The organism is Erythrobacter sp. 'gip.4 top 5' (assembly GCF_056495765.1).
The window spans coordinates 108,080-150,098 of record NZ_CP200271.1; the positions used below are offsets into that span (position 1 = coordinate 108,080).

At 62.6% G+C, this 42,019-nt stretch carries 42 protein-coding genes and 2 pseudogenes (1 of these 44 only partly in view); 14 read left to right on the top strand and 30 right to left on the bottom strand.

All coding sequences use genetic code 11. The features are described 5' to 3' along the window. Window positions 1-159, bottom strand: the 5' portion of a protein-coding gene (locus tag ACRANW_RS15645) for a BufA1 family periplasmic bufferin-type metallophore (RefSeq protein WP_479434034.1). 156 nt of this gene lie to the left of the window's left edge; 159 of the gene's 315 nt are visible here — the first part of the coding sequence; its start codon is at window positions 157-159; its stop codon lies beyond the left edge, outside the window. Between the two features lie 198 nt (window positions 160-357). Here ACRANW_RS15645 and ACRANW_RS15650 point away from each other — a divergent pair, with 198 nt between their 5' ends. Both ACRANW_RS15650 and ACRANW_RS15655 read left to right on the top strand, forming a co-directional pair. After that, window positions 358-1,131, top strand: coding sequence for a prepilin peptidase (locus tag ACRANW_RS15650; RefSeq protein ID WP_479434035.1), 774 nt, complete (start codon window positions 358-360; stop codon window positions 1,129-1,131). 60 nt (window positions 1,132-1,191) lie between these two features. Next, window positions 1,192-1,887, top strand: coding sequence for a cell wall hydrolase (locus tag ACRANW_RS15655; protein WP_479434036.1), 696 nt, complete (start codon window positions 1,192-1,194; stop codon window positions 1,885-1,887). On the opposite strand, the gene ACRANW_RS15660 is transcribed toward ACRANW_RS15655, so the two are convergent. The 6 genes from ACRANW_RS15660 to ACRANW_RS15685 are packed head-to-tail and all read right to left on the bottom strand — an operon-like array spanning window position 1,884 to window position 8,394. Continuing rightward, a complete protein-coding gene (locus ACRANW_RS15660; protein ID WP_479434037.1) occupies window positions 1,884-2,693 on the bottom strand; it encodes a type II secretion system minor pseudopilin in 810 nt (269 codons plus the stop codon). The genes ACRANW_RS15655 and ACRANW_RS15660 overlap by 4 nt on opposite strands. A 53-nt stretch (window positions 2,694-2,746) precedes the next feature. Then, window positions 2,747-4,861 carry a type II secretion system secretin GspD gene (gene gspD / locus ACRANW_RS15665; protein ID WP_479434038.1) on the bottom strand — a complete coding sequence of 705 codons (2,115 nt, stop codon included), beginning with the start codon at window positions 4,859-4,861 and terminating at the stop codon, window positions 2,747-2,749. Continuing rightward, window positions 4,858-5,418, bottom strand: a complete 561-nt coding sequence (locus ACRANW_RS15670) for a hypothetical protein (RefSeq protein ID WP_479434039.1) — start codon at window positions 5,416-5,418, stop codon at window positions 4,858-4,860. Before ACRANW_RS15670 ends, gspD begins: the two co-directional genes overlap by 4 nt. Then, window positions 5,390-5,944 carry a type II secretion system protein GspM gene (gspM, locus tag ACRANW_RS15675; protein WP_479434040.1) on the bottom strand — a complete coding sequence of 185 codons (555 nt, stop codon included), beginning with the start codon at window positions 5,942-5,944 and terminating at the stop codon, window positions 5,390-5,392. The genes ACRANW_RS15670 and gspM overlap by 29 nt, the downstream gene beginning before the upstream one ends. Beyond that, window positions 5,941-7,002: a hypothetical protein gene (locus tag ACRANW_RS15680; RefSeq protein WP_479434041.1), complete on the bottom strand. Its 1,062-nt coding sequence runs from the start codon at window positions 7,000-7,002 to the stop codon at window positions 5,941-5,943. Before ACRANW_RS15680 ends, gspM begins: the two co-directional genes overlap by 4 nt. Window positions 7,003-7,035: 33 nt before the next feature. Continuing rightward, window positions 7,036-8,394, bottom strand: a complete 1,359-nt coding sequence (locus ACRANW_RS15685; RefSeq protein ID WP_479434042.1) for a hypothetical protein — start codon at window positions 8,392-8,394, stop codon at window positions 7,036-7,038. A 135-nt stretch (window positions 8,395-8,529) separates the two neighbouring features. Between ACRANW_RS15685 and ACRANW_RS15690 the strand changes: the two are divergent. The 4 genes and pseudogenes from ACRANW_RS15690 to ACRANW_RS15705 all read left to right on the top strand — a co-directional run. Continuing rightward, a pseudogene (locus tag ACRANW_RS15690) lies at window positions 8,530-8,670 on the top strand (hypothetical protein); the annotation flags it as partial. A 52-nt stretch (window positions 8,671-8,722) separates the two neighbouring features. Continuing rightward, window positions 8,723-9,172: pseudogene (locus ACRANW_RS15695) on the top strand (FAD-dependent protein); the annotation flags it as partial. Window positions 9,173-9,272: 100 nt separating this feature from the next. Then, on the top strand, window positions 9,273-11,120 hold the full coding sequence (locus ACRANW_RS15700; RefSeq protein WP_479434043.1) for a DUF885 domain-containing protein: 1,848 nt from the start codon (window positions 9,273-9,275) through the stop codon (window positions 11,118-11,120). A 47-nt stretch (window positions 11,121-11,167) separates the two neighbouring features. Beyond that, a complete protein-coding gene (locus ACRANW_RS15705; protein ID WP_479434160.1) occupies window positions 11,168-12,829 on the top strand; it encodes a formate--tetrahydrofolate ligase in 1,662 nt (553 codons plus the stop codon). 239 nt (window positions 12,830-13,068) lie between these two features. Here the strand turns inward: ACRANW_RS15705 and ACRANW_RS15710 are convergent, their stop codons facing one another. Continuing rightward, window positions 13,069-13,647, bottom strand: coding sequence for a TetR/AcrR family transcriptional regulator (locus ACRANW_RS15710; RefSeq protein ID WP_479434044.1), 579 nt, complete (start codon window positions 13,645-13,647; stop codon window positions 13,069-13,071). A 136-nt stretch (window positions 13,648-13,783) separates the two neighbouring features. Between ACRANW_RS15710 and ACRANW_RS15715 the strand changes: the two genes are divergently transcribed. Next, window positions 13,784-13,912 (top strand): hypothetical protein, encoded by a 129-nt coding sequence (locus tag ACRANW_RS15715; RefSeq protein ID WP_479434045.1) that lies wholly within the window; start codon window positions 13,784-13,786, stop codon window positions 13,910-13,912. 70 nt (window positions 13,913-13,982) lie between these two features. Then, window positions 13,983-14,837 (top strand): SDR family oxidoreductase, encoded by an 855-nt coding sequence (locus tag ACRANW_RS15720; protein WP_479434161.1) that lies wholly within the window; start codon window positions 13,983-13,985, stop codon window positions 14,835-14,837. Window positions 14,838-14,880: 43 nt separating this feature from the next. Here the strand turns inward: ACRANW_RS15720 and ACRANW_RS15725 are convergent, their stop codons facing one another. Continuing rightward, entirely contained in the window at window positions 14,881-15,441 is a 561-nt protein-coding gene (locus ACRANW_RS15725) for a zinc-binding dehydrogenase (RefSeq protein ID WP_479434046.1), read from the bottom strand. 96 nt (window positions 15,442-15,537) lie between these two features. On the opposite strand from ACRANW_RS15725, the gene ACRANW_RS15730 reads away from it, so the two are divergent. Next, the gene (locus ACRANW_RS15730; RefSeq protein ID WP_479434047.1) at window positions 15,538-16,278 is read left to right on the top strand and encodes an alpha/beta hydrolase; all 741 of its coding nucleotides are present in this window, start codon (window positions 15,538-15,540) and stop codon (window positions 16,276-16,278) included. Between the two features lie 117 nt (window positions 16,279-16,395). Here the strand turns inward: ACRANW_RS15730 and ACRANW_RS15735 are convergent, their stop codons facing one another. Further along, window positions 16,396-16,596, bottom strand: a complete 201-nt coding sequence (locus ACRANW_RS15735) for a hypothetical protein (RefSeq protein WP_479434048.1) — start codon at window positions 16,594-16,596, stop codon at window positions 16,396-16,398. A gap of 339 nt (window positions 16,597-16,935) precedes the next feature. Here ACRANW_RS15735 and istA point away from each other — a divergent pair, with 339 nt between their 5' ends. From istA to ACRANW_RS15760, 5 genes are all read left to right on the top strand, one after another. Continuing rightward, the gene (gene istA / locus ACRANW_RS15740) at window positions 16,936-18,447 is read left to right on the top strand and encodes an IS21 family transposase (RefSeq protein ID WP_479434049.1); all 1,512 of its coding nucleotides are present in this window, start codon (window positions 16,936-16,938) and stop codon (window positions 18,445-18,447) included. Further along, the gene (gene istB / locus ACRANW_RS15745) at window positions 18,434-19,162 is read left to right on the top strand and encodes an IS21-like element helper ATPase IstB (protein ID WP_479434050.1); all 729 of its coding nucleotides are present in this window, start codon (window positions 18,434-18,436) and stop codon (window positions 19,160-19,162) included. Before istA ends, istB begins: the two co-directional genes overlap by 14 nt. A 212-nt stretch (window positions 19,163-19,374) precedes the next feature. Further along, window positions 19,375-19,560, top strand: coding sequence for a hypothetical protein (locus ACRANW_RS15750; protein WP_479434051.1), 186 nt, complete (start codon window positions 19,375-19,377; stop codon window positions 19,558-19,560). 647 nt (window positions 19,561-20,207) lie between these two features. After that, window positions 20,208-21,041, top strand: coding sequence for an IS5 family transposase (locus ACRANW_RS15755; RefSeq protein ID WP_479432258.1), 834 nt, complete (start codon window positions 20,208-20,210; stop codon window positions 21,039-21,041). Window positions 21,042-21,092: 51 nt separating this feature from the next. After that, the gene (locus tag ACRANW_RS15760; RefSeq protein ID WP_479434052.1) at window positions 21,093-21,365 is read left to right on the top strand and encodes a hypothetical protein; all 273 of its coding nucleotides are present in this window, start codon (window positions 21,093-21,095) and stop codon (window positions 21,363-21,365) included. Window positions 21,366-21,720: 355 nt separating this feature from the next. Here ACRANW_RS15760 and ACRANW_RS15765 read toward each other — a convergent pair whose 3' ends face one another. The 20 genes from ACRANW_RS15765 to ACRANW_RS15860 all read right to left on the bottom strand — a co-directional run bounded on the left by ACRANW_RS15765 (window position 21,721) and on the right by ACRANW_RS15860 (window position 42,001). Further along, window positions 21,721-25,077: a conjugal transfer protein TraG N-terminal domain-containing protein gene (locus ACRANW_RS15765; RefSeq protein WP_479434053.1), complete on the bottom strand. Its 3,357-nt coding sequence runs from the start codon at window positions 25,075-25,077 to the stop codon at window positions 21,721-21,723. Between the two features lie 35 nt (window positions 25,078-25,112). Further along, window positions 25,113-26,573, bottom strand: coding sequence for a conjugal transfer protein TraH (locus tag ACRANW_RS15770; RefSeq protein WP_479434054.1), 1,461 nt, complete (start codon window positions 26,571-26,573; stop codon window positions 25,113-25,115). After that, window positions 26,573-27,388, bottom strand: a complete 816-nt coding sequence (gene traF, locus ACRANW_RS15775) for a conjugal transfer protein TraF (protein WP_479434055.1) — start codon at window positions 27,386-27,388, stop codon at window positions 26,573-26,575. Before traF ends, ACRANW_RS15770 begins: the two co-directional genes overlap by 1 nt. A gap of 16 nt (window positions 27,389-27,404) precedes the next feature. Beyond that, on the bottom strand, window positions 27,405-27,992 hold the full coding sequence (locus ACRANW_RS15780; RefSeq protein ID WP_479434056.1) for a hypothetical protein: 588 nt from the start codon (window positions 27,990-27,992) through the stop codon (window positions 27,405-27,407). Further along, window positions 27,992-29,575, bottom strand: coding sequence for a conjugal transfer protein TraN (locus tag ACRANW_RS15785; protein WP_479434057.1), 1,584 nt, complete (start codon window positions 29,573-29,575; stop codon window positions 27,992-27,994). Before ACRANW_RS15785 ends, ACRANW_RS15780 begins: the two co-directional genes overlap by 1 nt. Window positions 29,576-30,084: 509 nt before the next feature. Then, window positions 30,085-30,831 carry a type-F conjugative transfer system pilin assembly protein TrbC gene (gene trbC / locus ACRANW_RS15790; protein WP_479434058.1) on the bottom strand — a complete coding sequence of 249 codons (747 nt, stop codon included), beginning with the start codon at window positions 30,829-30,831 and terminating at the stop codon, window positions 30,085-30,087. 10 nt (window positions 30,832-30,841) lie between these two features. Continuing rightward, window positions 30,842-31,858, bottom strand: coding sequence for a conjugal transfer pilus assembly protein TraU (gene traU, locus ACRANW_RS15795; protein WP_479434059.1), 1,017 nt, complete (start codon window positions 31,856-31,858; stop codon window positions 30,842-30,844). After that, window positions 31,855-32,133 (bottom strand): hypothetical protein, encoded by a 279-nt coding sequence (locus ACRANW_RS15800; protein WP_479434060.1) that lies wholly within the window; start codon window positions 32,131-32,133, stop codon window positions 31,855-31,857. Before ACRANW_RS15800 ends, traU begins: the two co-directional genes overlap by 4 nt. After that, window positions 32,130-32,786, bottom strand: a complete 657-nt coding sequence (traW, locus tag ACRANW_RS15805; RefSeq protein ID WP_479434061.1) for a type-F conjugative transfer system protein TraW — start codon at window positions 32,784-32,786, stop codon at window positions 32,130-32,132. Before traW ends, ACRANW_RS15800 begins: the two co-directional genes overlap by 4 nt. Further along, the gene (locus ACRANW_RS15810) at window positions 32,783-33,256 is read right to left on the bottom strand and encodes a S26 family signal peptidase (RefSeq protein ID WP_479434062.1); all 474 of its coding nucleotides are present in this window, start codon (window positions 33,254-33,256) and stop codon (window positions 32,783-32,785) included. The genes traW and ACRANW_RS15810 overlap by 4 nt, the downstream gene beginning before the upstream one ends. Before the next feature lie 213 nt (window positions 33,257-33,469). Further along, window positions 33,470-34,069, bottom strand: a complete 600-nt coding sequence (locus tag ACRANW_RS15815; RefSeq protein ID WP_479434063.1) for a TrbI F-type domain-containing protein — start codon at window positions 34,067-34,069, stop codon at window positions 33,470-33,472. 2 nt (window positions 34,070-34,071) lie between these two features. Then, window positions 34,072-34,503, bottom strand: coding sequence for a hypothetical protein (locus ACRANW_RS15820; RefSeq protein ID WP_479434064.1), 432 nt, complete (start codon window positions 34,501-34,503; stop codon window positions 34,072-34,074). Beyond that, window positions 34,500-37,067 carry a type IV secretion system protein TraC gene (traC, locus tag ACRANW_RS15825; RefSeq protein ID WP_479434065.1) on the bottom strand — a complete coding sequence of 856 codons (2,568 nt, stop codon included), beginning with the start codon at window positions 37,065-37,067 and terminating at the stop codon, window positions 34,500-34,502. Before traC ends, ACRANW_RS15820 begins: the two co-directional genes overlap by 4 nt. Before the next feature lie 3 nt (window positions 37,068-37,070). Next, window positions 37,071-37,808: a conjugal transfer protein gene (locus ACRANW_RS15830; RefSeq protein ID WP_479434066.1), complete on the bottom strand. Its 738-nt coding sequence runs from the start codon at window positions 37,806-37,808 to the stop codon at window positions 37,071-37,073. Window position 37,809: 1 nt separating this feature from the next. After that, window positions 37,810-38,619, bottom strand: a complete 810-nt coding sequence (locus ACRANW_RS15835) for a DsbC family protein (protein WP_479434067.1) — start codon at window positions 38,617-38,619, stop codon at window positions 37,810-37,812. 38 nt (window positions 38,620-38,657) lie between these two features. Continuing rightward, window positions 38,658-39,962: a TraB/TrbI/VirB10 family type IV secretion system protein gene (locus tag ACRANW_RS15840; protein ID WP_479434068.1), complete on the bottom strand. Its 1,305-nt coding sequence runs from the start codon at window positions 39,960-39,962 to the stop codon at window positions 38,658-38,660. Then, the gene (locus ACRANW_RS15845; protein WP_479434069.1) at window positions 39,959-40,783 is read right to left on the bottom strand and encodes a type-F conjugative transfer system secretin TraK; all 825 of its coding nucleotides are present in this window, start codon (window positions 40,781-40,783) and stop codon (window positions 39,959-39,961) included. Before ACRANW_RS15845 ends, ACRANW_RS15840 begins: the two co-directional genes overlap by 4 nt. Beyond that, the gene (locus ACRANW_RS15850) at window positions 40,780-41,358 is read right to left on the bottom strand and encodes a type IV conjugative transfer system protein TraE (RefSeq protein WP_479434070.1); all 579 of its coding nucleotides are present in this window, start codon (window positions 41,356-41,358) and stop codon (window positions 40,780-40,782) included. Before ACRANW_RS15850 ends, ACRANW_RS15845 begins: the two co-directional genes overlap by 4 nt. A 1-nt stretch (window position 41,359) precedes the next feature. Continuing rightward, window positions 41,360-41,644 carry a type IV conjugative transfer system protein TraL gene (traL, locus tag ACRANW_RS15855; protein WP_479434071.1) on the bottom strand — a complete coding sequence of 95 codons (285 nt, stop codon included), beginning with the start codon at window positions 41,642-41,644 and terminating at the stop codon, window positions 41,360-41,362. Between the two features lie 33 nt (window positions 41,645-41,677). Then, window positions 41,678-42,001 carry a TrbC/VirB2 family protein gene (locus tag ACRANW_RS15860; protein WP_479434072.1) on the bottom strand — a complete coding sequence of 108 codons (324 nt, stop codon included), beginning with the start codon at window positions 41,999-42,001 and terminating at the stop codon, window positions 41,678-41,680. Window positions 42,002-42,019 lie beyond the last annotated feature (18 nt).

Consider the following 42,019-nt stretch of genomic DNA (forward strand, 5'->3'; position numbering starts at 1 on the left):
GGGGCCGGCAGCGCAATCGTTCTTGCCCTTGAGCGAAACACCGTAGCACTTTTCCTTGGCGCCCTTGGCCTGGGCAGCGGCGGGGGCAGCAGTGACGATCAGCGATGCTGCGGCGAGCGATGCCAGCGAGGCGGCGGCGATACCGAGTGTCGATTTCATGCGGTGGTTCCCTTCTCTAGATCCTCGTGCGCCCGTCTGGCCCACATCGATCGGTTCGCGCGCGACCGCGCCTTGGTTACAGGAAAAATGACATATTGCGGCGCAGCCTGATATGGCCATTTCGATCATGATGCGCTTCGCCGCCAACCCGCTGCCGACCGGCCACGCCTTACACCCTGCGCGGTTCGGGAATGCACGATGATTTCCGATATTCCCCCGGCATTGCTGGCGATATTCGCCGCGCTGGCTGGCGCTGCGATCGGTAGTTTCATCGGCGCGGCACTGGTGCGGCTGCCCGAAGATCGTTCGATCCTGACCGGGGGTTCGGCCTGCGACAGCTGCGGGGCACCGATCGCTGCACGCGATCTGGTGCCGCTGCTGTCGTGGCTGGCGCTGCGCGGACGGTGCCGGGCATGCGGCGCGCAGATCGGGTGGTGGCAACCGGGGTGCGAGATTGGCGGCGCTGTGATCGGGGCGGCAGCGGTACTGATCGCCCCCACCGGGCTGGCGGTGTCGGCGATGATCCTGGGCTGGCAACTCCTGCTGCTGGCGGTGATCGACGCGCGCCACCTGTGGTTGCCGCGCATCCTGGCGGCGCTGCTGGCGACAAGCGGCGCGGCGGCGCTGGGATGGCAGAGCTGGCAGACAGACAGCCTGTTGCCGCTGTGGACAGGCCTTGCAGGCGGCGCTTTGGGGTTTGCGATGCTGTGGAGTGTGGCGCGCGGATACCGGCTGCTGCGCGGGCGCGACGGGATGGGCGGGGGCGACCCGCCCCTGCTCGGGGCAATCGGCGTGTGCATCGGTCCGATGGGCGTGATCGGCACCGTCATCGGGGCGAGCGTGATCGGGCTGGCTGCTGCACTGCTGATGCTGCTGGCCCGCCGTCCGGTTTCAGGCGACACCGCGCTGCCGCTTGGCAGTCTGATGGCGGCGGCGGCTTGGGTCATCTTCCTCGTCGCCGGACACGGATAGCCATTGACGGACCGGCTGGAGTGGTTCAGGTTTTGATGGAATTGGGGGAACTCACATCGGATGCCTGCTGCGCTGTACCGCCTGATCTGCGCTGTCGCAGTCGCGGCCGGTATCGCCGCGCCCGGTGCCGCATTGGCACGGGCACCGGCACCGGCACCTTGGGACAATGCGCCGCGATACTTTCCCCCGTCGCTGATCGGCGAAAGCGGCGAAGCGGCGGCGGAATGCCTCGCGCTGGCGATTGCCTACGAAGCCGGGTTGGAACCGCCTGCCGGGCAGGAAGCGGTGGCGCAGGTGATCCTCAACCGGGTGCGCGACCCGGCCTATCCTGACACCGCTTGCGGGGTGGTGCGGCAGGGCTCGCACAGACGCACCGGTTGCCAGTTCACCTTCACCTGCGATGGTTCCTTGCGCCGTGCGCGCAGTGTCAGCGCGATGGCCGCGTCGCGGGTGGTGGCGGCGCGGGTCCTTGCAGGCGAGAGCGCCGATCACGTGCGCGGGGCGACCCATTATCACGCCGATTATGTCTCGCCCTATTGGGCACCCAGCTTGACGCGGGTGCGCCAGATTGCCGCGCATATCTTCTATCGTCCGCGCGGGGCCGCCGTTCGCAGCGATGGTTTTCCGATCATCGTGGCGTTAGCGGCAGAGCGTCCTGCGGCGATCACCTCGTCGCCCGCCGCCGCGTCGGATCCGGCGATCCGCAACGGCGCCTTTGCCCCATGGGGCCTAACGGTAAGCAACGGCCCTCGCTAATCGCGTGACCGCACGACATAGGGGCGCGCCTGGTTGCCGGTCAGTTCGATAACGACATTGCGCCTTGCGGCCGATCCGCTGGTGTTGCGCGCTCGCACGATGATCCTGAGCGGACGGCCCGTCACCCCGTCATCGATCCGGCCGGTGTCTTCCGGAGCCAAACCGCCTTCGCGCACGGCCACGCCATCGACAGCCTCTTCGAACACCCGCTCGGTCATGACCCGCCGTGCCAAAGGGCTCGCACGGTCCTGAGCAAAGCGCCCGCTATCGATCGCAAACACGGTAACGAACGGGTCCATCCGGGCTGCCAGCCCCGGTCCGATCCCCGGGATCGCCGCCAATTCGCCATTGCTGCGTAGCGGCCCATCGCGCGGAAGGACGCTGTCTTCTGCATAGTCGTCACGCTCCCCGCCGCGCAGCCGCGGATCACGGTCACTGTCGCGCCAATCAAGCAGCGCATCGCGCGCCGCTTCGAGTTCCGCCCCCTGCAACCCGAATTCGGCCAGCAGCGCTTCGACCTGTTCTTCGCCAATCAGGTTGATCGGCACTTTGGCCAGTTCGTCCTCGATGCGGATTTCCAGCGTGGCGCCGGCGAATTCAATTTCGCGCAGCCGCCCATCGGGCTGCCACCGCCGCGCAGGGTTCGCCTGCGCCAGCCCCTGCACCGCCAGCACAATCCCAGCATCGGCCGCAGCGCTCAGCCGCGCACGGTCCAGTTCGGCGCGGGCCGATCTGGTCGATCCGCGCGTCGCCTCGATCATCGTCAGCGCCAGCAGTGCCAGCACCGCCAGGCTCGCCACCGCCACCACCAGGGCAAAGCCGTTCCTGCGCCCACCGCTATTCTGGCGCGCGGGTGCGGTCAGGGAATTTCGCCGGTGGTCGAAAAGGGTTCGAGCGAGCGGATCTTGTTACGCAGTTCCTCGGTCACGGCCCGCGCATCGTCGACAGTGCGGATCACCCTTGGTTTGAGCAGCACGACAAGTTCGACCTTGTCGGTCGCTTCGACCTGCTGGCCGAACAATGCGCCGATGATCGGGATCTGCGACAGGAAGGGGATGCCCTGTTTGTCGCGGGTTTGGACGTTGCGGATCAGCCCGCCCAGCGCCATCACCTCCCCATCCTGCACCGCCACGCTGGTGCTGATCCGGCGGGTCGCGATGGTGGGCGAATTTATCCCCGAACCCGCCGCGCGCGCCGACTGCACATCGCTGACCTCCTGCGAAATATCGAGCAGCACCAACCCGCTGCTGTTCACGCGCGGGGTTATGCGCAGGATCACGCCGGTATCGCGATATTCGACCGCGTTGATGATCGGTGCATTGGCGATCGTCGAGGTCGAATTCTGAGTCAGCACCGGCACCTGATCGCCCACTTGCAGCGTCGCCGTCTGGTTGTTGATCACCACCAGCTTGGGCGCGGAGACGACATTGACCTTGGTCTTGCCTTCGAGCGCATTGAGCACCCCGGTCAGGCTGCCGGCATTGCCGAACAGGAACGAAAAGCCGGGCACATTGCGGATCAATCCGGTGCCGGTGGCGGAATCGGTGAGCACCGCGCTCTCGTTGCCTTCCACGAAGCTCCATTGCAGGCCGTAGCGCAGATCGTCGGTCAGGCTGACTTCGGTGATCGCGGCTTCGATCAGCACTTGCAGCGGCGGCACATCAAGCTTGCGCAGCGCGTCTTCGACCACCGCATATTCGCGCGGGGTGCCGAACACGAGGATCGCGTTGTTGGTATCGTCGCTGGTGATCTGCATCGCCGAGCTTGCGCGGAACGCGGAGCCTGTACTGCCGCTGTCATCGGCCGAACTATCGCCGAAACGGGCCGGGCCTGCCTGCCCTGCTCCAGCGGCGGTACCAAAGCTGTTCGTGCCCGCGCGGCTTTGTCCGAGCCCGTCGGCCGCGCCTTCGCCTTGCCCCCGTCCGGTCTGGATGGCCCCATCAGCCGCGCCCGAATCGGCGAAGGCAGCCTGTTGCTGCTCTACCTGTTCCTCGTCGCTGCCGCCGCGCCCGAATGCCCGGTTCAGCGTACGCGCCAGATCGCGCGAACGCGAGTTCTGCACGCGGTACACGAACAGGCGCGGCTCGTTGTTCTGGCCCTGACGGTCGAGGATTTCGATCCAGCGGTTCACATCATCGAGATATTGCCGCTGGCGGCTGATCGCGAGGATGCCGTTCAGCTTCTCCATCGCAATGATCCGCACCAGATCGCGGGTCGGGGAATCGGGGGCGTTGATCAGCTTTTCCAGCTCGGGGACGATCACCCGCGCATCAGTGCGTTTGGGGATGATCAGTGCAAAGCTCATGTTGCGCAGCCAGTTGACGTCGAACTGCAGAAGCAGATCGCGCGCGCTGGCCCGCTGGCCCGATGTGCCGCGCAGCAACAGGATATTGCGGCTGGGATCGGAGACCGAGACCACATTGGGCAGGATCGGCGCGATCAGGGCGCGCATCTGATCGGCATTGACGAATTGCAGTTGCAGCAATTCGGTGCCGAAGCCCGGCGTATCCGGCCCGGCAATTCCGCTGCCGATGCCCTGTCCGATCGGCTCGATGCGCGCAGCGCCGCCATCCAGCACCAGCGCAAATCCGCCGATCGCAAAGGCATCCTCAAGGAACGGCAGCAGCGAATCCCGGCTGATCGGGCGCGCGGTGACCGCCGTGACCAGGCCGGACACGCCGTCGCCGATGGTGAATTCCATCCCGAGCAGATCGCCCAGCACCGCTTGGGCCACGACCCGCACATCGGCTTCGGGGAAATTCAGCGCGATGTCTCCGCCGCGCACCAGCACCGGGGCGGGCTGCGCCACAATCGGTGCGCGCGGCTCGCCTTCGATAATCACAGCGTCGACGGTTTCATCCTGCCGCGCAGGATCATCGGGCACGGTCTGGGCGAAAGCGGCTGCGCTCCACAGCAGCGCCGCGCTGGCGGACAACACGTGCGCCACGCGGCGCAGAGGAAGATGGCTTGTCATTGTTCGTCAGCCTGATTGGGTCGATACCCGCCATCATAGCCCTGCGGGTCATATGATGGCGGGGCATAGCCGGGATAGGGATAATTATCGGTTGCTCCGAGACCGAGCGTGATTGTCTCGCCCGCGCGCCGGAACTGCACTTCGTCATTGCCGATGCCGATCAAGCGCCAGCCTTGCCACGATTGACCGGGGCGCAGGGTGACGCTTTTGCCGTCCGGGGTCTGCAACACCAGTCGCGGCGCACCGCGCACCCGCACGATCCCCGCTGGCACCGCACCGTCGAGCGGCCCCAAAGACATGCCTGCCGCGTCAGACCCGGCGCTGGCAAGGCGGGTCGGCCGGAACATCGCCCGGCGCGCCAGCACCGGATCGGCAACCACAAGCGCAACCTGCGGCGTGGTTTGGCGCGAAGCCATCGACGGCACATCAGGCACCGCAGGGCGATCGCGCGGCAGCAGGAACTGCACGCACAACATCACCGCCAACAGCACCGCAAGCAGCGCCGCCAGCACCGTGCCTTCGGCGCGCTCAGGCCGGGGAATGCGATGCGGTGACATCAAACCGAATATCCAGATTGCGGGACGAAGGGGCGGAAAGCTCGGCGCCGAGCGCGCCGGGGGCCGAAACGGACAGCGAGCGCAGCACCAGCAGCGGCTCGGCATTCTGAAGGCGTTCGAGCAGGCGCGGCAGTTGCGCCTCAGCCAACCGCGCCTCGATCTTGAGCGCGACGCGGCCTGCTTCAGACTCTTGATCCTGCAAGGCGCGCACCTCGCCGCCCGCCTCGCCAATCAGGGCCGAAACCCGGTCTTTCAGCCGTTCGGATGCGGCTTCCGGGGTCGGGGCGATCAGATGGAACCGCGCCATATCGGCGCTCTGCGCTTCGGCCTGACGGCGCAGCAGAGCGACATTGTCGATCAGCCGCTGATTGCTGGCCTGCACCAGCGCCAACCGTTCGCGCTCCTGCGCGCGGGCTTCGAACCCGGCGAAGATCGGGGCGACGATGGCAAGCCATACCAGCGTGATCAGTGCGATCAGAATGAGGATCGCCACCAGCCGGCGTTCGCGGTCGGACAGGCTGGTCATGGCGCGCTGTCCGTCTGATCGGCGGCATCAGCGATCGCGGCGCTGATATCGAACGGCTGCCCGCCGCCGCCTTCGGCGGTCGGATCGGACACGCTGGTCTGAAGCGAGGCAAACAGCCCGGTGCGGCGCAGCGCAGACTGGATATCGCTGCCGGGGGCCATGTATCCGGTAAGGCGCAAGCTTTCGGGCGTCCAGGCATAGCGCTGCACCCAGGCGCCTTCGGGGAGCGCGCGGCTGGCCACTGCCAACAGCGCAAGTGGATCATGCGCGCTGCGTTCGGCGATCATCATCTTTCGCAACGCGGTCTCACGCCCGATCCGTGCTGCAATCGCGCGCGCGGCGGTGCTGGTGGCCTGCTGTTCGGCCACCTCTTCGGCGAAGGCGTCGGTCGCGGCGACATCGCGCCAGATCATCAACCCGACATTGGCGATGAACAGCGCCGCTACAAGCCCCCACCAGAACGGGCGCGTGTCGCGGCGCGGGGTGATCCGGCCGCTGGCGACGAGAGCGGGCAGCAGGTCCAGCGTGATCGCAGCATCGTCCGGGTTTTGCCAGGTCAGGTTAAGCGGTTCGATCCCGGCGGCGCGCGCTGTCTCCATCAGCGCAGCCGCACGCGCCAGCGGCATTCCTGCGACCAGTGTGGGAATCTTCGTCTGTCCCGCCGCATCCGCATCGGGCAGCGCGCGCGCCGCCGCAATCGCGGTGCCAGGCGGGAATGGCAGCAGCCGGTCGAGATCCAGCGCCACGATTCGCGCCAGATCACGGCTCGCAAGGCGCGGCAGCAGCGGGCGCGCCGTCATCACTGCGCTGGCGGGGAGGACAACATGCATCAGCCGCCGCCGCGCGCCTTCCGCCGCCGGCTCAAGCACCGCGCCATCGAGAGTCAACGTCCCCGCTGCATCAAATTCGGCCACCGGGCCGCTCAGCGATTGCGGGCGCGCATGCCAGCGTTCGGGCATCATCCGCGCCAACTCGTCGGTCCACCAGTCCCAGCCGCTGCGCAGGGCCGGGCCAAGGCCTGCCATGTCCATATCGAGAATGGTGCCGGTGCGGATCATGCCGCGTCCCCCGAACAGGTGGCGGTGCCCGGATCAAGTGTGCAGGCGGCATTGACGGTCGGCGCGGGACGGATGATCAGATCGGGCCATTGCCGCCGATCGCCTGCGTTGAAGCTCACCCGGATGCGCACCAGTTCGGGCGGTGCGCCGCGTTCGATCCAGCGGTCGCGCCAATCGCGCCGGGCTGGTTTCGGGCGGACCGCTGAAGATGTCGGCGACGTAGATTTTCGTCGCGCGCGCCGGAGCGCGGCGGGTGCCGGCCATCAGATGCGCGACAGCGGTCCCGTGAAGGCGTGGCTGGGCGGTCTTGCCGTTGAACGCGCGCTGGGTCAGCGTGACGTGCCGGAAGAAATCGAGCCCGGTCGCAACCCCTGTATCGATCAGGCCGATGTCGCACCCGCAAGCCGTGCGTTCGGGCAGGCTCGCGCCGCGCCGGCGGCTGGTCTGCACCGCCGAACTGTCGAACAGGTGGTTGTAGCCGATGATGTCGGGATCGACGAGCGCGTCGAGCGCGTCGAGCGCGGCCTCGTCGGTGATTTCAGCCGGGCCGCGCAGCAGCAACAGCGTCCCTTCGACCGCGTCCAGCTTCACGCTGTCGATCACCGCGAAGCCGCCCGCGCTTATCTCTGCCAGATCCTCGGCAGTGAGATCGAGCGCGACGAACTCGCCGCGGCGATAGCGGAATCCGTCGCCATCGGCGCCGATGCGGTCGCCTTCATCGAGCGCGGCGCGGTCGGCTTCGGTGTCACCGACGATGATTTCCCATTGCGTCGGCTCCTGATCGACCGCCTCGTCGGCATCGTCGATATCGCCGCGATCATCGGTGATGTCGTCATTGCCACCGTCGTCATCGTCGTCGCCGCCGCCGGAACTTCTGCTGTCGTCGTCATCGTCATCATCGTCGTTGCCGCCGCTGGCCGCGCCGTCATCATCGTCGTCGCCGCCGCCCGATGCCGCATCGTCGTCGTCATCACCGCTGCCGGCTCCGCCGTCGTCGTCGTCACCCCCGGCATCGTCGCCGCCAGCAGCGTCGTCCTCTCCCGCGTCGTCGTCCCCGCCCGCGTCGTCATCGCCGGCCCCGTCGTCGCCGCCTTCCGCTTCATCCTCCCCGCCGGCATCATCGCCGCCGAGATCGTCGTCGCCAGCATCGTTGTCGCCAGCATCGTCGTCGCCGGGATCGTCGCCGGGGTCCTGTTCGTCCGGGTCTTCGACATCGTCGTCATCGTCATCGCCGCCGTCATCGTCATCATCGTCGTCGTCATCATCATCATCATCGTCGTCATCTTCGTCGCCGGCCTCCTGCGCGGCGAGCGGGGCATGCTGCACGAAAGCCGCCGGGGCGAGCGCAACAGCCATCGCCAGGAGATACGCGATGATGACCCTGAACCGCATCGACATCCCCTGTTGAACCCGAAAGCAGCCGGACAAGCCCAACGTTGCCTATCACACTTTATACAACTGCATTTCCTTTTACGCGGACGTCCTGTCTAAGGGCGGAATATTTCCTCTCGCTGAACCGTTGGCCCCATGACCCGCCCGATCATCACGGACGACACGACCAGGCAGGCGCTGATCGCGCTGATCCCGCGCCTGCGCCGGTTCGCCCGGGTGCTCACCGGCAATCTTGCCGATGCCGACGATGTCGTGCAGGCGTGTCTGGAGAAAGCGATGCTCAATTTGGATCAATGGCAGCCCGGCACGCGGCTCGACAGCTGGGCGTTATGTCGCGGGCGGATCGAGCTACAAGGCTCCGGCGCAAAGGCTGGGCGATTTTCTTGCCGGACGTCCTTCCGAAGCGCTTGGCTCGGTCACGCCATCCTACAAGCCCGGCGTGCACATGACGGATCTGGCGCAATGCCTGCCCGACTACGCGGTGACCGCGATGCGCGAGGCGCTGCCCGTCTTTGGCCGGCAGATTCCGGGCTATGATCATCCCGATGTGGTGATGACCGGTGTGGAGACGCGCACCTCGTCACCGATCCGCTTCACCCGCGGCGATGATCTTCAAAGCCTGAACACCAGGGGGCTGTTTCCTGCCGGCGAAGGTGCAGGCTATGCCGGGGGCATCCTGTCGGCAGCGGTGGACGGGATCAGGATTGCCGAAGCGGTGGCATTGAGTATTGGCGGCGAACCAGCCCGTGCAGATTGCAACACCGCAGTGATCGCATAGATCGAACCAAAAATCCTTCACCCTCGACGCTTTGCCCGCTACGCCCGGCGGACCATGCCCTTCAGGGCCGATCGATCATCGGCCAGCGATAGGATTCCAGATGAAGCCCACGTTCTCTTGCACCCTCGCAACCGCCATCGCGGCGCTTACGCTGCCCAGCGCGGCTACGCTGGCGCAAGATAATGCTGGCCCTGTTGCCGCCCCGGTCGGAGATTCCGCGCAGGAAGACGCCCGCCTGACGGCATTCCTCGATGCGGAATTTGCCGAGTGGCTGAAGACCCAGCCGCAGCTTGCCACCCGGCTCGGGATGAAAGAGGGCGGCGATCGCTGGAACGACACCAGCGACGAGGCTGCCATCGCCGAACTCGAATGGCGGAAAGCCAGCGCGGCGCGGATGCTTGCGGGCTTCGACCGCGCCAGGCTCTCCCCCGAGGGCCAGGTCAATTTCGATATCTGGGCGCTGGAGGCCGAGCGCGCGGCGCTCGCCTATGCCAACCGCATCTACCGCCCGCCGTTCTATTCGCGGCTCTATTCGGCGCACAGCCAGCTACCCGATTTCCTCGTCAACACCCACTCGGTGGCCGACGTCACCGATCTCAGGAACTACATCGCCCGCCTGCGCGGCATGCCCGCGGTGCTCGGCCGCGCCATCCAGCGCACCGTCGTGAGCCAGGCCGCCGGCATCCACCCGCCGCGCTTCCAGATCGAAACGATCATCGAGGGCAGCCGCAAGCTGACCTCGGGCGCACCGTTCGGAGAGGGCGAGGACGCCGCGCTGTGGGCCGATGTGAAGGCCAAGACCGAAGCGCTGCTGGCAGAGGGAAAGCTCTCCCGCGCCGAGGCTGACGCGCTGCTGGAAGAAGCCCGCACCGCGATCATTGCGTTGCAGCCCGCCTATGGCCGCGTCATCCAATGGGCGGAAGCGAGCCTGCCCAATGCCCCAAGCGGCAAGGTCGGCGCGCTGACGCTGCCGGGCGGGGAGGCCTATTACGCCGCCGAATTGCAGCTCAACACGACCACCGATCTGACCGCGCAGGACATCCACACAATCGGCCGCGCCGAAGTCGCGCGGATCGAGGCGGAGCAGGATGGGTTGGCGCAAAACGCCGGCTTCAAGGATCGCAGCGCCTATTATGCCGAGCGTGCCCGGCTCTATCCGCCGCGCCCCTATGACGATGCCGCGCGCGAGGAATATCTTGCCACCGCCAACGCCTTCGTAGCCAAAACGCGCACTTTGCTGGCGCCCTATTTCGGCACTTTGCCGGCCTATGGCATCGAGGTGGTGCGCGAACCGGCCTTTTCGGAAGTGGCCGGCGGCGCAGCCCACGCTTCGTCTCCGAGCCCCGATGGTTCGCGGCCCGCGCGCACCTATGTCCACCTTGTCGGCAACACGCCCGATCCCGCAGCGCTTTACACGCTGATGTGCCATGAGGCGATTCCCGGCCACAACATGCAGGGCGATATCCAAGTGCGCCAGCAAGGCGGACCCAAGTTCCGTTCGGTCACCGGCTACGTGGCGTTCGGCGAAGGCTGGGGCCTTTATGCCGAAGCAATGTGCAAGGAAATGGGCGCCTTTCCCGACATCGCCGCCGATTTCATGCGGCTGGATGCAGAGCTGTTTCGCGCGGCGCGACTGGTAGTGGATACCGGCATCCATGCTCTCGGCTGGACCGAAGACGAAGCGGTGGAATACATGAACGTCACCGGCCGCCAGCCGCTTCAGCGGTCGCGGTCAGAAGTGCGCCGCTATATCACGCTGCCCGGACAGGCGACCGGCTACAAGATCGGCATGATCAGGATCATCGAGCAACGCCGCAAGGCCGAGGCGGCGCTGGGCGACAAATTCGACATCAAGGGCTTCCACGACCTGCTGATTGCATCGGGATCGCAGCCGTTGTCGATCCTCGAACGCCGCGTCGACGAATGGATCGCCCGCCTTTTGATGTGACGCCAGGCAAGCGCCCGCCCTGCCCTCGCCAAATGGTAGAGAACCATATGCTGTCCGACATCGAAATCTCGCGCGCCGCTGCGATCCGCCCGATCCTGGAAATTGCCGAGCGCGCCGGCATTCCTGCCGACGCGATCGAACCTTATGGGCGTCACAAGGCCAAGATCGACACCAACCGGCTCGATCCGGACCATGCAGCGGGCAAACTGATCCTCGTAACCGCGATCAACCCGACACCGGCAGGTGAAGGCAAGACCACCACCTCAGTCGGCCTCGCAGACGCGCTCGGCCGGATCGGCAAGCGGACAATGCTGTGCCTGCGCGAACCGTCGCTTGGTCCGTGCTTCGGGACCAAAGGCGGGGCTGCCGGGGGCGGCTATTCGCAAGTCGTGCCGATGGAAGACATCAATCTCCACTTCACGGGCGATTTTCACGCGATCACCAGCGCCCACAATTTGCTCGCTGCGATGATCGACAATCACATCTATTGGGGCAACGCGCTCGAAATCGACGTTCGTCGGATCGTTTGGCGACGCGTGCTGGACATGAACGATCGGGCGCTGCGGGACATCGTGCAGTCGCTCGGCGGCGCGGTGAACGGTTTTCCCCGGCAATCCGGATTTGAAATCACCGTCGCCTCGGAGGTGATGGCGATCCTGTGTCTTGCCGATGGGTTCGCGGATCTCGAGGCGCGGCTCAGCCGGATCGTGGTCGGCTACACGCGCGACAAGCGGGCCGTGACTGCGCGCGACCTCAATGCAGACGGCGCCATGGCGGTGCTGCTGGCGCAGGCCATCAAACCCAATCTTGTCCAGACGCTCGAGGGCAACCCCGCGCTTGTTCATGGCGGCCCCTTCGCCAATATCGCGCATGGCTGCAATTCGGTGATCGCGACGCGGACCGGGCTCAAGCTCGCCGACTATGTCGTGACCGAAGCCGGGTTCGGCGCGGATCTCGGCGCGGAGAAATTCTTCGACATCAAGTGCCGCCAGTCCGGGCTGCGCCCCGATGCCGTTGTCATCGTGGCGACCGTCCGGGCGCTCAAGATGAACGGAGGCGTCGCCAAAAGCGACCTTGCCCGCCCGGATGTCGAGGCGGTCCGTCGCGGTGCAATCAACCTCATCCGCCATATCGAGAATGTCCGCCAATTCGGAGTGCCGGCGGTGGTCGCGATCAACCGGTTCCACTCCGATGGCGATGATGAGTTGGCCGCAGTCTCGGAAATTGCCGAAGCGCACGGGACCGAGGCGATAATCTGCACGCATTGGTCCGATGGCGGCTCCGGGGCGGAGCAACTGGCCCGGCGCGTGGTCGCAATCGCCGATGCACCGTCGCAGTTTGCCTCGCTGTACGACGATGCCGTTCCGTTGTTCGAAAAGATCAACACGGTCGCAACCCGCATCTACCGCGCCGAGGCGGCGGTGGCCTCCCCGGAAGTGCACGCGCAACTCGCGCGGTGGGAGGATGCGGGGTACGGGCATCTCCCGGTATGCATTGCCAAGACGCAATACAGCTTTTCGACCGACCCTGCCGCGCTCGGCGCACCGACCGGACACGTCGTGTCCGTGCGCGACGTCCGGCTGGCGGCCGGAGCAGGCTTTGTCGTCGCAATCTGCGGTGAGATCATGACGATGCCCGGTCTGCCGCGGGTGCCGGCAGCCGAGTCGATCCGCGTTGACACCGATGGACGAATCCAGGGTCTGTTTTGAGGCACCCGTTCACCACATCGCATGCTGGTGAATGGAAGCTATGCTGCGTTCTCAGCTTAGAACTTGCCCGTCGGACATCGGGCCTCTGGTTCTCGTTGGGCATAAGCTAAGGAAGACTGTGCGAGGTCCGCTCCTGATGGAAGCTGACCCTCGCTACAAGACCATTAAGCGACAGCTTCGTCTCGTGGTCCGGGCCTACGGCTCGACATTAGCCGGGCGGCCGGGCAACCGCTCGTCATCTACGCACCGTCATCATCAGCCAGATCAATGATCTGCTCGAGCGTCTGCCCGAGCAACTTGCACACGACATCATGATTAGTCTTGAGCACTTCGATACCCAAAACGTCGCGCATGACTGCGACCCCGGCAAGAATGCTGACGACTAGCCCCGCCCGCTGATCGGACGAAGGTGCTCCCAACCATTCGGACAGCGGTTGTACAAATCGTTCCTCAAGTCCGGCACGCAACATACGCGCTGCATCATTATTGCCGGCCGAGCGGACCATCGCCAATGTCGCATCGAACTCTCTCTTCTCCTTGGTGAGAACATAGCTAGCGAGCTGGTATCCAAAGCCTTTTGTGCTGTCCGGCAAAAGTTCCTGTACAGAAAAGGTTGCTGGTACAGCCTCCGCGAACAGCTGCTCTTTCGTACCGAAGTAGCGATTTACCAGCGACGGATGAACGCCAACTGCGGCGGCTATTTCGCGCACGCCAGCGCCGTCGTACCCGACTTGGGTGAACGCCGCACGGGCGGCCACCAGGATGGCTTCGCGAGTGGCCGCGCCATCCTTTTTTCTGCACGTTATCTCGGTTCTCATGTCGTTCCGTCGATCATCCTGCATATTATGTAGACGACTGTTGACACGCAATCAAGCATCACGCATCTGAGCCATGTAGCCCGGTGTTTACATGAGTCGGACGCGAGGCGCGGCTGGCGGCGAAGGGAAAGATGATATGATCAACAGAACAGCATTGATGACGGGTCCGTCGTCCAGCATCGGGCAGGCAACCGCCCTCCGCTCGTTGTCAGACCGCGAATGGGACGCCGTGATTGCCCCGCAATTCGGGCTGCCCACCGCCTGAACAGATATCCGCTCAGATCGTGCCCCCGGCTACCGCCAACAACTACCCTAGGGGCATCAGGAGAAGAACGATGGTAAAGAATGCGCTCATAACCGGTGCCAACAGCGGGATCGGTCTTGCGGCCGCTCACGGGCTCGCAAATCAAGGGTACACAATTCACGCCGGTGTCCGCACCCCGCAAAACGCCGACAAGGTTCGCCAGCTTGGCTTTCGGCCTGTCATGATCGACGTCCGCGATGAGGCTTCGATGATCGAAGGGGTCGCCGATGTCGAAAGCCATTCGGGGGCCATCGATGTCCTGGTCAACAGTGCTGGCTACGGCATCACCGGACCCATGGAAGAACTCGAGATGGACGTCCTGCGCGAGCAGTTCGAGGTGAACGTCTTCGGGCTGCTTCGAATGAGCCAGCTTGTGTTGCCAGCGATGCGCCGCCGCCGCTCGGGTCGGATCATCCACATCGGCAGCGTTGGTGGTCTGATGACGACGCCGGGAGCAGGTGCCTACCATATGAGCAAATATGCCGTGGAAAGCCTGACCGACGCGATGCGAGCCGAGGTGCGCGGTTTCGGCGTCCACGTCGCCGTGGGCGAGCCGACCGGGGTCGACACGAACTTCGTTAACCGCCAGCTTAAAACCATGCCACCGGATGGCGGGGAGGCGGCCTATCGCGAGTTCAAAAAGGCGTGGATCAAGATGGCCACGGGGCTTCTCGAAGGGCGGGGATCCGCAACCGTTTCGGCCGAGAAAGTAGCTGACGCGATTGTCCATGCGGCAACCGCACGCAAGCCAAGAACGAGATACCCTGTAGGGACGGTGGCGCACCTCCTTCCGCGGTTCCGCAGGCTCGTTTCCGATCAAATATGGGACAGCGCCATGCTGAGCCAGATCAAAGTCGTCCCGGGCGAAGCGCCAAAGACAAACTGATCGATAGCCTCCGCGAGAAAGTGATGAAGGCTAGCCGACAATGTCAGATATTCGCCGAATGCGATCTGCGATCGGGTTCGTCTGGGCTCTGCAACCCCGAGGTCGAAAGCCGCGCGTTCTTGAGGTGCAGCGCGCTGAGATCGGACGTCGCGCCGACCGAGACGATCGACACACAGCGACCGTTTACTGCCAGCGCCTCGAGCGAAGGTTCGATATTGTCGCCACCGACCGTGTCGAACACGACGTCGTAACCCCTGCCGCCGGTGTGCGCGGCGACATAGCTGGCGACGGATGTCCGGCGGTAATCGATCGTCGCATCAGCTCCGAGCGACATAGCGATGCGGGCCTTGTCATCGGAAGAGACGGTGGCATGCACAATCGCGCCGAGCGCCCTGGTCAGCTGCACCGCTACATGCCCGACGCCGCCGGTGCCGCCATGCACCAACACCCGCTCGCCGGGGCGCACCGCAGCGCGATCGACCAGCGCCTCCCATGCGGTGATCGCCTCCAGCAGCAGTGCAGCAGCCTCGGCGAAGGTGAGGTTGGCGGAATGCGTGAATGCGGTGCGCGGCACATGACGAACAGCATTGCCAGTGATTAACAAAATGTCCCGGAGTAAACAAAGGCCGTCTTGACAGCCAACGCTTCTATAATATCTCGAGTTTGGTAGAAAACTACTATCGGCGATTTCACCTATTCGGTGGCTCGGATTTCGGTATTAAGCCAGAGTGGCGGCCACAGGCCGGCGGCCTTCCCCGAGTATGAAAGAAAGATATCGTTGTCGAAAATTGTCAATGGCGCCAGCCTGAAGCCGCGGAATGGGGCTCGGCCCAAGAAGATCGTACTGCTACTTCACGGCTTCGGTTCGAGCGGTACCGACATGATTTCGCTTGCGCCGCAATGGCAAGATGCGCTTTCCGATACGTTGTTCCTTGCACCGCACGCGCCTCAGCGCTGTGGGATGATGGGGTCAGGCTATCAATGGTGGGGGTTATCCGGATTTTCGCCCTCGGCGCTGGCAGCAGGCGCTGCGTCGGCTGCTCCCGCAATCGATGCTTTTATCGACCGCAAACTGCGCGAATACGAACTGACCGATGAGGATTTGGCGCTGGTCGGCTTTAGCCAGGGCACGATGATGGCGCTTCACATCGGGCTGCGCCGGTCGCGAGCGGTAGCGGCGGTGGTAGGCTATTCCGGGATGCTCACTGGTACGGCTGGAATTGCGCACCCCCAGTTCTCGAAACCGCCGGTGCTTTTAATCCATGGAACGGCTGATTCAGTAGTTCCGATCGCGGCATTGCATATGGCAAAAAGCGAGCTCAAACGACTTGGCGTCGAGGTCACGACGCACATATCCCACGGTGTAGGCCACAGCGTCGATCCTGTTGGCCTGAGACTTGGACAGGATTTCATCTCGGACGCGTTTGATCGCTCGACTTGAACGATTTTTGACGATGCAATTCCGAAAGTCGTCTGACTGCAAACCAAATGCTGGGGGTGGTTGGAAGTACTGCCAGTCTATCGCAACTCGTCTCCGATAGGCGGAGCTATCCCTTACTCACTGTCGGCTCCAGCCATGCGCAGCATAGCGCCGGGTGATCGCCTCGACGCTTTCCGGCTGACGACCGGTGACCTTGAGAACATGGCTCGTCGGCGCACCCATCGCAAACGTGCCGCGATCATGCTCATCTATCCAGAAAGCCAGCTGGCTGAGCAGGAAACGGTCGATCCCGTCGATTCCCGCCGCCCTGTAGTGCATCCATAGGGGTAGCCCCCTTCGAAGCCCCTGATGAGCTTACCGAGGGTGGATTGAAGCCGGTGGTGTTGTCAGAGCAACTGCACCAGACCGCGTGAGGACGAGATTGGCTGCCACCTCAAAGATGCGTCTTGCTGCATTTTGGCCAAAGTCGGTCGTTCCTCGAACTTAGCCGGCGACGAGAGCAAGACTGACAGTGGCACCTTGATGCCGTAGAAATGTTAAGGTGTGGATCGGCGTGGAAAAGAGACCCCGGTAGCGGGGTGATCGGCGTCGAAAAAGGACCCCTCATCCCGATGGCCTAGGCTGACTGCTTGGCAGGTGTCAGGCGGCGAGATCGGGATGTTGATATTGGAGACGGTGTTGAAGATCCGGCGCGAGCACGCGTCGGGAAAAGCTATCAAGGCGATAGCGCGAGACCTGCATTTGTCACGCGGGGTGGTGCGCAAGGCGATCCGGGCGCCGGAGGCAGACATGTCGTACCGGCGCGGTGTGCAGCCATTGCCGAAGCTGGGGCCGTTTCAGATACGGCTCGATGCGCTGTTGGAAGAGGATGAGGCACGACCGCGGCGCGAGAAGCTGCGCATTACGCGTGTTCATGATCTGCTGCTGCGTGAGGGGTTCGACGGCTCGTACGACGCGGTGCGCCGCTATGCCGCCCGCTGGCGTCAGGCCCGGCGTCGCGACGTAATGGACGCGCCAGCGTTCATCCCGCTGCTGTTCCGTCCGGGCGAGGCCTATCAGTTCGACTGGAGCCACGAAGACGTCGAGATCGCGGGTAAGCCAATGCGCGTGAAGGTCGCGCATGTGCGGCTGTGCGCATCGCGGGTGATGTACGTGCGGGCCTATCCGCGCGAGACACAGGAGATGTTGTTCGATGCCCATGCGCGGGCGTTCGCCTTTTTCGGGGGCGTGCCGACGCGCGGCATCTACGACAACATGAAGACCGCGGTGACAAGCGTGTTCACAGGCAAGGAACGGGTCTTCAACCGACGTTTCCTGGTCATGGCGAACCATTATATGGTCGAGCCTACGGCGTGCTCGCCGGCAGCCGGCTGGGAGAAAGGCCAGGTTGAAAACCAGGTTCAGACGGCCCGCGGTCGGTTCTTTCAACCGCGCCTGCGCTTTACCAGTCTCGAGGAGCTGAATGGCTGGCTGGAGGCGGAATGTCGCCGCTGGGCCGACCTGCACCAGCACCCCGAGCAAAAAGAGCTGACGGTTGCCCAGGCATGGGCTGCCGAGCGCGGCGTGCTCCAACCAGTCGTCGCGCCCTTCGACGGTTTTTACGAAAGCGAGCATGCGGTCAGCGGCACTTGCCTGATAAGCTTTGACCGCAACCGCTATTCCGTCTCGGCCAAAGCGGTGCGGCGCACAGTCCAGGTCCGTGCTTATGCCGACCGCGTTGTTGTGCGCTGCGACGGCGAACTGCTCGCCGACCATCCTCGGTTCTTCGGTCGTGACCGCACCATCTACGACCCATGGCACTATCTGCCGGTGCTGGTGACCAAGCCCGGCGCATTGCGCAACGGCGCGCCGTTCCAGGACTGGGAGCTGCCGCCTGCGCTGTCACGACTGCGACGCAAGCTCGGCGCTGGCGATGATGCCGACCGGCGGTTCGTGCGCGTGCTTTCAGCGGTGCTCGACGACGGGCTCGATCTTGTCGAGTCGGCCGTCCGTGAAGCATTGCTGGCGGGTATCATCAGCGACGACGTCATTCTCAACATTCTCGCCCGTCGGCGTGAGCCGCCACGACCTTTGGCCATCGTCACACCCGAGGATCTGGCGCTGCGCTATCCGCCTCGTGCCGACTGCGGCCGCTACGACAGCCTGCGAGGCCTCCATGCAGCGGCATGAAATGATGGCGGTCATGACGGATCTCGGCCTCAAGGGCATGGTTGGCGCCTTCGACGAGGCGGTCACCACCGGCCTGCAGCGCAAACGTACGATGATGGAGATCCTGACCGATCTATTGCGCGCGGAGACGACCCATCGCCATGCGGCGTCGGTCCGCTACCGGATGTCAGCCGCCAAGCTGCCGGCGGTGAAGGACCTCGACGCCTTCGTATTTGACGGCACGCCCATTAACGAGGGCCTGGTGCGCTCGCTGCACAGCGGCTCCTTCCTGGCCGGCCAGCGCAACATCGTGCTCGTCGGTGGTACGGGCACCGGCAAGACGCACCTCGCCAGCGCCATTACCGCCAACGTCGTGCGAAATGGCGCCCGCGGCCGCTACTTCAACACGGTCGACCTGGTGAACCGGCTCGAGGAGGAAACACGCTTGGGCAAGGCCGGTGCGCTTGCAGCTCAGCTGTCGCGCCTTGAGGTCGTAGTGCTCGATGAGCTTGGTTATCTGCCGTTCGCCCGCTCGGGCGGCCAGCTGCTCTTCCATCTGGTCAGCAAGCTCTACGAGCGCACCTCGGTCATCGTCACGACGAACCTTGCCTTTGGTGAATGGCCGACCGTCTTTGGCGACCCCAAGATGACCACTGCGCTGCTCGACCGCATCACCCACCACTGCGACATCGTCGAAACCGGTAACGAAAGCTGGCGTTTCAAACATCGAAACTGACCCTGCTGACCACCCGGCAGAAAACGCTTCGCGCTGGTTGTGCCTCCGGTCGGGCTACGCCCGCCCTACGCCACAACCAGCGCAAACGGCACGCCCGCCATTACCGTCAAGCATCCCGACGAAGGGGGTCCCTTTTGCACGCCGATAGGGGGTCCTTTTTGGACGCCGATTGACACCTTGCTAGCGATTAGTTCGTTGACAGTGCGAAGACGTTGCTGGCCGCGGCGCGCTTCAACGATCCTTTGAGGGCTCCAGATCGCAGCAGTGCTCAGCAGGGCATCGAAGAAGACCTCCAACGCATGACGCCGATTGCCGAGCTTGAGGTGAAGTTCGGCGTACGCCTCAATCAATTCGATGCGCCGGCCGAGCAGGCGATCGATCACGAGGTTCTCGCTTAGACAGACGTTATGCTCGGAGTTGTAGCGCTTGCAGCCGCGAAGGATCTCTTCGCAGATTCCGGTTGGGCCGCTTTCGTCAGTTTCTCTCATATCACACCATGTTGAGGTTAGGCCTACAACTTAACGGCACGTCTGACACAAATCGGTACCTGGGCGAAAAAACTTGATGGCCGCTCAGGTACGGGACGTGACTACACTTAAGTCCGCACTCTGAGCTGCGTCGTTTGGCGTGCGATCAGCAATCAGCTCGCGGTCAAAGTCAGCTGGGGCGGTGAGGCAGCTGACAGGCTCGACGAGATGCCGACGGCTGCGGCCATGCCGATCAGCCAGTTCATCTCACGTCTCAGAACCCTCCGTTTTAGGCGTCATTCCTTCGGTCGCTACCCGCACATGATGGACATAACGGCAAAGTTCGCGGCGGCGGAATGGGGCCGCGATTTCTCGAGCAGCGCCGTTCGCAACGCCTTGAAAATGTAGCACTCAACCGTCAATCAAGCATGGGACCCCGGCAAGTGAGCGGTGAACCGCTCGCAGGCCAAAGCGGCCTCTATATCGGTGAGGGCTTGGTTAAGAGCCCGATCCGAAAGTTGTTGAGCAATACCCGCCATATGTGATTCAGCCGTCTGTGCGAGCAGATGGAGTGGCACATGACATGGACTGGTATTGCCCGTTGCGAACATAGCCGGGATGGGTTGCGGTATCCAAGCGATTTGACGGAGCGAGAATGGGCGCTGACGGCGCCGTTCATTCCGCCCGCCAAAACCGGGGGCCGACGACGCAGCACCGACATGCGCGAGGTGTTGAACGCGCTGCTGTACATCGGCTCGGGTGGTTGTGCTTGGCGGATGCTGCCCAAATGTTTCCCGCCGGTGTCGACCGTGCAGCGCTATTTTTACGCATGGCGTGACAACGGATTGTTCGCCAGCATCAACACGGTGCTGGTGATGAACCTGCGCGAGGTCGAGGGACGCGAAGCCTCGCCGAGCGCTGGCGTGATCGACAGCCAGAGCGTCAAAACCACGGAAAGCGGCGGGGTTTGCGGCTATGACGCAGGCAAGAAGGTCAAGGGCCGAAAGCGCCATATCGTCACCGACACCTGCGGCTATCTGATCTTCATTCTCGTCCACGCCGCCGATATTCAGGACCGCGATGGCGCCGTCGATGTGCTCAAGGCGATCAGATATCGCTTCCCTTGGCTGCGCCACGTGTTCGCCGATGGCGGCTATGCTGGCGACAAGCTTCGGGACGCCCTCAGGGGGCATGGAGACTGGACGCTGGAAATCATCAAGCGGTCCGACACCGCCAAAGGCTTCGTCCTGTTGCCCCGCCGCTGGGTCGTCGAACGCACCTTCGCCTGGCTAGGCAGATGTCGCCGATTGGCCAAAGACTGGGAAACATCCATCGCCTCGTCAACCGCTTGGGCGCACATCGCCAGCATCCGTATGCTCACACGCAGAACCGCAAGATACTGCTACGCATGACAAACTTTTGAATCGGGCTCTAAGGCCCCTTGATGCATTATCTTCTATGCTATGGGTAACCCAGCCACACAGCGCGCATACAAGGCGAACGAGCTGACCAGCTTTATCGTGACGGTTCACGACCGTGAAGCGATCGGCAGCATTGCGCTCAAGCTCGAGGCACTGGGCATCGATGTCGAGCGGGTGATGAAAAGAACCGGCGTGCTTGGTGGGCGCGGGCCGATGCGACTTCTTCCCAAGATTGCCGCCCTGCCCGGCGTAAAGCATGCGCGCGAAGAGCACGGGTTTCAGTTGCCGCCGCTGCACGGGTCTATTCCTCAGTGACGAGATAGCTCCACTCGCGGGAACAGAATCGGAACATTTGGATAAGCCTCGGCATCGTGGTACAATGCTTGAGAAAGGCTCGGTTTATGTCAATTGACGACCATCAGATTCCGCACGGCCCGACCGGCAACTGGGACAATCCATACACTCCCGGGACACCGCTCGGCGACGTATACCGATGGTATGATATTCGAAAGAGCGAGCCTCTTATCGACCCGGCTCGGGCACCGTACACGGGCAAAATTCCTGTCGTACGCATCGCAGCGACATTCATCCTTGGCATGTGGGGAGCCATCATATTGGCACTCTTTATTTAGGGCCCAACTCCATCCCAGCAGCGCACGAAAAATCGCGCTCACTTCCTATTCGGGAATGAGAGATGCAAGTGATTGTCATGACCCTCGTATTTTTGAGTTAGCCCTTCCTTCACAAGCACTGGATCATTGAACAGCACTGTTGTGCCAGGATTACGGTCCTTCATGAACTCGATGTAATTGCGGGTTTGCTCTCGGTCATAGGCGCGGCTCTGCCACGTCACGGGAGCATTCCCACCATCGCGGCGAAAGGGGCGAATGTCGACCTGCCTACCTTGCTCATGAGTTTCATGGCCACCGATATCGCCGCCACCAGGCTTGCTGACATCACCGATATTCACCGGAGAGCCCCCGCGTCTTGCCCACTCTGCCGATGACGCACGCAATTCGTTCACAACGGACTCGGTCCCATACTGTCTGCCCGGTGCAGAGTAGGTTCGGAACCCTTCCCCCGAACGAGGCAGCACAGAGTTGACGGGACCGCCCCCAGCTGCCCCTCCCCCGCCGAAGCCGAGCAGATCTCCTGCCCGGTCGGCTTTATCCGAGATCCATCCCTTCGCATCCTCGAGATAGTTCTCTGCGCCCTTGATCACCGGAGATACCAACGAACTGCCGATCGACTCATGATTGCGTTCATCGACGCGGTCTCCGAGAGCGCTGGCCACGCCCTCGGCGCCGGAAACCTTGTTGCCCAAGGCTAAGCCCTCCGAGGTCAGACGGAACGAACCATCAGCAATCCTCTCTGCGGCTTCCTCTCTGACGGAGGCGTCCCCCGAATTAGCCCGTACGCTGACATTGGGCCCGCGCGCCGAAATCGCGCCAATGTTGGCCTCACCAAAAGACTGCACACCTTCGGCCGATGTGATCGCGGGCCGCTCGCCAGACAAAGTTCCGAGCTCTGGGAACGACACGCCAAGATCTTGACGCACCTGATCGACCTTATCATCCATGAACTGCTTCAGCAGGATCTGCTTCACCTGCTCCTGCTCCGGGGTCGTCGCAACTAGCCGAGGCTGCCAACCAGTCGATGCAAGCAGGCTGTTCTCCGGAGCGCGCAGCGCCTGCTGCGCATAGGTCACGAACTCCTGTGTCTCATCCTGACTGAGCGAATAACCGCGCGATGCAGCTTCGCTGAAGTCCTGATTGTGCCGTTCGTAGGCTTCCTGCGTCCGGGATGCCTCATTCGAATAGCTCCGCGTGTCGGACAGGCTAGCGGAATAGCGATCCGACAGAGACTTAAGCTCAGTGTCGGAGCTCGAGCTGGTGGCACGCGTAAAGTCTTCTCGCGCCTGCCTTGCCTGCGTCGAATTCGATTCCTTGTAGGCGTAATCAGCTACCCGTGAGAGCGCCTGATCGGCCGTCAATGTTTCCCCAGTATCATGCCGATGCTGCGCCGTAACACGAAGGGCAAGATTAGCAGCGGCGTCCGCTCCAATCGCAGCAACAATACCTTCGGTACTCCCGACACCGAGTTTGCCATTAACACCACTGGTGCCGCTCGCCTCCCCGGCCAAGAGAAAGGACCGTGAAATGTTCTGAGACTCACTCTCGCTCAGTCGGAATTGGTTCTGCAAGCCTTCCGAAAGCGACCGAACTTGGTCGTTGAATTTCGACACGCTCGAATTGAACGCCGACCCATTCTCCTTGGACGACGACGCAGTGCGGGTAGCGCTTTCGAGCAGTTCTGTGCCTTTCGATACCGTAGCGCTACGAGACTCAGACGCCGCCTGACGGAGGCCCTCTGCCCGGTTAAACCCTTGGGAAAGCGCCTCCCTGTAGTCTGATGCGAAACCATCGGTACGCACCGGCTTGTACGCCAACGAAGATATGGCCTGACGCGTGTCGAAGGCATTGGCACCGTTGGCAAAGCCGCTTTCGATCCCGCCATCGGAATGCGTGAACGAGCTCGTCCCGAACCCGGAGGCATTCCTGAACGTATCATCGTGCTTGTTGAGGCTACTATTGTTCGCCGAGAGGTTCTGGAACGAGGTGTTGCCAAGGGCATAATTACCCAGCGTGCGCTCAGCAGCAGCGGCCTGGCCCGCAGCCTGTGCGGGGCCGAGCAAAGATGTAGCCTGGCCGGCGATCGCCATCGCTCCGCGCGCCATGCCCGCTGCAATGAAAGGCACGCTCATCATCATGAAGCCGGCAATGGTGGCGATATCATTGTTCACGTTCGTGATGCCATTGCTGACCAACAAGGTCGGGCCAGTAGGCGCGACAGCGGCATAGGCGCTGGCGGCCCGGTTCATCACAAACATGTGGAGGACCACATAAAGCGGTCCCCAGCTCGCAAGATAAAAGAACCCCATACCGTAGCCGCGAAGCGTGGTGATGCCGGTGCGCGGGAAGAGAAAGAGCGGGAAGATCACCGGGAACATCGCATAGAAGACGACGTGGAGGACGATGCCGAGGAGCGGCACCCAAGTCATCGCCTGCTGCGCGATCGAGGTATAGGTGTTGCGTGCCTGTGCGTCGGCTCGCTGCGAAGCATAGGCGTCCCAGCCAGCATCCGAGAAGCTCTCGCGCGCAGCCATGAAGGCATCCATGACCGATACCTGCTGCAGATAGGCATAGGGATCGGTCGATGTCCCGTGCATGGTCCCAGCGACAATCCCGAGGTCCGTTCTCAGACGCTGCGCGGCAATGGTGTCGAGCAGATCGGGATAAGCACCCCTCGCAAACAACGGGAGATCGGAATCGATTTCGGCGGTCCATTGTGCGTCAAGCGCTGCATAGGCTGCGTCGCACCGAATAATCGCCGAAGTCACCTGACTACCGCTGCGCGTCAGGAACCTCTGCGCACGCGCCTGACTGCCCGGGCCGATGTCGCGCCACAGGTTGTTGCTGGTCGTGAGCGTCTCCATCGGCATGAAGCCGAGCAACACGTCATAGAACACGCATTGCTTGAAATGCTCGTCGAGATTGGCGCGGAAGACGGGATCGGTGATCTGGAATGTCTGGGCTTTCTCAAGCAGCCGCGCACCATAGATGATGCCATTGTTGGTCATCCTGAGCGCGTCAGGCATGACAAACACGGTTTCAGCCGTCCGGGTCATCCAGTCGCCGAACTGGCTCGTGAAAGATGCCATAACCCCTAACCCCAAGGGGACATTCGACACCACCGCTGGCGCAAGGCTCGGGTCAATGCGGTCAGTGACCCTGATGGTGACCGTGGGGACCAGCAGGATCATGTAAATTGCAGTCGCTTGCAAAAACCAGTTGAGCCAGGCCCGCCAGTCGAAGTTGAAGGCAAGCACCAGGAGCGAGTAGATCAGGCCCATCACGAAAACGACCTGAATCATGGAGCGAAAGCCACCCCCGCCCGACCACGCGGCCGCCGCGTTGAGAACGTTGACGATGTACTCGCCGCCGCCGACCGTAAAGACCTCAAGCATCGCCCTGCCCTTCCCTTCTTCCCAACGCTGCGGGCCTATCTAATTCCTTGCGCCGAGAGCCCTCGGCCGAAACGAAGCGACGCCGAGATCTGCGGGCTCATGGTGTTCTTCAGCGTCGCCTCGAGCATCTGATTTCGCTGGATGATTTGATAGGTGTCGCCGAGCCGGCCCGACATCTCAGCACGCTTCTCGCCAAGCCGCTTACGCACATCCTGAACCTGTTTGCGCCACTCGCTGAAGTTCTCCTGCTCGGGCGTTTGCATCCCCACTTGCGCGCGGGTCACGTCTTCGAGCATCCGATCGATGTGCCCAAGGAGCACTTCCACTGCGACGATCTCCGCCAGTGAATCGAGTTCACCGTCGCTCAGACCGAACTGTGAGGCCTCGTTGACCACCATGATCTTGTAGATCGGGATCGAGGACAGGCCGAGAAGGTTGACCTCGTCGGTCGTGAGCACTCCGTTGCTGCGGATCTTCCCCGCAATGCTCCGCATCATATCCCTCACCCGCACCTTGTAGGCCACATTCTGGCCGATGCCCAAAGGCCGCGGTGTCGGATCGAGGCATCCATATGGGTCGTCGCCGCCACTACCGCACCGATAGATCTGCGCGGACGCGACTGCAGTGCCGTCGAGAAGAGCGGTGTAGGTGTCCCAGCTCGCAGGCGCGATGAAGCGGAAGGTTCCGGGCACGCTCTCGCTCTGCGGTTTGATGTAGATGATTGTACCAACCATCGTCATGAGCCACTCGGCGTAGTCGGTGCCAGGCCTTGTGGACGCGTTGGCCATGAGCGCGTTCCAGGTATAGTTCTTGCTCTTACCAATCTCGGCCTGAGAGTCGGTGCTGCCATCGATGGTCTGATTACGGGCGCCTTGCGTCTCGCATTCGTGCCGGGCCCTGGCCTCATCCGAGAACAAACCGGAACTGCGTCCAATGTTCTGACAAATAGTGCGACTTGCACCATCCATCTTGGGCCAGATCTCGCCCACTGCCTCCTGTGCGAGCTGGCAGGAGTTCATGTTGAACTCATTCATCTGCTGAATCTTGTGGCTCATGTCCTTCATCACCCCGCCGATCTGGGCCGAGATCGAGTCGATCGCGAGTTGGAACGCGAAGCCGATCGCATTGTTGGCCGTCGCCTTCAGGGTCGCGACGATCTCGTCGGTATTGATGAAGCTGAAGGAGCCCCCGAACAGATCGATCCCGCCACAGCCGCCGCTCGCACGGGGCAGCTGAAGGTTGACCGGATTGATCTGCTTGGTCGGGAAGCGGGTCCACAAACTGCCACCCGAATAATAGCCGGCTGCCTGCCCGTCGAAGGCAGATGGGCCGGTGACATTGGCAGCCGCACCCGATGAGTTGAAATAGGAATTCATCTCGCCCTCAACGCTGGCCATCGCGGGCGTTGCAGCAAGGCTGATGGCAGCAAGGCACGTGAGCGAGCAACCAGTGAGGCGAAAGCCGCGGCGCCAGAAGGATTTTTGAGAACGGCTCATCAGAAATCACTCCCAGGCTCGGTATTGGTGAGGGTGAAAATTCGATCCATGACATCATCAGCCGCCATGACGCCGTAGCCGATCGGCATCGGCTGCTTGGTCACAGTGTCGAAGAGAACCAGCGCGGGCACCTGCTTTCCCGCCATGCCCATCGCCTGGAACTGGCCTGTATCGATCAGATAATTGGGGAAGGCTGCGTTGGGGCCGCCATCGATCGAGACGGCCATAACGGTCATCCCGAAGCGATCGGAGACGCCCCTGATGATCGGGGAGAACACCTCACAGGCAGCGCAGCCCGACGAATAAAAATAGAACACGCCGTACCGCTGGCTTATCGCTGCAAGCGCCGCATCGCGCTGCGCGGTCCGCTGCGTCGTCCAAGTCTTCTTCCCCAGCGAGTTGATCGGGCGCTGCAGCGTGTAACCGAGCTCGGGATTTTGCCAGATGGCGCGACGCCACACATCGGCGAAGTCGGAGGCACGATCGAGCTGCTCACGCTGGTATGAAATATAAGCCTGCACATTCTGAGTCGTGGGCTCGAGGATCGCCCTCGCCTTCAACTCATCAAGCTTCTCGCTGATCGCCTTAAGCCGCACAGCGGCAGGCACATTGGGCTGGTTCTGCGAGGGACTGTCCGGATCGGGCTTGGGCTTCTCGCAGTAGAACCACTGTCCAAGCTTGCGCTCGCGACAATAGAAATCATCGCCTTGCTGGACCCGCATCAAACCATCGTCGCCCTCGACGCTTACCTGCGCCAACCCGAACGAAGGCGCGATCGCGCCACTCAGGATCGCCGCGCTCAGCACACCGCCCAATATCCGTGTTATAGCCCTATTCCTTGCTGCAATCGTCCGAGGCCTCGTGCCCCTTTCCCTTCAATTTCCGCTTTACCTGCTTGGCATTCCGACCCTCGGCTTTCGCCTTGCCGGACTGCAAACCCGCCTCCCGCGCTTCCTTGCGAACAAGGTCGCGAATGTCCTCGCGCTGGGCATCGGTGAGGTTCGGTTTGCCTTGACGCTTGCGCTGCGCCTCCTCGGCTTGGACCGCCTCGTCCTCCACCGTTTTTCTCGCGAGATGCGCCAGAATCGGCGGATCGACTTTTTTGAGGGCCCGGCCAAACTCGCTTCCAACGATTCGGATGAGAGCGGTAAACGACATCGAGACAGGCTCGGCTGACGCGCGACGAGGTCGCAGGGTCCCGTCCTCCAACATGGCCAGGTATCCCTGGTGCTCGAGGCGGCGAACAGAAGGACGAATGTCTCTCAACGAAATTGCAAAGCCGAACCAATCCGATAGCGTCGGCAACAATGACGGCGCCTGCTGGGGGCCAAGGCGCATCAAAGCGATCATAATCGCAAACTCGACGACGCTGAGGTCGGGAAGTGCGCGTCCGCTGGTGAGCGGGGTTACGGTTTCCATTATGGGCGTCCATTTTGCTGCAAATACTCCTGTATGCGTTGCTGGATTTGCCGGGACGTGTCCAACTCATCAGGGAGTTTCGCAGCCGAAACGAAGTCGGCGTAGACATCCGAGAAATCCATCACTGAGAGATCCAGCAAAGAAAACTCGTCAAGCGTGAACCCGCGGCAGGTCTCCCGCCTCGGCGCATCCCAGGGCTTATTGATCTGAGCGCGACCCTGCTGCTGAAGAATGCGGCTGAGCTTGGACTCAAAACAGCAATACGCATCCCTGCGCGTTACACACACGCCAAGCACCCTATCCGAATAGTAAGACCCAACCCGGTGGCAGAGCCCATCGTCATCCTTCCTGTCGAGCTCACGCTCGGCTGCGCGGCACAGGAAAGGCGTCAACAAAGGCACGCCCTTCCCGGAGCAGCAGTTCGACGCCCCAAAGACCCTTTTGGAACAAGTCTCGCGCGTACCGGCAAACAACGTCAGGTCAGCCTCGCTGAACTCGGCATTCGCTTGACCCAGGGTGTGAAGACCCACCAAAGCATCCTGGAACTCCGTTGAAGCCTCACGCTCGATCGGTTCGCACTCGCCATCGATGCAGTAGACATCATCGCCGCAAATGAACTGTGCCGGATCGGTGATTCCGCCGCCTGGGAGCGGACAGCGATAAACCCGAGTGGCGACCTGACACGCTCCCTCCTGCGGATCGTCGAGGCACTCCTCGCGCAAGAAGGTGCATTGGGTGTTGCCCTCGATGTCACCACAATCCGTCGCCTGCGTGGTGCCCGAGCACTGATAGGTCCGCTCCCACTCCCAGCAGGGCCGGGTGACGGACAAGCCATTGATGATGCGGGTCTCTGGCTGGCCGGTGCAGACCTCTCCCGACTGGGTGCAGGTCAGACCTTCGGTTGCTGCCTGACACATAGCCTCATCCCGAGCCTCGCTGACGATCCTGGTGGTGTTGCGCAAGAACCCGCCGCGCACGCCGGGAAGCTGGACGGGACAGGACCAGACCTCGCGATACAGGGGTTCGCCCGGCTCTGAGCACCACGGCCGGCCACCCTGAGGGGGATAAACCCATTGCAGACAAGAAAAACCCGCCATTTGACGGTCAATCAGCGAGCAACCCCCGCCCTGCAGTGCGGTCTGAATGCTCCAGCACACACCGGCATGACCGGGCTGCGGCTTATCGCTGAAGCACTGGTACTCCCAATATTGCGACCCTTCCGCCTGAATGACCAGCGGAACGCGGCAAGTGCGGGCTTCTTCGATTGGCTGTGCGCCCTGCTCGCAGGTCGCCTCGTAATACTCGGTTCCCGCTCCGCTTGGGGGCAAAGGATGACATTGCCCGCTCGACGCCCCAAGACTGGACCCATCCAGATAAGCATCTGGGTCTTGCTCGACAGCCTGAGCGCGCAACAAACCATCGCGGTCCAAGGTAACCACGGTGCGGTCGGGATTGGTGACAAGCCGCCACGCGTCATTGCTGAGCGCGCCAGCTACACCCTGCGAGGTAAGGCGGTCCGGGTCGTCACCGAGCGCTTCCTCGGGGAGCCTCTGCCCCGTATAGCCTGGTATGGTATCGAACAAATCCGTGCTCTTCGTGATCTGACGATGAGAGCTGCGCGAACCACGTGCGAACGAATTACCATCCAGCCTCGCAGCATTTACATCGCCTCTGGGGAAGACGGGCGGTTCGCCCGGCACAGCCGGCGCAACCGGAACTGTTCCTCCACCCAGAGACGGCGGTGTGGCTGCCGGAGGAGACACAGGCGCGGGTGTGGTTGTGGGTATCGGTGCTGGCCCTGGTGCCTGCGGGGGCGGTGAAGGTGCCGGGACTGGTGTAGGCGTTGGGGCTGGCGGTGGGGCTGGCAAAGGCACAGGGGCGGGTGGCAGCGGTGTGGGCTCCCGCACGATCGGGTCGTTTGGGAAAACAGGCCGCACAGGAAGCGGTTCATCAATTGGCGGAAAGAAATCATAATCGGGCAGCTCAAAGAATCCGCCGGGCCGCGAGACGTCGGCACTCTGAGCCATCCCTGAACTTGGGATACTGACAGCCGTTCCGGCAAAGGCGACCAAAATAAAGGCGGTGATGCCTCTCACCGACGCCCCCTGATATTAGCAAGGGCGGTACGCGCAACCAATGCACCAGGACCATTGTCGTCGGCGAAGGTTTCGAGGGCATAGCGAACAGTGACGTTGCCTGCCATCTTATCAAACGGCGGCGGATTGGTCGTACAAGCAAGACCGTCGCACGGGCTGAAATCGCTCGAGACCACAACGTATGTCGGTACAGCCTCGACGCCGAAAGCGCGGAAGAGCCGGGGGTCGACGCCGATCGCAGCGAACTGATCGTCTTTGGACACGACCTTGCTCATTCCGGCAATGAACTGTTTCGCCGAGTTATTCGGAAAACCGCGAAATACAACGAACCCACCAGCGGCAGAGGTCTGATCGATGATTTGCTTAAGCGACTCCTCGGGCATCGAGAGGCTGACAAAAACCATGAACTGCGGTGCTGTTCCGCGATTATCTTCGAGGTTGCCAGAAGCGGCAGCGATCATCTCGTCGAAATCGAAGGCGCCGGCAGGGCCCTCAGGAAGGTCGCTCGTATCGAGGCGCTGGACCTTCTGGCGCGCGGCGGCCTCGATCGCCTGCGCATCAGGGCGATACTCCTCGGCACGGCGGAGGATCTCGGCCGACAAGACCGCTGCATCCTCGTTCTGTGCCGCCGCGCGGGTGCGGATGGCATCGAGGTCGAGACCATCGACCGTCTGGGCAAGCGCGGCACCAACCCCGGCAAAGCCGCCGATCAGGGCCACCGTCAGCAGGAATTTGCGGGTCATCTCTCCTCCCTCACAGCATGCAGCAATTGCGCTTGCGCCACAGAAGATAGCCGAAGTCCTCACCGGCGACCGGATAGCCGCGCCCGGCATCAGGCGGCATCGTCGAGGCCCCAATGGGAGAGCAGGCATATCTTCCGCTCACCGTTGCAATGGGATTGGTCATCTGAATCCGGTATTGCGACTTCTTGAGGATCGGCATGATGTACTTGCCACACAGGCCCCTCGAGCCCGCAGTGCCCCAAGCAAGCCCCTGTCGGTGCATCTTGAAAAGAAGCCGTTCGGCCGCGAGCCGGGATGACTGGACCGGAGAATTGTTTGCCGAGATATTGCCGTTCATCGGAAACATCGACCCGTTGCAGCCATCACACCAAAACAACTCGTCGAGCGGCAGCCTGGTCGTAGCCGCCGCGCAGTCACCAGCGCAGGCCGCGACCGCGATGGGATTGGCGAAAAGGGCAACCTCGGGGTTGATGAGCGTGGTAAGCGTATCGTCGTTCCACAGGGGATCGATCTCGGTGATGTATGCAATGTCGAAGCTGGCCTGCTCAAAACAGAGGAAGTCGGTTAGAATCTCCATCCAGTAGAGCAGCGGATAGACGTAATAGTGCGCGTGGTAGTTCGCGGTGTTCGCAGTCCGCCCTCCCCCCATCTGTGGCCCGGTGACCTGCCCGCGCCCGATATCAAAACCAGGATCAAGACTAAGTCCGCCAAGATTTGGAAAGCACCATGGCTTCGTGGTGACATCGACCATACGGGCAGGCTCCCAAAAGCCTACCGCCAGGCCAATACGCGGGATCGGCGTGCCGCAGGCACACAACGGAAAATCGGGATTGTTGGTGTCCGGCCGGCCAGGCCACAGCCTTGCTCCACCAAGCGAGATCGGAAAGATGCAGCTCCAGCAGATGTCGGTGACAGGGTTGACGAACTTGCCCGTACATTTGGACGGCGGTGTCTGGGCAGAAGCGCTTACTGGCGCAAAGCAGAGCGCGAAGACCGCAGCAAGAACGAAGAGCAGGCGACCAATCATCGATCCGTCTCCGCAAGCATGGCCGCAAGATGCGCGTCATCGGCGCGGGTTTTCCTGATCAAATAGACGGGCACGAGCGCGGTCAGCGCAAGGATCAACCCCGCAACGACCGCGCCCGCGCCGATCCCGATCGCCGCCCGTAGGGGGTCGATGGCGACGAGCGAGATGACGATAGTAAAGCTGATCGCAATGATCGCACAGCGCATGGACTTGAGGGTACGCGTCTCAGGCGCAGCCATCGGAGTCTTGAGCCAATCGCGGAAGGTCAGCATCATGAAGCTCCCTTCGCTGGCAGGACGATTTCGCGCAACTCGAGCAACTGGCCCTTCTGCGACACCACCGCAGGCACATGTGCGATCCCGAAGTGCCCTGTCAGCTTGCCGTGCTGGTCGAAGAAGAAGCGGCGCCGGTATTCGCCCATGCGGTCGAAAGGCGAGCCCGAGACAAAGATGATCTTGGCTTTGGCGCTCGCCCAGTTCTTGGTCGCCCAGTCGAGCTGGCCCGCATCGCGCCCATCGACGAACACCAAATCGGTAGGCATGTCGATAAGGGCGAGCGGGTTGACCCGCGCGCCGCGCGCAGCAATCACATTGCCCTTCTGATCGCGCACGTCGTTCTCGACCACGATCGAGGGGTCGAACAGCCAGCTGCGGTCCTTCTGCGTCGCGGAAATGCCGGGAACGGGCAATGGATTGCGCACCCGGTGCTCGGTCTTGGCGACCAGCTCGCGCTGCATCCGCTCGATGCTGCCATTACCTTCGAGGGTCTTCAGCTTCGCGTCGATCGTGGTGAGGAGATCAGGCTCGGCTATCGGCCAGGTCTGACCCATGACGCCGTGATCGCGCGCAAATGCCATCGAAACCAGCGGTGCGACCGTGGTCAGGCTCAGAAGGGTGAAGCCCGTCGCGAGGATCGGCCAAGCCCTCACAGGATCGGTGTCCCTGTGCCCAGAATTGCCTTGCGGCAGGCGAAGCCGATCTCGGCATAGCGGCTGTCGAACCCGTCAGGGTGATCGGTGCCGACATAGTAACAGTCGCGCGGCACGACACCGGTCGGACCCGGATGCAGCGGCTCGCCCAGGCGGGTGCGTGGCTTGATGCGGGCAACCTTGACGCCGTCCACATAGACCAGCTCGCCGCGATGCTCGACCAGCGCACCCGGCATGCCGATCACCTGCTTGCCGAAAGGGCCCTGATCCGGCCCGAAATGGCGGCTCACAAGCTCACCGGGCGGAGGAACGAAAAAGACGTAGTCACCCTTCTGTGGCTGCTTGCCCGCACTGACAAAGAAAGCCCAGTTGGGCAGACTCTGGCTCGCGTTGATCATGAAGGAATGGCTTTCCTGCCACACGGCAATCGCATTGTGCGAGACGATGCCGGCGGCGAGGACGCCAATCATCGCCCATCGGGCAAGCACCGAAGGACGGCGAGATAGAATCGGAGCGTTCATCGAGCGATGCCCAAGCCAGAAGTTGATGCCGCTTCAGGCGCCCACGCAGCCTGCAAGCATCCCGACAAAGCGAAAACACGCAGAAGGGCCGCCACCAACACTGATCCGCGCATGGATGACATCGGCAAAGTGTACATGACGGCGGCCCTCCCCCTCCCCGACCTACTGTCCGGGGACCGGCATCACGGCCGGGCCGGTGGGCAGTTGCTGCGGCGGCGCAAACGCGGGGGGCGGAGCGGATGCTGCTGCGGCAGGCGGAGGAACTCTGGCATAGATGGCGTTACGCACATCGGCCGTGATATCAGGCACATTCTGAGAGAGCACAGCCTCGCCAACCATCACCGTGGTGCCATCGGCGCCGCGTGCCTTCAGCTCTTCGCCGAGCGCGGCCATGAAGGCCTGGGTCTGCTGCGTCACGACCTCAGGCGGCGTGTTGCTCCTCGCCTGGGCCTGAACATATTCGCCGATGATCTGTTCGAGCCTGACGCTGGCGATTGGAGCCTTGACCACCGCAGGATCGACGATGTTCTTTGTGACCCAGGCGCCCCACAAGAGGGCGGCGACGGCCAAGCCTGCAAACAGGAACGCAGTAGGAGGGAGACCCTTGCTGCGGCGCCTCGATCGACGCGCGGAAGGCGCCGACGCAACCGTGCCGGACCGGCCATCCACGGCTTCCGAGCCACTGTGGTCGCTTTTCGTGAAAGAAGATGGCGCTATGTGCGCCTGCACCGGGGTCGGGATGAGGGTGAGTTGCTCGGACATGATCAATCCTTTCGCTGGGATGATGCTGCGGAAAAGATAGCTGCGAGCGAGCGATACCGGGCCACGCTGACAGTCAGAAAGAGAAGGATTGTGACGACCGCCAGTTGGCGGACGAACACCGCTCGGCGGGCGGGATCAGCATCACCAAAGCGGACAGAGAGATTGGCCAGATGGGCAAAGAAGCCTTCGGCAGAGAATGCCCCCAGAGCCATAAAGAACACGGCGTAGAGTCCGAGCGTGGCGAGCGCCGTCAAGGCAAGCCAGCCTGCAAGCCGCAGGGCGAAATAGCACAGGTCCGCAACGATCCCCAGAACCGGGAGCGGCTTCGTGTCGGCGCCATTCTGTCTTCTCACAGGATCGGCCGCCAATGGGATGATCCCCGCGCCTCCGATGCGCGAGGCCTTCTGGAATCGACCGGGAAGAAGCGCGTTCATTCTGCCGCCTCCCGCATCATCTCGCGCTCCAGATGGGGGAACGCGACCATCTCGATCGCCTCATCCATCGTGTAGCCCTGCTCCATCAGCCGCTCGATGCGCCCGAAGACGGCCGGAGAGGATGAATAGAGCGTCGCCGAATAGGGATCGAGCACCAAGCGGCCCACCGCCAGCGTGTCGGGGCCTTTGATCATCACATCCGAATAATCGGTGCCGCTGCGCTTCAAAGACCGAAGCAGCGCCTCGGTATAGGGGTCCATGTCGAAGCGGCCATGCTTCTGGAAATCCGCGATGGTCTCGGGCTTTTGCTGGAGGATGACCGACCAGTCCGAGTTTTCGAGCGCGGCCAGCGAGCCTTCCGACTTGTAGTAGTCGTTGAGGCTCTGCGTCGCGGTGATGAGTGAGGCCCCATACTTGCGGCAGGTGCGGCTATAGGTCTCGACGAAGTCAGCCATCGATCCGCCGCGCAGCATCTGCCAGGCTTCATCGATCAGCAGGGCCTTGGGGATCTCGCGATCGATCTTGCGCATCGTCTGCGAGGACAGGAACATGATCGCGGTCAGAACCACCGAACGCAGCTCTTCGCGGCTTGAGAGGTCAGAGAGCTCGAAGACGGTGAAGTCGGACGACATGTCGACCGTCGCCTCTCCCATGAAGAAGCGGCCATAGGTGCCCTTGGAGGAGAACGGGAACATGGCAGTCGCCAGATCCTCGGCAGCGAGGCTCCCATGCGCCACCAGCACCTCGATCACGTCGTCGATCGACCCGTCGCGGCCCTTAGCATGCCAGGCTTGCCCCACCGCATTGTCGATGAGGCCGCGCTCGGTATCGTTCAGGTGATCCACATGCCGCGCCATCTGGCCGATGATGGATTTGAGCATGGCAAGCGCATCGACAAGGTAGTCCTCATCGCTGTCGATGAGATCGGCGTCGATCATCGAGAATGGGTTCAGGCTGAACCCGTCGCGCAGCCGAAACTCGACGAACTTGCCGCCCAGCATCTTGGACATGTGTTCAAACGAACGCCCGTCATCGATCACGATGATCCGTGCGCCAATACCTGCGAAGGCGGCGCACAGCTCCTGGAGCGCCACCGATTTACCCGAGCCCGATTTGCCGAACACTGCCACGTTGTGGTTGCCCGCACTGTTCTCGAAAGGTGACCAGAAAAAAGGCTGCCCGCGCCGGCCAATAAACATCAGGTGCGGCTTCGGGCCGCCGAGGAACTCCCCCTGAAGCGGTGCGAGGTTGGCAGCGGTCGTCGTGAGCATAGTGCGAAGGCGCTTCATGCGGTTGAGATCAACATCAAGCCCGTTGCCGAGTGTCATCGGCAGGCAGGACATGAAGGCCATGATCTGCAGGAAGCGCTCGTCGAGCAGATCCCAACCGGCCGCCTTGTAGATCGACTTGATGGTGCGCTCGTTGGCATCGCCCTTGCCCTTGGGGCTCATGATGCCGACGGTGTAATAGACCTGCACGAGTTTGCGGCCGAGGCGAAGCTCCTGCGTCACATGCTCCCACTCGCGGCTCTGGTCCTTGAGCTGCGGCAGAAGCCGGGCCGAGGGCGTATCGGCAAGGCTCGAGGTCCGCATGAACTTGTAGCCGGCCTTTGAGCTCGCCGCTTCCTCGTCCTGGTAGACAATGCACAGGCTGGTCATGGTCGGGCATCCCGGGCGCAGTTTGTCGGCGAACATGTCGCCTATGACTTTCTGGCAATCCCAAGGAGCCCATCGCGTCGGCAGATTGCGAACCGAGAAGAAGCGGTAGTCGAAGGTGTCGGGGCGGATCTCCTCGAACGCGGTGTCTCCGCCAAGTGTGGTCACGGCCCGCAGTGGCTCGCAGGTTACGAGGATGCGATCAGGCTGCACCACGGTCTGAACATCACGGCGCACGCACTGGTCGGCGATAGGATCGAGCTCGCAATACTCCTCGACATGGTCCGAGACGTCGAAGGCCGGAGCGGTCAGATCGTCAATAAGGGCGATAAGCTCGACCGGAGAGTAGCGGCTGACATCGACATTGATCGATTGCAGCAACGAAGTGATCGAATCGCGAACCGTGACCAGTTCCTCAACGCTGCTCTTTCCCAGCTTGAAGGAGACAGAAAGGACGCAGCGGTGCTGGCGCACGTGGAACGGACCGTCCTGCGCAAGCGAATTCCACGCCCCATGCCCCAACATCCGCGAGCGGTGCTCGGCGATCTTCTTATGGACCCCGCCCGCCGCGTAGCGCGGCAAAGCATAGCGCGCGATCGTCTGACCCACACGCGGGCTCTGAAACGAAAGGATTTGCAGCCGCGAGCAAGGCGGCATCGCATCTGACAGGAATTGCGCGAGGATTTCACCGGTGCGTTCATCGGCGCCGATAAGCGGCGCGACCTCAAGCGCAAAAGCGATCGAATCCGTCTGGTAGAAAATCTCGGTCTTCGGATCGAAGCTGCGATAGGGGAGCCACTGCGCCAGCATCGGAGCGTCATGACCGGGCGCGCCCTCGTCGGGAGCTCGCTCATCGCCGAACAGGCGGGCGAGCCAGCTCTTCCTAGGCTGCGACGACGAAGTGGGCATGGGCTAGTCCTCCACCACGGGATTGAAAAGCTGTGGCCGATTGACCGGCACTACACCTGTCTCACCGCGCGCAGCGATAGCGCTCGCTGAGGCCCTGGCGGCGCCCCGTGCGCGGGCGGCCGCCACAGCCTCGGCTGACGGAAGGCGGGGATCGTTCAACCCGACCCGCCGGGGCGTCTCAGCGGTGATCGGTTGACCCTCAGCAGTCTCCTCGCCCATCTGCGAGAGAATCTCGGGGTTGACCGTCAGATTGAGGCTGGGCGCCATCGCGACAGCGTTGGAGGGACTAGCTGCTATCCATTGACCATTATCGACCACCGCCTTGACCACGCTTGCCTCGTGATAACGTCCCGCCCGATCGACATGCGCGGGGAAGACGATGCGCAGAACCTTTTGCTCTCCCGGCACCACCTGTGGGGTCGATCCTGCGGCAAGCGCCACCGTTCCAGGCTGCATCTCGCGAGCCGGGGCGCGATAAGGCCCTGCGGGCAGATAGCTGGTATCACCCGTAATCTCGGCCAGCGCGCGATCGTCGATCACGGTTGCGGGCGCGCAGGAGCCCTGGTCGCTCGGTCCGCAGGTGAACTTCCCGTTGATGTTCGTACCGAGCGTCGTGCAGCCAGCGAGGACTAGCAGCACGCCACCAATCGCAGCGATACGGCGCCGGGTCAGGGGCGGACGCCAGTCTGCAGCGGAGCCATGCGGCAGACAGATCACATCGGGCAGAGACTTGCGCTTCATGTCACGCTCCCTTCAGCCAGGCGATCAGGGCCGCTTTGGGTCTGTATCCCTCAAGAACGGCGCCATCGGAGCGCACGATCACCGGCGTTCCTGCAAAACCATGCCGCTGCGCGAAGGCCTCGTTTTCGTCGAGGCCGCGAGTGTCGCAGGTCGCTGCCTTGACGGGCATTTGGGCATACGCGGCGCGCACCGCCTCGCGCTGATCGCTGGCGCACAGCACACGGTCTGCAATGTCGCGGCTGCCAAGCACCGAAATCGGTCGCTCGATCACCGTCACGTTCATCTGCTCAAGCTCGCGGCTCAACGCGCGGCAATAGCCGCACTGGAAATCCGAGAAGACGGTAACCTTCTGCCCGCCCTTCCCCCAAACGATCGCGCCCGCGTCGGACAACGAAGAAAGATCGACCTTCTTGGCGACCTGCTGCGACAGCGCGCGCTCGCTGCGCGACCCACGGCCACCTTCGGATGCTTCGCCCTCGCCGGCATTCGCGAGGGCATTGGCTTTCGCCGCTCCGCCGACCAGCATGTCGGGATTGAGTTCGAGGAGACGCGCGGCCGTCAGATCCTGACGGGTTTCCATGTCGTAGACCCGCCCGATGATGAGATAGCGAGCACTCTCATCGACATAGAACAGGTTCTCCTTAGCGGTGACCTCGCATAGCCCAGCGATCCGGGTGCAATCGACGCCCGTCACCTCGGTCTTGGGAAGCCGGGTCTTGAGCATTCCGGACACATCGGGCGAGCTGGTAGCGGCAGTAGCACCCAGCAGAAGCGACATCGATGCGATAGCGGCGTTGGTGGTATTGAGCATGTACAAACTCCTTGGCTGCAAGCCGCGAGGCGAGAGGATCAGTTCTGGATGAAGACGCCCTCGAGGAAGACGATCTCGACATCGATGCCGGTCGGCATCTCGATGACGGGCTGGTACTGCTCGGCGCGTTCGATGAGATACTGGGACAGGGTATTGCCCGCAGTCGCTGCCCCGCCTCCGATGGCCTGGATTCCGACATCAGACGCTGATGGGAGCACGGGTTCCTGCGCGATGCGCGGGATCTGGTTGGCGCCCTGAAACGCATTGCCGACACCGCTCACGAGCCCTGCGAAAAAGGCCTGCGTAGCGAGCCCGCCCTCGCGGCTGACCACCCTCCCCCGCACCCCCGTCTTGCCGCCGAAGCTGATGAAGCCCTTCACGTCGGAGACCGCGTACCGCCCATTGGCCTGCGGACACGTCATGCGCTGCAGCTTCACATAGACCTTCTCGCTTGAAAGGTCGCCGCGCGCCGCACCGTTGACCAGGCATCCTTCGATCTTCGTCGTGAGCAGCTTGCCGTCCCGGTAGACCGACCGTGCCGGGCCGGTGATCCGCAGCACAACTGGCAAGGGATCGGTCTGCGAATTGACGCCCGCTGATGCATCGACCCCGACTATGACGCGCGCCTTGGCAATCGAGTTGGGAGGCAGATAGTTCGGGCTGTCCGTATAGCTGGTAGAACCGCCGCTGATCCGGGTTCCCGTCCCTGACGGCCCGCCTTCGAAGGCCACGAGCTTGATCGAGCGCGCGCTATACGGTGAACCGGCCACCGCGGCAGCGGCCGCCGCCCCTGCCCCGCCCTGCGGAGCACCACGCCCGGCTGCAGGGCCAGAGGGGCCATACATGCCGACAAAAGGCGGCACTGGTGCTGCTGCGCGCTGCGCGAGCTGCTGGCGAAGCTGATCATTCTCAGTCTGGTAGGCGCTGACAACCCGTTGACCATCTGTTGCCATCGACTGATTCTCAGACTGCAAAGCGGCGATCTGGGCCTGAAGCGCATCGAGCCGCTCATCCTGACCTTGAACGCCGCGCAGCTGGTTCTGCATGCTCTGCATTTCGACTTCAGACATGGCCTGCCATTCCTGCTGGCCCATATTCTTGTTGACCATGTCGTCGGTTGAGACCTTGATCTCCTGACCGTTTGCTACCTTGGTCGCCTCTTCACCGGCATCGCCGCCAAAAATGTAGGCCGAACCGGCCACAAGAGCGACAAGACCAGCTCCCGTCATGAGCATCATCTGCTTCTTCCTGACCGCATCATTGGTGCCGAACTCCTCGACATCGACGGTGTCATCGGCATCAAGTTGCTTGGGTTTGCGCTTGAAGGGATTGGTGAAGTTCATGGACGTCCTCCCACGGTGCTGGCCGCGATCTGGCCCGATGGCGTGATGATGTAGGCTGTGGTGGCTTCGCCGCGGGCGAGTTCGGTCTTAGCAACACTGACCGCGACGGCATTGCCGGGCGCGATGGTCTGCTCATCGAGAACTGCAGGTTCCTTCCCGGTGTTCTCGATCCGAAGGACGCGGCCGACCAGATTAAGGCCGCGATATTCGGTGATCATCTGCACCTTGAGAGGGCCAACCATCACCGGGTTCATCGACGGTTGGCGGATCTCAAACCCATCCATCGCCTGAGATTGGTACATCGCCTGAATGAGCGATGCCGAGGTTTCCTGAGGCGAGAGCGCGCGCGCGAGCTCGGCGGGCTGCTCGCCCAGGATGTCGCGGTTTTCGACGAACACCTGATGGGCGCGCTCACCCTCGAGGCGGCAGGCAAACTTGTAGACGAAGCCCTTGGCCGTGGTGCCGAAGAACGAGACCTCGTCCTTGGTGAAGCCCTCAGGGACAGAGATATAGATGTCGCCGCGTGTAGGCTCGTTCACGACGGAAAAATCATCGGTCTCGTTCCCAGTGGTCAGCTTCGAGACACTGGCAAAGCGGTCGTCCTTGAGGCTCACCCGCGTCAGACCGGACTTCGAAATCGTGCAGGCCACCTCACTATTGTCGGTGGCAAGAAGCGTCTCGTCTGCGAGAGCGGGTGAGGCCATCAGCAGAGTTCCTGCGACCAGCAAGCCTGCGCCGATGGTCCGGCTGCTGAGACAAAGCGGGCGGGCAGCAAGAGCCGTCCCACTTGCAAAGAGCCCCAGTGCAAAAGGCGTGATCATGCCTCTTCCCCTTGTTCTTGACCTTCGACCTTTGAGATCATGCCGAAGCCCACCAGCTGCAGAGAGAGCCCCGAATACTTCCAGGTGAACCGAAAGCGCTTGTGCTCGGCCGTGACGGCCTTCGAACCGACGACTGTATGGAGCGTCCCGGACACTTCGGAGGTCAGGGTGTCGGGATCGACGCGGATTGCTCCAATCGTGAAGTATTGGCTGATGCTCGAATTGCCCTGCTCCTTGATGACCTTCATGAGGTCACGCTTGAGCGCCCCGTGGGCCTCGGGTGCGGCGATCTCGAGGATCGATTCCATCCAGTAGTTGAGGTTCTCGGGGCTGCGATTGAGCGCGATGAGCGCGGTATCGCGCGTCACCATCTCGAGATAGTCCTCCGAGACGCCGCTAGAGGATATCGTCAACGGGCTGCGCAGAACCGGTTGAAGGACGATCTCGCGGTCGCGTGTGAACCCGAAGATCAGAAGAAGAACCAGCAAGGCCGCAAGCGTAAGCGCGGTGATACCCAGCATGTTGCGCTGCTTGAGCACCCGCTGAGATTGCGCCAGTCCGTAAGAATGATCCATGTCAGCCCACCATCATGCGAAGATGGGAGGGCGGCGTCGCCTTCAGACCGGTGAAGCTCGACGGCAGGTACCAGTAGGCCATGTGGAACACCCACGATGTGGCCCGCCCGGCTTTGAGTTTGCGAAACCCCCACCATCCAAGCACCGCCAGCACCAATCCGATCACGACGTGCTGCGTGAGAATGCCCCAGATGAATGGAATCACCATCGCGAGGAACTCATCCAGCGTCCAGAAGCCAATCAGCTCCGGGTCGTCGAGATGCGAAGGAATGCTGTACCGATCCATGACTAACCGCCCTCCCCTTGGTTGACCGCAGCCTCAGATCGTCGCGGTCACAGTCGAGGTGACGATCGGCACGCCGGTGCCGGCGCCCACGCCAACAGCGACGGGAACGGCGACTTGACCGAGGCTGAAGCGGCCCGAACCGAGCGCAACGAGACCGCCGGCGAGAGCCATGACCGTGATGATCCGACCGCCCGAACCTTCCAGGAAGTTCGTGAAGGTGGTCAGCGCAGTGTTGAAGGTAGCGTCCGCACCGGCATAGGCGGTGCCGGACATCAGCAGCGTGGTCACGGCGAAGACCGCCAGAGCCAGTAGGATCGTGTGCGGCGACAGACCCTGCTTCATCGAGAGTGCACTCATTGCAATTCCCCATTCCAA

Excerpts from the sequence above, each read along its gene's own strand:
- trbC (WP_479434058.1), bottom strand. The coding sequence starts at position 30,831 with ATGACCCGCAAATTCCTGCTGACGGTGGCCCTGATCGGCGGCTTTGCC.
- ACRANW_RS15780 (WP_479434056.1), bottom strand. The coding sequence starts at position 27,992 with ATGGAAACCGTAACCCCGCTCACCAGCGGACGCGCACTTCCCGACCTC.
- ACRANW_RS15770 (WP_479434054.1), bottom strand. The coding sequence starts at position 26,573 with ATGAGCCGTTCTCAAAAATCCTTCTGGCGCCGCGGCTTTCGCCTCACT.
- traL (WP_479434071.1), bottom strand. The coding sequence starts at position 41,644 with ATGGATCGGTACAGCATTCCTTCGCATCTCGACGACCCGGAGCTGATT.
- gspD (WP_479434038.1), bottom strand. The coding sequence starts at position 4,861 with ATGACAAGCCATCTTCCTCTGCGCCGCGTGGCGCACGTGTTGTCCGCC.
- ACRANW_RS15835 (WP_479434067.1), bottom strand. The coding sequence starts at position 38,619 with ATGCTCAATACCACCAACGCCGCTATCGCATCGATGTCGCTTCTGCTG.
- ACRANW_RS15650 (WP_479434035.1), top strand. The coding sequence starts at position 358 with ATGATTTCCGATATTCCCCCGGCATTGCTGGCGATATTCGCCGCGCTG.
- ACRANW_RS15860 (WP_479434072.1), bottom strand. The coding sequence starts at position 42,001 with ATGAGTGCACTCTCGATGAAGCAGGGTCTGTCGCCGCACACGATCCTA.
- ACRANW_RS15845 (WP_479434069.1), bottom strand. The coding sequence starts at position 40,783 with ATGATCACGCCTTTTGCACTGGGGCTCTTTGCAAGTGGGACGGCTCTT.
- ACRANW_RS15710 (WP_479434044.1), bottom strand. The coding sequence starts at position 13,647 with ATGAGAACCGAGATAACGTGCAGAAAAAAGGATGGCGCGGCCACTCGC.
- ACRANW_RS15720 (WP_479434161.1), top strand. The coding sequence starts at position 13,983 with ATGGTAAAGAATGCGCTCATAACCGGTGCCAACAGCGGGATCGGTCTT.
- istA (WP_479434049.1), top strand. The coding sequence starts at position 16,936 with ATGTTGATATTGGAGACGGTGTTGAAGATCCGGCGCGAGCACGCGTCG.
- ACRANW_RS15670 (WP_479434039.1), bottom strand. The coding sequence starts at position 5,418 with ATGTCACCGCATCGCATTCCCCGGCCTGAGCGCGCCGAAGGCACGGTG.
- ACRANW_RS15840 (WP_479434068.1), bottom strand. The coding sequence starts at position 39,962 with ATGAACTTCACCAATCCCTTCAAGCGCAAACCCAAGCAACTTGATGCC.
- ACRANW_RS15800 (WP_479434060.1), bottom strand. The coding sequence starts at position 32,133 with ATGATGCTGACCTTCCGCGATTGGCTCAAGACTCCGATGGCTGCGCCT.
- gspM (WP_479434040.1), bottom strand. The coding sequence starts at position 5,944 with ATGACCAGCCTGTCCGACCGCGAACGCCGGCTGGTGGCGATCCTCATT.
- ACRANW_RS15850 (WP_479434070.1), bottom strand. The coding sequence starts at position 41,358 with ATGGATCATTCTTACGGACTGGCGCAATCTCAGCGGGTGCTCAAGCAG.
- ACRANW_RS15810 (WP_479434062.1), bottom strand. The coding sequence starts at position 33,256 with ATGATTGGCGTCCTCGCCGCCGGCATCGTCTCGCACAATGCGATTGCC.
- ACRANW_RS15815 (WP_479434063.1), bottom strand. The coding sequence starts at position 34,069 with ATGTCCGAGCAACTCACCCTCATCCCGACCCCGGTGCAGGCGCACATA.
- ACRANW_RS15760 (WP_479434052.1), top strand. The coding sequence starts at position 21,093 with ATGGGTAACCCAGCCACACAGCGCGCATACAAGGCGAACGAGCTGACC.
- istB (WP_479434050.1), top strand. The coding sequence starts at position 18,434 with ATGCAGCGGCATGAAATGATGGCGGTCATGACGGATCTCGGCCTCAAG.
- traU (WP_479434059.1), bottom strand. The coding sequence starts at position 31,858 with ATGATTGGTCGCCTGCTCTTCGTTCTTGCTGCGGTCTTCGCGCTCTGC.
- ACRANW_RS15755 (WP_479432258.1), top strand. The coding sequence starts at position 20,208 with ATGACATGGACTGGTATTGCCCGTTGCGAACATAGCCGGGATGGGTTG.
- ACRANW_RS15830 (WP_479434066.1), bottom strand. The coding sequence starts at position 37,808 with ATGAAGCGCAAGTCTCTGCCCGATGTGATCTGTCTGCCGCATGGCTCC.
- ACRANW_RS15655 (WP_479434036.1), top strand. The coding sequence starts at position 1,192 with ATGCCTGCTGCGCTGTACCGCCTGATCTGCGCTGTCGCAGTCGCGGCC.
- ACRANW_RS15715 (WP_479434045.1), top strand. The coding sequence starts at position 13,784 with ATGATCAACAGAACAGCATTGATGACGGGTCCGTCGTCCAGCATCGGG.
- ACRANW_RS15700 (WP_479434043.1), top strand. The coding sequence starts at position 9,273 with ATGAAGCCCACGTTCTCTTGCACCCTCGCAACCGCCATCGCGGCGCTT.
- ACRANW_RS15765 (WP_479434053.1), bottom strand. The coding sequence starts at position 25,077 with ATGCTTGAGGTCTTTACGGTCGGCGGCGGCGAGTACATCGTCAACGTT.
- traC (WP_479434065.1), bottom strand. The coding sequence starts at position 37,067 with ATGCCCACTTCGTCGTCGCAGCCTAGGAAGAGCTGGCTCGCCCGCCTG.
- ACRANW_RS15735 (WP_479434048.1), bottom strand. The coding sequence starts at position 16,596 with ATGCACTACAGGGCGGCGGGAATCGACGGGATCGACCGTTTCCTGCTC.
- ACRANW_RS15685 (WP_479434042.1), bottom strand. The coding sequence starts at position 8,394 with ATGCGGTTCAGGGTCATCATCGCGTATCTCCTGGCGATGGCTGTTGCG.
- ACRANW_RS15680 (WP_479434041.1), bottom strand. The coding sequence starts at position 7,002 with ATGATCCGCACCGGCACCATTCTCGATATGGACATGGCAGGCCTTGGC.
- ACRANW_RS15705 (WP_479434160.1), top strand. The coding sequence starts at position 11,168 with ATGCTGTCCGACATCGAAATCTCGCGCGCCGCTGCGATCCGCCCGATC.
- ACRANW_RS15820 (WP_479434064.1), bottom strand. The coding sequence starts at position 34,503 with ATGAACGCGCTTCTTCCCGGTCGATTCCAGAAGGCCTCGCGCATCGGA.